Raw genomic sequence first — 55,487 nt, forward strand, 5'->3', positions numbered from 1 at the left:
CCCGAGCCGGGGCTGCCGGCCACCGGGCCGTCGGGCAGCCGCCCGGGGCGCCTGGGGACGGCGCCGGGAGGCTGGGGGGCGCCGGGCCCGCCGGGACCGGGGAGGCGGCTCCAGTCGATGCGGCGGTCGTCCTTCGCCCCGTCGGAGGGACCGGGACTCATGCCGTGAGCGTAGCGGAAAACGCGGGACAGCGAAAAACCCCGGGCGGATGCCCGGGGTTCCCCGAAAGTCGATGTGCCGCAGCCGAGCCCGGAGGCGTCGCTGCCGCACCGGCTCGGCTCGAAAGCCTCACCTCAATGCGCAAGGCGGCTCGCAGGCGTCGCCGCGCTGCACTCCGCCCGTTCGCAGATGCCGCCGGGCGGGCGTCGCCGGGAGCTAGAGCTCGCGGCGCTCCTTGATCTTGGTGGCGGCCTTGCCCTTGCGGTCGCGCAGGTAGTAGAGCTTCGCGCGGCGGACCTTGCCTCGCATGGCGATCTCGATCGAGTCGACCATGGGGCCGTGCACCGGGAAGGTGCGCTCGACGCCGATGCCGTACGAGATCTTGCGGACCGTGAAGGTCTCGCCCAGGCCGGCACCGTGGCGGCGGATCACGACGCCCTGGAACACCTGGACACGGGACCGGTTGCCTTCCTGAATACGGACGTTCACCTTGACGGTGTCGCCGGGACGGAAGTCCGGCACGTCGGCGCGCATGGAGGCGGCGTTCAGCTCATCCAGAATGTTCATTGGTTTCAACCCTCGGTGATAAAAGTTCAGGAGTTCCGATCCGGGAGAGGTACCGCTTGAACGAACGGCACGTCACGGGGAACCGTCTTACTCTGCCACACCCTGCCCGGGCACGGCGAGCCCGGCCCCTTCGAGGAGGAGCCGGTCACGTTTGTCGAGGCTACCCGGGTCGAGCCGTTCCAGCAAATCCGGGCGGGCCGTCGCGGTGCGAAGGAGTGCCTGGTCACGCCGCCACCGCTCGACCTTGCCGTGGTCCCCTGAAAGGAGGACCGGCGGGATCTCGTGGCCGCGCCACTCGGCGGGCCGCGTGTAGGACGGGGCCTCGAGGAGCCCGGCGTTGTGCGACTCGTCGTCGAGCGAGGCGGCGTTGCCGAGCACCCCGGGCACCAGGCGCGTGACGGCCTCGGTGATCGCGAGCACCGCGACCTCACCGCCGAAGAGCACGTAGTCGCCGATGGAGACCTCGGTGACCGGCATGCGCTCGGCCGCGTAGTCGACGACCCGCTGGTCGATGCCCTCGTAGCGGCCGCAGGCGAACATGAGCCACGGCTCGGCCGCCAGCTCGTGCGCCGTCTCCTGCGTGAACGGCCGCCCGGCCGGGCTGGTGACGAGCAGGTGCGGACGGGCCTCGCCGGCGTCGAAGACCAGCTCGTCGAGGCACTCGCCCCACGGCTGGGGCTTCATGACCATCCCGGCGCCGCCGCCGGCGGGCGCGCCGTCCACCGAGTGGTGGACGTCGTGCGTCCAGCGGCGCAGGTCGTGCACAGTGAGGTCGAGCAGGCCCCGCCGGCGGGCGCGCCCGATCAGCGAGAGGTCGAGCGGGGCGAGGTACTCGGGGAAGACGGTGACGACGTCGATCTTCACGGCAGGTCCAGCTCCAGCAGGCCCGGCGGCAGGTCGACCTTGATCGTCTCCGCCTCCAGGTCGACCTCGTCGACCATGTCGGCGACGAACGGGATGAGCGCCGGGAGCCGGCCCTTGCGCTTGACCACGAGCGTCTCGTAGGCGGCGCCGTGGTCGATGCGGCTGACGGTCCCGATCTCGCCGGCCTCGCGGTCGACGACCGCCAGTCCGATGAGGAGCGCGTCGTGGAACTCGTCGTCCTCGGCCTCCAGCTCGTCCTCGTCGATCTCCACCGACAGGATGACGCCGCGGAGCGCCTCGGCCTCGGTGCGGCCGGGCACGCCCTCGAAGCCCACCATCGGCCGGCCCTGGTGCCAGCGCACCGTGACGGCCTTCATCGGGCCGTTCCTGGTGGCGTACTCGGCGCCCGGCCGGAACCGGACCTCCGGATCGTCGGTGCGGACCTCGACGACGACCTCGCCGCGCAGCCCGTGGGGGCGCACGATCCGGCCGACCACGACCTCAGCCATGTAAACCCTTCTCGTTACAGCACAACAGCCCCGAGGCGGAACCCCGGGGCTGTTGCAGAGGACTCAGTAGGAATCGACGACCTCGACGCGGATGCCGCGGCCGCCGATCGAGCCGATGACCTGCCGCAGCGCGTTGACGGTGCGGCCGCCGCGGCCGATCACCGTGCCCAGGTCGTCCGGGTTGACCCGGACTTCCAGGCGCTTGCCGCGGCGCGAGTCGACCAGACGGACCCGGACATCGTCGGGATGATCGACGATGCCTTTCACAAGGTGTTCAAGCGCCGGTCGCAGCACGGTCTACTCCCCTTTTTCGTCGGACGCCTCGGCGGCCTCCGCCTTGACCTCTTCAGTCTTAGCGGATTCGTCGGCCTTCTCGGCGGACTTCTTCGACTTCGCCGCGGGCTTCGTGTCGGCGGCCCGGGCGGCTTCCTCCGAGACGTACGCCTTCGACGGGTCGATACCGGATTCCTTGAGGGCGGCCACGTAGAGGGCCTCCTTCTCGGTCTTCGGCTCGGCGACCTTCAGCGGTCCCGGCTCGGGCAGGCCCTTGAAGCGCTGCCAGTCGCCGGTCTTGCGGAGGATGGCCTTGACCTGGTCGGTCGGCTGGGCGCCGACGGAGAGCCAGTGCTGGATGCGGTCGGACTTGACCTCGATCCGGGACGGGTTCTCCTTCGGGTGGTAGATCCCGACGTTCTCAATGACCTTGCCGTCGCGCTTGACGCGCGAGTCGGCGATGACGATGCGGTACTGGGGAGTACGGATCTTCCCCATTCGCGTGAGGCGAATCTTCACTGCCACGTTCTTGTTACTCCTGTAATAAGGATCACGTTAGCGCAGACGCGTTCCAGGTGGAGATTCCGGATTCGTCGGCGCTGAAACCTGGCTTTGCGTCACGGTTGTTGAGAGGGCACCCGTCCCAAAGCTCATGTACAGCGACCGAGTCTAGCGCACGGGCGGATCAGTACGACCGCGCCAGGTAGGCGATGAGACCGGACTCATCCAGGGAGTCCGGCACCGAGCCGTCCTCGCGCTGCAGGACCCGGACCGTGACGGCCGATTCGGCGGCCTTGCGCTCCCCTTCGACGCCGCACGCGTCCCACGGAAGGCGGGCGTAACCGGTCTGGGCGGCCTCGACGGCGTCCTCGACAGTGGACACGTCGGCGGTGTGCGACTCCCGGAACTCCAGGGCCTCGTTCCACAGCTGCTCCTGGGCGCCCTGGAGCGCGGCCGCGACGGCCTCGGCGAGCATCCCGAGCGGGATCGTCTGCTTCGTGCCCTCGACGCGCGAGACCACGGTCGCCTCGCCGTTCTTGAGGTCCCGGGGCCCGATCTCGATGCGGACCGGGTAGCCCTTGAGCTCGGCGTCCACGGCGCGGCGGCCGAAGGCCACGTCGCCGCGGTGGTCGAGCCTCACGCGCAGGCCGTCGCCCTTGAGCTCGTCGTAGACCTTCTTCGCCGCGGACTGGACCTCGTCGGTGTCCTTGACGACCATGACGCAGACCTGGACGGGCGCGAGGTTCGGCGGGACGCGCAGGCCCGCGTCGTCGCCGTGGCCCATGATGAGGCCGCCGACCATGCGGGTCGAGACGCCCCACGAGGTGGTCCAGCCGTGCGCCTGCTTGCCGTCCTTGCCCTGGAACTGGATGTCGAACGCCTTCGCGAAGTTCTGGCCCAGCTCGTGCGAGGTGCCCATCTGGAGGGCCTTGCCGTCGCGCATGAGCGACTCGACCGCGAACGTGTTCAGGGCCCCGGCGAAGCGCTCGGCCTCGGTCTTGATCCCGCGCAGCACCGGCAGCGCCAGCACGTTCTCGATGAAGTCGGCGTACACGTCGTGGAGGATCCGCAGCGTGAACGCGTGCGCGTCCTCGTAGCTCTCGTGGACCGTGTGGCCCTCCTGCCACAGGAACTCCGAGGAGCGCAGGAACAGGCGGGTGCGCAGCTCGTAGCGCATGACGTTGCACCACTGGTTGAGCAGCAGCGGCAGGTCGCGGTACGAGTTGACCCACTTCGCCATGTACTCGCCGATGACGGTCTCCGAGGTGGGGCGGACCGCGAGCTTCTCCTCGAGCTCCTTGCCGCCGCCGTGCGTGACCATCCACAGCTCGGGGGCGAAGCCCTCGACGTGGTTCGCCTCCCGCTGGAAGTACGACTCGGGGATCAGGAGGGGGAAGGACGCGTTCTCGGTCCCGGTCTCCTTGATGCGGTCGTCGAGCTCGGCGACCATCCGCTCCCACAGCGCGAACCCGGACGGTCGGATCACCTGCTGGCCCTTCGCCGGGCCGTTCTCGGCCAGCTGGGCCTTGGCGATGACGTCCTGGTACCAGCGAGGGAAGTCCTCGCCCTGCGGTGTGAGTACATTGGCCATAATCAGGGATTCTACGGACCGGGCCCGTCCCGGCCGCAATCGGATGCGGCCGCATGGGGGCCCGGTCGCCTCCGCCGTTCGGAGGAGGAGCGAATCCGGCGTCTCGGTCGTTCGGCGGTGCTGGAGGACGGCGCGAGTCGCATAAGCTGTCGAGGTGACAACACCCATGCTGGCGGGCGACCGCGGCCTGACGGCCGCCGAGGTCGCCGAGCGCGTCGAGTCCGGAGCCGTCAACGAGGCGAAGCGCCACACGAGCCGGCCGCTCTCGGCGATCCTGCGCGCGAACTTCTTCACCCCGCTCAACGCGGTCATCGGCGTGCTGGCCGCGATCGCCATCGGCTTCACGGCCCTGGAGGACGGCCTCCTCGAGGGCCTGAAGCAGGGGCTGTTCGCCGGCGTCATCATCGCCAACATCGCCATCGGCACGATCCAGGAGCTGCGCGCCAAGCGCACGCTCGACAAGCTCTCGCTGATGAACCAGTCGAACGCGAAGGTCCTGCGCGACGGCGAGATCCACGAGATCGAGCCGAACCGGATCGTCCGCGACGACCTCGTCTACATCGAACCGGGCGACCGGATCGTCGTCGACGGGCCCGTGGTCGAATCCCGCAACCTCGAGATCGACGAGTCGCTGCTCACCGGCGAGGCCGACCCGGTCGCGAAGGCGCCCGGCGACGAGGTCCGCTCCGGGTCGTTCGCGGTGGCCGGCACCGGCCTGTACCGGGCCGAGCAGATCGGCGCCGACTCCTACGCCGCCAAGCTCGTCGAGGAGGCCAGCAAGTTCACGCTGGCCCGCTCCGAGCTGCGCGAGGGCATCAACCGCTTCATCAAGCTCATCAACTGGCTGATCGTGCCGATCGCGCTGCTGCTCATCATCAGCCAGCTCGCCGACGCCGCCAACTGGCGCCAGATCATCGTCCGCACCGTCGCCGGGATCGTGCCGATGATCCCCGAAGGACTCGTGCTGCTGACCTCGGTCGCGTTCGCCGTCGGCGTCATCCGCCTCGGCGCCCGCAAGTGCCTCGTGCAGGAGCTGCCCGCGATCGAGGGCCTCGCCCGCACCGACGTGCTGTGCCTGGACAAGACCGGGACGCTCACCGAGGGCGGCATGGACGTCGACGAGATCCGGCCCATCGACGGCACCGACGGCGAGGGCGTCCACGAAGCGCTCGCCGCGCTCGCCGCCGCCGACGACAGCCCCAACCCGACCATGCAGGCCGTCGCCGAGCACCTGCGCGAGCAGCAGGTCGAGGACCCGAAGTGGCGCGTCATCGACGTCATGCCGTTCTCCTCGGCCCGCAAGTGGTCCGGCACCCGCTTCACCGACAAGGGCACCTGGCTCCTCGGCGCGCCCGACGTCCTGCTCGACCACGACGACCCCGTCGCGCTCGAAGCCGACGTCCTCGCCGCCCAGGGACTGCGGGTCCTCGCGCTCGTCACCGCCGAGACCGCCTCCACCACCGGCGGGGTCGCCGGCGTGAAGGCCCAGGCGCTCGTCGTCCTGCGCCAGCGCCTGCGCTCGACCGCGGCCGCGACCCTCGCCTACTTCAAGGAGCAGGGCGTCGCCGTCAAGATCATCTCCGGGGACTCCCCCGCGGCCGTCGGCGCGGTCGCCGCGCAGCTCGGCGTCGAGGGCGCCGCGGACACCGTGGACGCGCGGCGCCTCCCCGAGGACCCCGAGGAGCTCGCGGACCTGCTCGAGCGCTCCACGATCTTCGGGCGCGTCCAACCGCACCAGAAGCAGGCGTTCGTCAAGGCCCTCCAGTCGCGCGGGCACACCGTCGCGATGACCGGCGACGGCGTGAACGACGTGCTCGCGCTCAAGGACGCCGACCTCGGCATCGCGATGGGGTCCGGTTCGGCCGCGGCGCGGTCGGTCGCGCAGGTCGTGCTCCTGGACGACGAGTTCGCGACCCTGCCGCACGTGGTGGACGAGGGCCGCCGGGTGCTCGGCAACATCGGGCGGGTCTCGAACCTGTTCCTGACCAAGACCGTGTACGCGATCTCCTTGGCGCTGTTCATCGCCGTCGGGGCGACGGTCGCGTGGATCGCCGGCGGCGAGCCGCTGCCGTACCCGTTCCTGCCGATCCACCAGTCGCTCATCAACCTGTTCACGATCGGCCTGCCGGCGTTCTTCCTCGCGCTCGCGCCGACGTTCGAGAAGGCGAAGCCGAACTTCGTGCGGCGGGTCCTGAAGTTCGCGATCCCGGCCGGGATCTGCTGCGCGGTCCCGACGTTCGCGGTGTACCTGGCGGCGCTCGCGCACGACGGCTACGACTCGGACCTGCCGCAGACGACCGCGGCGATCACGCTGTTCGTACTCGCGCTGGTGGCGCTGGCGCTCACGGCGCGGCCGTACGTGTGGTGGAAGGGCCTGCTGGTCGGCGGCTGCGCCGGGGCGTTCCTCCTGGTGCTGGCGGTGCCGCCGTTCGCGCGCTTCTACGAACTGCAGCTGCCGGGTGCGTGGAACACCACGGCGGCGATGATCGCGATCGGCTCCGGCACGGCGGCGCTGCTGTTCTGGCTGGTCGTGCGCCCGAAGCACCTGCGCGACTGACCGCTGCGACGCATCGGCGAGGCCCCGCTACACGCGATGTAGCGGGGCCTCGCGGTTTCTGGCGGGGCGTGTAGCGCCTCCTGGGTGAGAGCAACTGAGCGAATCACCCAGGAGGCGGACATGTCGCAGCGCGACCTCGCGATCCGAGCCGAAGGGCTCGTCAAGCACTTCAAGGACGTCAAGGCCGTCGACGGCGTGGACCTGGAGGTCCCGGCCGGCACGGTGTACGGCGTGCTCGGCCCGAACGGGGCCGGCAAGACCACCACGGTCCGGATGCTGGCCACCCTGCTGCGTCCGGACGCCGGGAGCGCGACCGTGTTCGGCCGCGACCTGATCGCCGACGCCGCCGCCGTGCGGTCCCAGGTGAGCCTCACCGGGCAGTACGCGTCGCTGGACGAGGACCTGACCGGCGTCGAGAACCTGATCCTGCTGTCGCGCCTGTACGGCTACGCGAAGCCGGCCGCGCGGGAGCGCGCCGCGGACCTGCTGGAGGCGTTCGGCCTGTCGCACGCGGCCGGCAAGCAGGTGAAGGCGTACTCCGGCGGTATGCGCCGGCGCCTGGACATCGCCGCGTCGATCATCGTGACGCCGAAGCTCCTGTTCCTGGACGAGCCGACCACGGGCCTGGACCCGCGGAGCCGGAACCAGGTGTGGGAGGTCGTCCGCACGATCGTCGCCGAGGGCACCACGGTGCTGCTGACGACGCAGTACCTCGAGGAGGCCGACCAGCTCGCGAGCCGCATCGCGGTCATCGACACCGGCAGGGTCATCGCCGAGGGCACGCCGGGGCAGCTCAAGTCGTCGGTGGGCGCGGGCTCGATCCGGGTCCGGCTGCACCACGCGGACCAGCGCGACCACGCGCAGGCGGTGCTCGCGGGCGCGCTCGGCGCGGACGTGGAGCTCGACGACGACCCGGTGTCGGTCACGGCGCGGCTCGCGCCCGGCGAGGACACCGCCGCGCAGGGCTCGCAGGCCCTCGGGGAGCTGGCCCGCGCCGGGATCCTCGTCGACGACTTCTCGCTGGGCCAGCCGAGCCTGGACGAGGTGTTCCTGGCCCTCACCAACCGCGTCCAAGCCTGAGCGACGCACGGACTTCAAGGAAGGACTACCGCAATGACCGTTACGCAGACCGACACCAAGTCCGATGCCGATGCTCCGGCACCGGTCGAGAAGGAGCACCTGCGCCGGCTCCTGGCGACGGGCGAGCGCCCGGCCGCGCCGAGCGCGTTCACGTCGGCGCAGGTGTTCGCCTGGCGTTCGATGCTGAAGATCAAGCACGTGCCCGAGCAGCTGTTCGACATCCTGCTGTTCCCGATCATGATGCTGCTGATGTTCACGTACCTGTTCGGCGGCGCGATCGCCGGCGGCACGGTTGACTACCTGCAGTTCCTGCTGCCGGGCATCATGGTGATGAGCATCGTGATGACGACGATGTACACCGGCATGAGCGTGAACATTGACATCAACAAGGGCGTGTCGGACCGGTTCCGGACGCTGCCGATCTGGCGGGCCGCGCCGATGGTCGGGTACCTGCTGGCGGACCTGTTCCGGTACGCGGCGGCCGGGGCGATCATGTTCGGCACCGGGATGATCATGGGCTACCGGCCCGAGGGCGGCGCGGCCGGCGTGCTCCTGGGCGTGGCGCTGCTGCTGGTGTTCTGCTTCTCGTTCTCGTGGCTGTGGACCTGGCTAGGCCTGATCACGCGGTCGGAGAAGACCGTCATGTCGATCTCGATGTCGATCATGTTCCCGCTGACGTTCCTGTCGAACATCATGGTCGACCCGTCGACGATGCCCGGCTGGCTCCAGCCGGTCGTGAAGAACACGCCGATCAGCCAGCTCGTGGACGGGGTGCGGGGCCTGTTCGACGGGAACGTCGACTCCGGCTCGGTGCTGACGACGCTCATCTGGTCGGGCGGGTTCATCGCGGTGTTCGGGTTCCTGACGATCAGGGCCTACAACCGCAAGTAGACCTCATTGCAACACCCGGCGGGGCCGGGCGGGCGGCGGCCCGCCCGGCCTCACTGCGCTGCGGGGATTCACTAAAGCGTCCATTTCGGAGCGTCGGGGCCGGGGCGGTAGGCGCAGGCGGAGCCGGTGGCGACGGCGGCCCGCAGGTGCGCGCCGAGGGCGGGGTGGCCGTCCTCGATCTTCCTGAGCGTGTTGCGGATCCGGTTGGTGACGGTCTTGCGGGCCCGCTCGTGGTTGTCGCCGAGGCGCCGGGCGCGGCCGCCGAGCCCGGTGGCGGTCTTCAGGTGCTCGATGAGGGCCCGGCGCTCGTCGTCGAGGGCGGCGGCGCGGGCGTCGTCGCCGACGGCGGCGGCCGTGTCGATCTGCTCGTCGAGGGTCTCCAGGTGCTCGCGGAAGCGGGCGCGCGACTCGGCGTCGAGGAGGTCGTCCCCGCCGAGGCGGGCGTCGGCGGCGACCGCTTCGGACGGGTCGAGGAGGTCGGTCGCGGCGATCTCCTCCCCCGGGTGCGACAGCAGCTCGTGGAGGTCGGCGAGGCCCTTCGCGTGCGGCAGGTGCAGGACGGTCCCGGCGTACGCGAGGGTCCAGGTGGGGCCCTCGCGGCGGAACACGTCGCCGGATTCGGGGGCGGGGGCGGGCGGGGCGTCGAGGCAGGCGAGCGCGGCGCGGGCGAGGTCGGACCAGGGGGCCGCGCCGAGCCGGTCGGCCTGCGCGGCGGCGGAGGCGAAGTGCGCGCCAGCGCGGTCGCGGTCGCCGAGCGCGGCGGCGAGCGACCCGAGCCAGTGGCTGACGGGGCCGCTGACGCTGGTGCCCCACATGGCGACCAGCCATTCACCTTCGTAGGGGGCGAGCCGGTCGTAGAGGTCGCGGGCGAGGTCGGTGTCGCCGTCGGCGATCGCGAGTTCGGATTCGAAGCGCAGCCGCAGCGACTCCCAGGAGCCGTACAGGTCGGTGCCGGCGTCGAGGCGGGCCTTGACGCGGCGGGCCGCGGCGAGGTCGCCGCGCCGGACGGCGGTGATCCCCGAGAGCAGGTCGGCGTGCCAGTTCCCGAACGTCGAGCGCCACGTCTCGGGGACGGGGTCGGGGACCTCGCCGCGCGCGAGCTGGAGCTCCCATTTGATGTGGGTGAGGATGTCGCCGTAGGCGCGTTCCTGGTCGGAGCCGGTGAGCGCGTGGTCGAGGTGGGACTCGGCGGCGTCGAAGCGGCCCTGGACCATGTCGATGATGGCCTGGTCGATGTGGACGCCGCCGCGCCAGCGCTCGGAGTCGCTGTTCTCGGCGAGCGCGCGGAACTCGGCGAGCTGCGGCAGGAACGCCGGGTCGCCCTGCTCGAGGAGCACGACCCAGCGGAGCGAGGACGACATGAGCCGCATCTCCTCGTCGCCGGTGCGGCGGGTGATCTCGGCGAGCTCCTCGACGATCTCCTGGCGCTGGGCGGCGGTGCCGGGGCCCCAGTTGGAGGCGTGGGTGGCCCACAGGCCGAACGAGATGTCCTCGTCGGAGCCGGACTCGCGGGCGGCGATCATGTAGCGGTAGAGGAGCTGCCGGGTGAGTGCCTCGTGGCCGAGCGCGGGGTCGGGGGCCTCGCCGGTGAGCCGCTCGTAGGCGAGGGCCTTGACGCGTTCGAGGTCGTCGAGGCGCTCGTCTTGCGGGACCTCCATGGCGGCGCGGGTGAGGAGCATCGGGTCGCCGGAGTCCTCGGCTTCGCAGAGGGCCTGGTCGTAGTGGCGGCGGGCTTCGTCCTCGCGTTGGAGCCAGCGGATCGCGCCGGCGAGTTCGAGGCGGATGAGGACGCGGCGGCGGACCATGTCGGGGGTGCAGCGCTCGAGGGCGCGGCGGTAGTGCTTCTCGGCGCCGCCGGCGCTCATGCAGACGTTGGACTCGGCGCCGGCGCGGACGAGGAACTCGACGGCGGTCTCGGGGTCGAGGTCGTCGCCGGCGAGCCAGGCGTGGTGGGCGATCTCGGTGGTGAGCATGGTCTTCTGGAGGGATTCGTCGGCGGCGAGGGCGCGGACGATGCAGCCGTGGTGGTGGGCGGTCTCGGCGTCGCTCATCGAGTGGTAGAGGGTCTCGCGCACGAGGTCGTGGACGAAGACGTACCGGTCGCGTTCGCGGCGGATGAGGCGGGTCTGGCAGGCGGCGTCGAGCGCCGACTCGATGTCGCAGATGTCGAATCCGGACGCCTGGGCCATGACGCCGGCGTGGAATTCGCGGCCGCCGACGGAGGCGAGGGTGAGCATGCGCACGAGCGGCGGCGGGAGCTGGTCGATGCGGCGGCGCAGGGCGTCGCGCATGCCGGCGGTGGTGGCGTCGACGGGCTGGCCGGAGGCCCAGAGCTGCGCGGTCTGCTCGACGAAGAACGGGTTGCCGCCGGTGCGGCGGGTGATCTCGGCGACCGTGGGCTCGTCGGGGGCGGCGCCGACGGTGGCCTTGAGCAGGTCGGCGACGCCGTGCTCGTCGAGGCCGTCGAGGGTGATCATGGTGGCCTTGCTGACGAGCTGGAGCATCCGGGCGCGGAGGCGGTGCCCGGGGTCGACCTCGGAGTCGCGGTAGGTGCCGATGAAGAGGATCCGCTCGAACCAGGTGTGCTGGCAGGCGAATTTGAGCAGTTCGAGGCTCCCGGCGTCGGCGAAGTGGAGGTCGTCGAGGACGATGACCAGCGGCGTGTGCTGCGAGGCGGCGATGAGGAGCTGGGTGACGCCGTCGAAGAGCTCGAACTGGTTCGGGATGCCGGCGTCGCCCGATCCGAGGAGCGCGTCGACGGCGGGCGCGGGGCGCAGGGACCGCCAGGTCTCCTCGCCGAGGCGGCCGCGCAGGGACCGGAGCACTTGGAGCCAGAGCCAGTTGTCGGGGACGGCCTCGGACTCCCAGGAGGTCGCGAAGGCGACGAGCAGGTCGTCGCGGCGGCGGGCCGCGGCGTCGGTGACGAGGGCGGTCTTGCCGATGCCGGCCTCGCCGACGACGAGGACGAGGCCGCCGTGGCTGGTCGCGGTCCGGTCGACGGCCGCGCGCAGGGCGGAGGCGGGGTGGTCGCGTCCGATGAGCAGCGAGTCAGTCACCTGACCAGTGTGGCCGAAGGGTACGACGCCCGCCAGCGGGTTCCGCGGCGACCGTCGGATTTCGGACGGATGGTTTCGGATGCGATCGCGCTGCTCAGGAGGGGCGCGTCGGCGAGGATGGCGGTATCTGCCCTGCGGATTCCTCCGAAGTGACGCGAAGATCACGAAGAGTACTTAAAGTCCTACGGAAAGTTAGGCACCCTGGTGCCGACGGGCGGTCGGGTCGACTTCATTGGCGGCCTTCGAAGGCAGGACCGCACCTGAGCCGGGGGTGCCGACAACCAAGGAGCAATCCTCATGGAACAGTCCACGTCCAACGGAGTACGAAGGAACACCTGGCGCGCGGTCCTCATCGGGGCCGCCGTACCGTTCGCCCTCCTCGCCGCCGCACCGGCGGTCGGAGCGGCCGAAACCGCCGACACGGCCTCCGCCGCGACCGTCAGCAGCGAGCAGCTGCCGCCGCCGCCCGGCGGCGTACCGCCGGTGCCGGGGGCACCGGACCCGACGGCGCTCACCGACCTCGCCACCTGCCTGAAGGACCTGCAGGCGGCGCTCGACGCGAAGGCCCCGGCCCCGGCGCCCGCCCCGGCCGCCGAGCAGGCCCCGGCGCCCGCGCCGACCGTGCCGGACATCGGGACCCTGGCGCAGACCTGCAAGGACATCCTCGCAACGGTGACCGGCTCGGCTCCCCCGCCGCCCGGTGGTGCTCCTGCGCCCCCGAAGGACTGACGGGCGCAAGGATGAAGGGCCCGCGGCATCCGGCCGCGGGCCCTTTCGCATGCTCGTTCCGAGTGCGCGCCGGTGCTACTTGAGCCGCTGCGCGGCCGCCGCGACGGCCTCGTCGGTGGCGGTCAGGGACAGCCGCACGTGGCGGTTCCCCTTGGCGCCGTAGAACTCTCCGGCGGCGGCGAGGATGCCGCGGTCGGCGAGCCAGGAGACGGTGTCCCAGCAGTCCTCGCCGCGGGTCGCCCACAGGTAGAGGCCGGCGGTCGAGTGGTCGATGCGGAACCCGGCGGATTCGACGGCGGCCCGCAGGACCTCGCGGCGGCGGCCGTAGCGGGCGCGCTGCTCGATCGCGTGCTCCTCGTCGTGCAGGGCCGCGATCGTGGCCTTCTGGACGGCCCACGGGACCATGAAGCCCGCGTGGCGGCGGATCTCCAGCAGGTCGGCGATGAGGGCCGGGTCCCCGGCGAGGAACGCGGACCGGTACCCGGCCAGGTTCGAGCGCTTCGACAGCGAGTGCGCGGCGAGCAGGCCGGTGAGGTCGCCGTCGTTCACGCGCGGGTCGAGGACCGACACGGGCGGGCGCTCCTCGTCCCAGCCGAGCGTCAGGTAGCACTCGTCGCTCGCGAGGACCACGCCGCTCTCGCGGGCCCAGCGGACCAGGTCGCGCAGGTGCTCGACCGAGGCGGTCTCGCCGGTCGGGTTCGTCGGGTAGTTGATCCACGCCAGGCGCAGGCGCGAGCCCGCCGCGTCGCGCGGGTCGGCGACCGGGACGGGCTCGGCCTTGGCGAGGATCGCGCCGATCTCGTACGTGGGGTAGGCGATCTCGGGGTAGGCCACGGACTCGCCGGGGCCGATGCCGAGCTGGAACGGGAGGTTCGCGACCAGCTCCTTGGAGCCGACCGTGGGCAGGACCGCGACGTCCAGGGCGACCCCGGTGTGCCGGTGGAGCCAGGAGCGCATCGCGGCGGCGAGCTCGGGCGGGCCGGCGACCGTCGGGTAGCCGGGGCGCGCCGCGGCGTCGGCGAGGGCCTGTCGGATCGCCGCCGGCACCTCGTCGACCGGGGCGCCGACGGTGAGGTCGACCAGGCCGTCGGGGTGCGCGGCGGCGCGCTCCTGGTACGGGGCCATGCGGTCCCAGGGGAAGCGCGGCAGCCGCCGGGCCGGGGAGGCGCTGTGGAGGCGGCGCAGCGCCATCGCGCTACTCCTCTTTCTTGGGCAGCGCGGCCACGAACGGGACGTCGCTGTCGATCTTGCCGACCTTCGAGGCGCCGCCGGGGCTGCCGAGGTCCTCGAAGAAGTCGACGTCTGCCTTGGTGTACGGAGCCCACTCCTCGGGGACGTCGTCCTCGTAGAAGATCGCCTCGACCGGGCACACCGGCTCGCATGCACCGCAGTCGACGCACTCGTCAGGGTGGATGTAGAGCTTGCGGTTGCCTTCGTAGATGCAGTCGACCGGGCATTCTTCGATGCACGCCTTGTCGAGCAGGTCCACACACGGCTCGGCGATAACGTAAGTCACGAGTCGTCCTTCCTACGGTGCGCGGTCGGGCGGACTGCGCTGTGATGAGCCTAAAGCTTATTTCGGCACGCAGGCCCGAAGGATAGGGGTGCCCCCAGATGTTGGGACCGGAACACGTCGGACGCCGGGTGGCGGTCCGCATCAGGCTGGCCGACCCCGCGCCGGGCCGCCGATTCACGGACATCACCGGGGAACTCGTCGCGGCCGGGCCCGAGTGGCGGGTGCTGACCGCCGCGGGGACGGAGGTCACGGTGTCGCCCGACACAGTGGTGGCGGCGCGCGTGATCCCGCCGAAGCCGACCCCGTTCTCCGAGATCATCGCGACCGAGCGGCTCCTCAGCGACACCTGGCCGGCGATCGAGACCGAGCCGCTCGGCGGCTGGCTGCTGCGCGCCGCGGGAGGGTTCACCAACCGCGCCAACTCGGTCCTGGCGCTCACCGCGCCCGAAGGCGGCACGGACGCGGCCGTCGCCGCCGTCGAAGCCTGGTACGCCGCCCGCGGGCTCCCCGCGAAGTTCTCGATGGCCGGACCCGTCACGCGCCGCCTCGACGACGAACTCGCCGCCCGCGGCTGGGAGGCCGAGCTGGAGACCTCGGTGATGACCAAGGCGCTCAACGTGATCGGAGCCGGCGCGGTCGAGCCCGGCGAGAGCGGGAACAGCGCGGTCGGAGAAGGCAGGGTCGTAGGAGGCACGGTCGGAGGAGGCACGTTCGGAGAAGGCACGGTCGAGGAGCACGCGGCCGAAAGGGGCGCCGCCGCAGAAGGCACCGCCGAGGAGGGCACTGCCGGGAACGGCGCCGCCGCGGCCGGTGCTGCCGGGCTCGCGGGCAGGGTGGTCCTGTCGGACGCGCCGAGCGCGGCGTTCCTGGAGCAGACCGGGCGCGGGGCGCCCGAGATCGCCGAGCGGGTCTGCGGTTCGGGGCCCGGCCGGGCGTACGCGGAGATCCGGCGCGGCGGCGAGCTCGTCGCGCGCGGCCGCGGCGCGATCGCCGGGGACCTCATGGCCGTCACCAACGTCGCGACCGATCTGCGGCTGCGCCGGCAGGGGCTCGCGTCGGCGATCCTCGCGGCACTGGAGGCGTGGGGCGCCGCGAACGGGGCGGCGCGCGCCGCCCTCCAGGTGGAGGCCGTCAACGCGCCGGCCGTCGCGATGTACGGGCGGCTCGGGTACGCCGAGCGGTACCGGTACTGCTACCGGGTCAGGACTTGAGGGCTGCGGCCTTCTTCGGGTTGGCCTTGAGCTCGAAGGCGATCTGCGTGGCCTTCAGCTCGCGGCCGTACCGGTCGACGCCGAGGGCCATCACGATCAGGTAGCCCACCCAGCCCGACACGGCCAGCAGCGCGAAGTAGATCGGGACCTGGGAGAAGATCCCGTTGAGGTTCGGGTAGTCGACGCGCGCGATGAGCGGGTTCACCAGGACCGCGAACAGGGTCGCGATCACGAAGATGGTGAGCAGCTCGCCGGTGATCTCCTGGCGGCGGCGGCGCACGCCCCACCAGATCCCGGCGGCGATCGCGACGGCGGCCATCGCGCCGAACGTGTACACGCCCACGAGGTCGCCGACCGCGGTGCCCTCGCCCCACACGTTCGAGGCGATCCGGCCGCCGAGGTTCGCGGCGATCAGGCCCAGCGCGAAGCCGTAGATCGACGGCCAGTGCGGCATCAGGAGGCGGCTGAGGAGGGTCACGGTCGGGACTCCTTCGGGGCAGAGGGGGCTTGCTGCGGTCTGGGACGAAAATACCGCCACAGGGCGACGGCGATCCCGGCGGTACCGGCCAGGAGCAGCGCGTAGCCGTTGAAGCCGCTGGTGATCACCAGCGAGCCGGACGAGGTCGGCATCGAGGCGGTCAGGACCACGCCGAACCAGGCGACCGCGGTGAGCAGCGCGCCCCACCGGCTGCCGGTCCACCACACGGCGAGCGCGGCGAGGGCCCAGTTCCCGGTGAACGCGAGCGCGCCGGCGAGCGGCACGGCGATGCCGTCCCAATAGGCGGGCACCAGGAACGATTCGATCAGGGCGGCGAGGAGCGCCGCGGCCGTCACGACGACCGCGCCGCCGATGCGGACCGCCGCCTCCAGACCTCTCGCACGCACGCTGGCGATCCTACGGCAGCAAGCGAACCGGGCCGCCGCCCGGCGCGTTGGAGGCCCGCTCGCGGACCACCGGACGGGACAATACGCTCATGACCACGATGCGAGAGACAACTGCCACGAAACGTCGACGATTCCGACAGCTGTTTCCCGAGCGGTCCGATTTCGCGCACGTCCGCCGCCACTGGCACACCGACCTCCTCGCCGGGCTCACCGTCGCGGTCGTCGCCCTGCCGCTGGCGCTGGGGTTCGGGATCGCCTCGGGCCTCGGGGCGTTCGCCGGACTCATCACCTCCATCATCGCCGGGGCCCTCGCCGCGATCCTCGGCGGCTCGAACCTCCAGGTCACCGGCCCCACCGGGACCATGGCCGTGGTCCTGGTGCCGCTCGCGGCCACCCATTCGCACACCGGCGTGATGCTCGTGGGGATCATGGCCGGGGTCATGCTCGTCGCGCTCGCGTTCACCGGCGCGGGCCGGTACGCGCGGTACGTCCCCGTCCCCGTGGTCGAAGGGTTCACCGCCGGCGTCGGCATCGTCATCGCGATCCAGCAGCTCCCTCCCGCGCTCGGGCTCCCGACGCAGAACGCGCACCTGCTCACGGGCGCTTGGGAATCGGTGCGCACGTTCGCGGCGGCCCCGGACTGGGCGCCGGTCGCGGTCGCGGTCGGCGTGGTCGCGGCGATCCTCCTCGGCTCGCGGCTGCACTCGCAGATCCCCACGCCGCTCCTCGCGGTCATCGCCGCCACCGCGGTCGCCTGGTTCGCCGGCCTCGACGTCGCGGTCATCGGATCGCTGCCGCGCACCATCCCCGCGCCCGAGGCCGGTTTCCTCGACTTCGCCTCGGAGGCACCCGAACTCGTGGCAGCCGCGATCGCGATCTGCGCCCTGTGCGCGCTCGAGTCGCTCCTGTCGGCCACCGTCGCCGACAACATGACCGTCGACCAGCACCACAACCCCGACCGGGAACTCCTCGGCCAGGGCGTCGCGAACCTGGTGACGCCGTTCTTCGGCGGCATGCCGTCCTCCGGGGCGCTCGCGCGCACCGCCGTGAACGTCCGGTCCGGGGCGGCCGGGCGGCTCGCCTCGCTCACGCACGCGCTCGTGCTGGCGCTCATGATGCTCGCGCTCGCGCCGCTGGTCGCGCACGTGCCGCTCGCGGCGCTCGCGGGCGTCCTCATCGCGACCTCGATCCGCATGATCGAGGTCGGCTCGATGCTCGCGCTCGCGCGCTCGACCCGCGCCGACGCGGCCGTCATGTGGCTGACGCTCACCGCGACCGTGCTGCTCAACCTGGTGTGGGCGGTGGCGGTCGGGATCGCGCTCGCCGGGCTCCTCGCCCTGGGGAAGATCTCCCGGTCGGTGTCGGTCGAGCAGGAGCCCATAGAGACCGGCGACCACCACGACGAGGAGGCCGCGCTCCTGCACGAGCACATCGTGGCCTACCGCCTCGAGGGCCCGCTGTTCTTCGCCGCGGCGCACCGGTTCCTGCTCCAGCTCCTCGACGTCGCGGACGTGCGCGTGGTGGTCCTGCGCATGAGCCGGGTGTCCACCATGGACGCATCGGGGGCGACGGTCCTCGCCGACGCCATCCGGCGCCTGGAGCACCGCGGCATCGCGGTCTACCTCTCCGGCCTCGAACCGGTGCACGCCAAGCCCCTTGAAGCCCTCGGCATCCTCGAGCCGCTGTGGCAGCAGGGGCGCCTGTTCGAGCACACCAGCGAGGCGATCGCTGCCGCCCGGCGACGCCTCAAGGCCGACGGGCTCCTCGAGCGGCTCGAAGCCATGGACGCCGAGCGCCTACAGGAGCTCGAACCGGAGGGCGGGGGCCTCCGCGGGGAGGCCGAAGCGGAGCGCCCATAGCCGGTCGTGGACGCCGCGGTGGTCGGCCGTGTCGACCGAGTCGACGACCGCGTCCTCCGGGTTGACGCCGTGCAGGATGAGCGTCCCGCGCTCACCGGTCCACACCGCCCGGTCGCCTTCGAGCTCGGGCCGGATCCGGCTGACGAACGACTCGGTGAGCTCCGGGCCGTAGTCGCCCAAGGCGATCCCGTCGTCGGTCCACGCGAACTTGCGGATGAGCGCGCCGTCGCCGTAGGCGTCCACGTACACCTCGACCCCTTCGGGGCCGTCGACGAGTTCGGCGCGCGAGTCCTCGCCGGGCTGCTGCGCCGCGCCCTCCACAGTCGGCACCGAATGCCAGGCCGCGGACGGGTGGACCTGCTCGTACCGCTCGTCGCCGAAGTACGCGGCGGTGTACTCCCCCGCCCCGGCGTCGCACAGGAGCTGCTCGCCGTCCACCGCGATGATGAACGACCCGAGGTCGAGGTGGTTGTGGGGCTCCTCGTTGTACCCGCCCTTGACGGCGAGCGCCCACATGCGCCGGCCGATCCGGCGGCGCTCCACGAACCAGCCGACCTCCGGCAGGAGCGTCCGGCCCGGCGCGATCGCCTCGGGCAGCGGCCGGCCCCACTCGAGGGTGCGGGTGAGCGGCGCCCAGCGCGCGCACTCGTCCTCGGCGAACCGCTGCGGCCGCGAGGCCGCGGGCAGCTCGACGCCGAGCCGGTCGTGGAGGCGGGTCAGCAGCCCGGCCGGCAGGAACGGGTCGCCGTCGGTGTCGCCGAACGTCGCGAACGAGCCCGGGTAGAGCTGGGCGCGGGCCGGGAACGCCGCGATCGCCTCGTTGCCTTCGAGGAGGTCCTCGCCGGTCGCCTCCCGCCACGCCTCAGCGAAGTACGTGAAGTACCCGAACCCGTAGATCCAGTAGTAGACGCCTTCGACGCAGCCGCCGTCCGGCCCGAACGAGAACAGGTAGCTCTGCAGCGCCGGCAGCACCCGGCCGCGGATCACGTCCGTGTCGTAGCCGAGCGCCAGCGCGGCCATCCCGGCCGCGCCCGCGCACACCGCGGTCCAGTTGGAGATCCGCAGCTCCCACCAGAACGGGAACTCGGACTCGAAGAACGGGTCGAGGACGCGCTCGCGGATCTCGGCCTCGACCTCCTCGGCGCCTTCGACGTCCTCGCGCAGGCGCAGGATCTCGGCCAGGGTCTGGGCGGTCTCGCACGCGAAGAGGTCCACGCAGGTGCGCGGGTCGAAGTCCGCGCCCCAGTGGGCGGGCAGCGCCCAGGAGCGCTCCTGGCAGACGTCCTTGACGAGCGAGGACAGCGCGGCCGCCTCGCCGGTGATGGCGAGCGCGGCGAGGTGGCGGCGGCGCGCGAAGTACTGGGTCTCGTACGGCAGCCGGCGGCCGGTCGCGGCGAAGTCGTCGGCGAGCGCCGGATCGAACGCCGGCACGGGCTGCGCGGCGATCTCGCGGAGCTCGGCCAGGAGGGCCGTACGAAGGTCATTCAGCATGGCGCAGCCGTTCGGGTTCGGGGAAGGCGAGCGTAGCGAGCGCCGGACGGCGCGGGGGGCGCGGGCCGGTCCCGGCGCGGCCGTCCGGAGCCGGTGGAGCGAGTGGACGGACCCGCGGGTGCGGGCCGGTCGCGGTACCGCCGCCGGAGGTGCAGAACGCCGAGCGCGTCGGCGCCGGCGGCGCGGCGGGAGGGGTCCGTCATCGACGGTCGCCTTTCCGGGCAGGGTGGTCCAGGCCGGGGTTCCAGCCGTGGCTCAACGGTAACGCGCGCCCGCATTCCGTCATAGACTCCCTCGTATGCGCATCGGCGAGCTGTCGGAGCGGACCGGCGTCCCGGCCGCGACGATCAAGTACTACCTGCGGGAGCACCTGCTGCAGCCGGGAGAGCACGGCGAGGGCAACACCGTCGAATACGGGCCCGCCCACGTGCACCGGCTGACGCTCATCCGGGCGCTCTCCGAGACCGCGGGCCTGTCCGTGGCGCAGATCGGCGAAGTGCTCACCGTCCTTGCGCGCCATCCGGAATCGGCGTTCCAGGCGCTGGGCGCGACACTCGCGGCGACCCACCGGGACCCCGCGTTCTCGCTCGCGAGCGAAGGCACCACCGAGGCCGCCGAGCGCACCGTGGACCAGCTCCTCACCGAGTACGGCTGGGCCGAGGTGGCGCCGCCGATGTACCGCGACGCGATGGTCACGGCCCTGACCGCGTTCTACCGCTTGGGGAATCCGGACCCGCAGGAGGTGCTCGGCCACTACGCGGACGCGGCGGCGGCGCTGGCGTCGGCGGACATGGAGGCGATCGCGGAGGCGACCAGGGTCGAGGGCGTCGACGTGGAGCAGGCGGTGGTGGCGACCGTCCTGGGCGAGACGGTGTTCGCGGCGCTGCGCCGGATCGCGCACATCGCGGCGTCGGCGCGGACGCAGGAGGGCCAGGGGCCCTCGGGCACAATCTAGGAAGCGCACCGCCCGCCGGTCGCCCCCGCTCCGCCGGGCCGCCCCGGTCCACTCCCCGAGAACGATTGACTCTCCCATGCAGGACGCTCTCCGCTTCGACCGCGATCCCGACCGCCCGAGCCTGCTGCACCTCGTCTGCGACGGGGTCGTGCAGGCGACGATCGACCTCGACGACCCGTCCTACCTGGACGCCGAGTACATGCAGCGGATCGCCTACCTCGTCGACGCCGTCGCCGAGCCGAAGCGGCCGCTGCGGGTGCTGCACCTGGGCGCGGGCGGGCTCGCGATGGCGCGGTACGTGGCGGCGACGCGGCCCGGGTCGTACCAGCAGGCGGTCGAGACCAACGACGAGCTGATCGAACTGGTCCGCGCCGAGGCCCCGCTGCCGCGCGGCGTGAAGGTGAAGATCCGGCGCACCGACGCGCGCGAGGCGGTCGAGTCGGCGCCCGACGGCAGCTACGAGCTGATCATCAGCGACGTCTACGACGGCGCGCGCGTGCCCGCGCACGTGACCGGCGTCGAGTTCCTGCACCAGGTGAACCGGGTACTCAGGCCGGGCGGGCACTACGCGGTGAACCTCTGCGACGGCGGGCACATGAAGTTCCTCAAGCCGGCGCTCGCGGCGATGCGCGAGGTGTGGCCGCACGTGGCGGTCATGGGCGAGCCGGCGGTCCTGCGGGGGCGCCGATTCGGGAACGTCGTGGCCGCCGCCTCGGGCGTCGGACTCCCGGTCGCGGAACTGCGCCGCCGCTGCGCGGGCGCGGCCTTCCCGTGCCGGGTCCTGGAGGGCACGGAGCTGCGCGAGTACATCGTGGGCGCCGCCCCGGCCACCGACGCGAAGGCGATCCCGTCCCCGCCCCCGCCGCGGTCCCTCCGCAGCTTCTGAGCGCGGGCCGGATTCGGTAACGCGAGCGGGCCCGCGAACCGTCCCGGCGGACGGTCCACCCGCAGGTCGGCCGTTCGGACAATAATCCCGGAGGATAGCGGCCCTGTCTCCCGGCCCGTCACGCCTGTCCGGTCCCGGGCAGTGGTGGCGTTCACACCGAACTTGGCGATGCGAGTCACCTTGTATTAGCGTCGGCGCCTGTTCCGGTCGGGTCCTCAGGGCTCCCCCAGAGACCCACCCGTCCGGACCGCCGAGCCGCGCCGCGCATGCCGCCTGTCCCTCCCGGTACAGGGCGAAGCACCGCAGCGCGGGCCGGGGACCCAGCCGCGCCGTCCCCTCCGCGCCGAACCGGCGCACCACGGCGCATGGGGTGAATCCCGCCCGGACGCGAGTCCGAGCGGGTAGGGCGATCTTCCCTGCCCGAACCCGACAGCTAACCCGGTAGGCGGCCGAGGAAGAAAGGCCACCCCGTGGCTCAAGCCTGCACAGACATCGCACATCGTTCCCGCGCCGCGGCGATCCTCCGCCGCGTCGCCGCCTACACCGGCGTCACCGTCGCCACCGTCGGGCTCGTGACCGCGTTCGCCGGCAGCCGGGCCCACGCGGCCGAGATCGACTACGACGCCGCGTCCGCGTCCGAGATCCAGGACCACATCGAGGACCTCGAGTCCCAGCGCGACGAGACCGGCGCCGCCATCGACGGCCTCCAGGCGCAGCTCGACGCCGCCCAGGCCGTCGTCACCGCCGCCGCCGCGGACTACGGCTCCAGCGACGTCCAGCTCACCTACGTCACCGCCGCGGTCCAATCCGCCGACGACGAACTGGGCGCCAAGGTCTCCACGCTCGTCGAGTACGCGCAGGAGCAGTCCGACAAGTACGCCGAGGCCCAGGAGGCCGCCGAGCGCAGCGACGGGCTCGAGACCCAGATCGCCGACCTCGAAGCGCAGGCCGGCAAGCTCGACGCGCAGATCCAGGAGGCCGAGGCCGCGTACGACGAGGCCGCCGAGGCCGAAGCCGCCGCGGCGGCCGAAGCCGCAGCGGCCGAAGCCGAGGCGGAAGCCGCGGCCGAGCAGGAGGCGGCGGCCGAGGTCCCCGCCTCGTCGTCGTCCGGTTCCGCGGCCGAGTACAGCGCCGACGCCGCCACCGCCGCGGTCCAGTTCGCGCGCGACCAGCTCGGCGAGTCCTACGTGTTCGGCGCCGCCGGCCCCGACACCTGGGACTGCTCGGGCCTGGTCACCGGCGCCTACGGCGTCTCCGGCATCTCGCTGACCCACTCGACCTGGGCGATCTGGGACGAGACCAGCGCGATCGGCCGCGACGACCTCAAGCCGGGCGACCTGGTGTTCTACAACGGCCAGGGCCACATGGCGATCTACATCGGCGACGGCCAGGTCATCCACGCGCCCAAGCCGGGCGACGTCGTCAAGGTCTCCGACCTCGACATGGGCATGTCCATCGACGGCTACCGCCGCGTCTGACCGACCGATCGGAGCCGATCCAGGCGGCATCGCGAGCGTTCCTCGGCTCGCCTGCCGCCCCGGCTTCGATACCGCCCGGCGCCTGCGACATCGCCGGGCAGTCCTGGGCCGCCCGCTTCCGCCCCCGCCTCCCGCCAGGCGGCCGGAAGCGGGCGGCCCAGTCGTCGCATCCCTCCGGAGAGCCGCTCCGCAGGGCATGCACCTGGATCCGGACACGCTTAAGGGCCGGGGCGATGCCCCGGCCCTTCGCGCTGTTCGGCTCGTGCTGTTTCCTCAGCGGTTACGCCTTCAAGCCGCCTCGGCCATGACCTGGTCGTTGGCGAGTTCCTTGAGGCGGGCCAGCGCCTGGATCTCGAGCTGGCGGATGCGTTCGCGCGACAGGTGGAACCGGTGCGCGACCTCCGTGAGCGAGTGCTCGCGGCCGTCCTCGAGCCCGTAGCGGGCCTTGACGATCCCCGCCGAGCGCTCGTCGAGGTGGTTGAGCATCATCTCGATGCGCTGGCGTTCCATCCCGGCGAGGACCACGTCCTCCGGGCTGGGCTCGTCGGAGTCGGCGACCAGGTCGCCGAGGTTGGTGTCGCCGTCGTCGCCGATCGGCGTGTCCAGCGAGACGGTGTCCTGGCTCCAGCGGATGAGCTCGTTGACCCGCTCGACCGTGACGCCGAGGGCGGCGGCCACCTGGTCGGGTTCGGGGTCGCCGCCGAGCTCACGGGTGAGCTGGCGGGTGACGTTGCGCATCCGGTTGACGTCCTCGACCAGGTGCACCGGCAGGCGAACGGTGCGCTCCTGCTGGGCGATCGCCCGGCTGATGGCCTGGCGGATCCACCACGTGGCGTACGTCGAGAACTTGAAGCCGCGCGCGTAGTCGAACTTCTCGACGGCGCGGACCAGGCCGGTGTTGCCCTCCTGGATCAGGTCGAGCATCGGCATCCCGGAGCGGACGTACCGGCGGGCGATCGAGACGACCAGCCGCAGGTTCGCCTTGATGAACTGCTCCTTCGCGCGCGCGCCGTCCTCGATCAGGCGCTTGAGCTCCTTCTCGGTGGCGTCGCCGAAGGTCTCTCCCTCGCCGAGCAGGTGCTTCGCGAACAGCCCCGCTTCGACGGCCTTCGCGAGGTCGACCTCGGCGGCGGCGTCAAGCAGCGGCGTCTTCGAGATCTCGTGCAGGTACACACCTACAAGGTCTCGTTCCTCAGCGACCTCTTCGGTGGTGAGGGTGGGTGTTGTCGTAGTCTCCACGCTCAAGGTCTCCTCCAGCTTCCTCGTCCCCCGACACCGCGTGAACGGTGTACCAGTTACAACGACCGCTTCGTTGCGTGGAATTCCGTGCCCCGGTGTTCGATGCGCCACGGTTACGGAATCGATGCGAACGGGTGCCCTTTCGGGTGTTCGCGCAATCCCGTGAACCGGTCTCGCGGGCTATGCTCGATTCACGGCTCCTGTCACTGGGACGGGCGCGGGGAACGCTCATGATGCCTCTGAGACGGGGATCACCTCACCGGCGTTGCGGGGTGGCGATCCGAGTCCTGGTCACGGTATCGTTTCCGGCCTGCTTCATCGCAAACCTTCAATCTCTAGGGGTACACGCGCCTTACCTTGAAAAAGTTGAGAGATCATCTCTTTGCGGCCCGAATCACGTGGATCCGGGTCGGGAAGGCGGCGACGCTCTGATACCCGCACCATAGCGGACGGTAGCGGTGACAAGCAACACCATTCCCAGCTGTTGTTGTCGGATTCCGAGCACCCCTCGTTCTCCTCAGTCTGAACCCTCCGGGCCCTCCGCGGGGCGCTTCCGGCCCCCGTGATGCGAAGATCACGCGCGTGACCGCCTGAGCGTAGAGTTGGCCGGGTGACAGAAGAACGCCTTGTGTGGGTCGACTGCGAAATGACCGGCCTCGACCCGGACACCGAAGCCCTCATCGAAATCGCCGTGCTCGTCACCGAACCGGACCTGACCCCTCTGGACGACGGCATCGACATCGTCATCGCCTGCGACGGCGACACCCTCGCGAACATGGGCGCGTTCGTGGCCGACATGCACGCCAAGTCCGGGCTCACCGACGAGGTGCGCGCCTCCGAGGTCTCGCTCGCCGAGGCCGAGGACGCGGTCCTGCAGTACGTCAAGCAGCACGTGCCCGAGGCCCGCACCGCCCCGCTGTGCGGCAACTCGATCGCCACCGACCGCACCTTCATCACCAAGTACATGCCGCGCCTCGACGACCACCTGCACTACCGCATGATCGACGTGTCGTCGATCAAGGAGCTCGCCCGCCGCTGGTACCCGCGCGTCTACTACAACCAGCCGCCGAAGGGCCTCGCCCACCGCGCGCTCGCCGACATCAAGGAGAGCGTCAAGGAGCTGGAGTACTACCGCCGGACCGTGTTCGTGGCCCTGCCCGGCCCCACGAGCGAAGAGGCCAAGGCCGCCGCCGCGGCACTGGCCGAGACCGCCGGTGAGACCCCGAACACCCAACCCCGTTGACATTCGCCCGGCCCCGATGGCTATCATTGTCCCCGGCTTCCTTGTTGAAGCCCGATGGTGGTCGTAGTTCAGCTGGTAGAACGCTTGGTTGTGGTCCAGGAGGTCGCGGGTTCAAGTCCCGTCGATCACCCCATCTGAAAGGCCCCGTGAACGGTCCGTTCGCGGGGCCTTTTCCATGCCTCGAACTCCGGCCGCTCCACGCGGTGCCGGAGCCCCCTCCGGGCGGCCGGCCCGCTAGTGCTGGTTCCGCTTGCGGCGCATCCGCTCCTTACGCTTGCGCTCCTCCGCGGGGCGCATGATGGCGCGCTCGGCGCCCGTCAGCGCGATGCCGACGACGAGCAGCGGGACCATGACCCAGATCGGCCAGAAGTAGACCGAGTTCTCCGTGAAGAGCTCGACGACCGCCCACACGCCCAGGTTGATGCCGATCGGGATCGAGAACCCGAACCACATCCACTTGATCCAGTCGGGCGCGCCGAGCTTCTCCGGCTCCTGCGAGTCGAGGATGCGCTGGTACGCCGGCAGGTCCGCCAGGACCGCCTCGGCGTCGCCGACCGTCTGGGCCGCGAGGAGCACGTCGACGCGCTTCTCGTACTCGTCGAGGTCGATGTACCCCTGGTCGACGGCCGAGCGCAGGATCTCGGTCAGGGCACCGCGCTCGGGATTGCCGATCCGCATGCTGCGGTCGCCGAACCGTTCGAGGGAGGACATTCGGGCTCCTTGGGGGCTGGGGGTCGGGGTCAGTGTCCGAGGTGGCCGCGGCCGTGACCGCCGCCGTGGCCGCGGTCGTCGCGGCCCGATCCGTCCTCGTCGTCGCCGCGGCCGTCGAAGCCGAGGTTCACCACTTGGACGATCGTGGCGATGCCGAGGCCGAGGATGGGCCAGATCGGCCAGAAGTACGTCGGCTCGCCGGTGCCGATCCAGGTCGCGAACCAGACGCCGGTGCAGATCAGGCCCACCGTGACGAGGCCGCGCAGCGCCGGCACGTCCTTCAGGCGAATGCCCCGGGGCTTGTCCGGCGCGGAGGAGGCGGCCCGGGCGGGCTCGGCGGGCGCATCGACGGCCGAGGTCGAAGCAGTGGCGACCTCCCCGGCCTTCGGGCGGCCGCCGGGCAGGTCCTCGAAGACGATGTCGAGCTCGGCGTTGGTCTTGGCGCCGTAAACCGCCTTGGCGCGTTCGTCGAACTCGGCCAGGTCGATCCGGCCCTCGTCGAGGGCGGCCTGGAGCTGCTGGATCGCCAAGTCGCGGTCCGCGTTGGAGATCCGGAGCCTATCGTCGGTCACGATGCCAATTATGGCATCGCGGTCCTATTCGGCGCGAGCCGCGCTCGCGGCCAGTTCGCCCAGCTGTGCGACGCCGCCGTCGGGGGCCGTCAGCACCCACACGCCGTCCTCGCAGAGCGCGATGGTGTGCTCGGTGTGCGCCGCGACCGAGCCGTCGTCCGTGACGATGGTCCACCCGTCCTCGAGCTCGGCGGTGTCGGGCGAGCCGAGCGTGATCATCGGTTCGATCGCCAGGGCCATGCCGGGGCGGAGCTTCGGGCCCTCGCCCGGGCGGCCGTAGTTGAGGATGTGGGGGTCCTGGTGCATCTCGGTGCCGATGCCGTGCCCGCCGAAGCCGGTCACGATCCCGTAGTCGCCCGAGTGCTCCACGGCGTGCTCGATCGCGTGCGAGATCCCGCCGAGGCGCTTCGAGGTGGCGGCGGCCCGGATGCCGGCCCACATGGACGCCTCGCAGGCCTCCCGCAGGGCCCGCAGCTCGGGCGCGACCTCGCCGATCTCGATGGTGATCGCCGCGTCCCCGTGCCAGCCGTCGACGATGGCGCCGACGTCGACCGACAGGAGGTCCCCCGGCTCGAGGACGGCGTCCTTCGCGGGGATCGCGTGGACGACCTGCTCGTTGACCGAGGAGCAGATCGACGCCGGGTAGGGCCCGAAGCCGATGTCGTAGCCCTTGAAGGAGGGGACCGCGCCGGCGCCGCGGATGACGTCCTCGGCGATCCGGTCGAGTTCCGCCGTCGAGACGCCCGGTCCGGCGGACTCGCGCATGGCCTGGTGGACCTCGGCCACCACGAGGCCCGCGGCCCGCATCTTGCGGATCTGCTCCGGGGTCTTGTACTGGATCCGGTCGCGACGGCGGAACACGGACGCTACTCCGCGGCGCCGATGGCGGTCAGGGCGCGGGCCGTGACCTCGTCGACCTCGCCGATCGCGTCGATCTCGACGAGCTTGCCCTGGGCCTCGTAGTAGCCGACGAGCGGGGCGGTCTGCTCGGCGTACACCTTGAGGCGGTTCTTGATGGTCTCCGGGCGGTCGTCCGAGCGCTGGTAGAGGTCGTCGGAGTCCGGGTCGGCCGGCGGGTCGAACTCGAGGTGGTAGACCTTGCCGGTGGACTTGGAGACGCGGCGGCCCGACAGGCGGCGCACGACCTCGTCGTCGCTGGCCACGAGTTCGAGCGCCAGGTCGAGTTCGGCCCCGGCGGCCTTGAGGATGCCGTCGAGGACCTTCGCCTGCTCGGTGTTGCGGGGGTACCCGTCGAGGAGGAAGCCGTCGGCGGCGTCGTCCTGGGCGAGCCGGTCGGCCACCATCTCGTTGGTGACCTCGTCGGGGACGAGGTCCCCGGCGTCCATGTACTCCTTGGCCTTGAGGCCCAGCGGGGTGCCGCCGGAGACGTTGGCGCGGAAGATGTCGCCGGTGGAGATCTTGGGGATGCCGAGCCGCTCGGCGATGATCTCCGCCTGGGTGCCCTTGCCGGCCCCCGGCGGGCCTACGAGTACCAGTCGCAAAGAATTTCCTCCCGTGTCGTGCCGATCCTCGGCTCGTGGACGTTCGCCGAGCGTGCCGATAGCGCGGCCTGGCGGCCGCGCTGTGGCACCGAGGTCAAGCCTGCGTCAGCGCAGGAAGCCCTCGTAGTGGCGCTGCATCAGCTGGGACTCGATCTGCTTGACCGACTCCAGGCCGACGCCCACCATGATCAGCACCGACGTGCCGCCGAACGCGAACGTTGCGAACAGCTGCTGGTTACCGAACGCGATGATGGCCAGATTGGGAAGGATAGCGATAGCGGCCAGATACAGCGAGCCCGGGAAGGTCAGGCGTGACAGGACTCGCTGCAAGTAGGTCGCGGTGGGCTTCCCGGGGCGCACGCCCGGGATGAAGCCGCCGGCCTTCTTCATGTTCTCCGCGACGTCGTCGACCTTGAAGGTGATCGACACGTAGAAGTAGGTGAAGAAGATGATCAGGAACGCGTACAGCGTGATGTAGACCCACGAGCCCTGGTTGAGCAGGTACCGGTCGATGAACTGGACCCACTGGGCGTCGCTGTTCTGGTTGAGCTGGCGGAACAGCGTCGGGATGTACAGCAGCGACGAGCCGAAGATGACCGGGACGACGCCGGCCTGGTTGACCTTGAGCGGGATGTACGTGGAGGTGCCGCCGTACATCCGGCGGCCGACCATCTTCTTCGCGTACTGCACCGGGATGCGCCGCTGCGACTGCTCGATGAAGATGACCGCGACCATGATCGCGATGCACAGGCCCACGATGACGGCGAACATGAACCAGCCCTCGGACTCCTGGAGGGACCAGAACTGGCCGGGCATCTGGGCGGCGATCGACGCGAAGATCAGCAGGCTCATGCCGTTGCCGACGCCCCGCTCGGTGATCTGCTCGCCGAACCACATGATCATCGCGGAGCCGGCGACCATGACCGCGACGACGGTGACGACGGACATCCAGTAGGGGATGTTCGCTTCGGTGGTCGACAGGTCGGGCAGGATCGGGCTCGGGCACTCGGTCTGGAAGAGGATCCCCGACCGGGCCAGGGCGATGTAGCCGGAGGCCTGGAGCAGGGCGAGGCCGAGCGTCAGGTACCGGGTGTACTGGGTGATCTTGACCTGGCCGGGCTGGCCCTCCTTGCGGAGCTGCTCGAGCCTGGGGATCACCACGGTCAGCAGCTGCATGATGATCGACGCGGTGATGTACGGCATGACGCCGAGCGCGAAGACCGAGAGCTGGAGGAGCGCTCCACCGGTGAACAGGTTCAGGAGGCCGAAGACGCCCGCTTCATCGGTGGGCTGCATGTTCAGGCAGGACTGCACCGCGGCGTAGTCGATGCCGGGGCTCGGCATCTGCGCACCCAGGCGATACAGACCGATGATCATCAGGGTGAACAGGATCTTCTTGCGCAGATCCGGGGTCCGAAACGCGCTGATGAAGGCGGAGAGCAATGCGGTTCCTCCTGAACAAGACCCCCTGGCGGGGCCCGGAGACGTTGCGGGGCAACGTCCTAGTTACCAGTGGGCGTGTGAAGTTCGTAGCGAGGGGATCACACGCCCGAGGAAGACGGTGGACCTCGCCAAGGGAGCCTAGCAGGCGCATTCGGACGCAGAGTATTCGGCACTCAGCATGACGAAACGGGCCGGAGTTCCCTCCGGCCCGTTTGCGCTGTTCAGGTGTTCGCCCGGTGCGCGGGTCCGCCTATTCGGCGAGCGCCTCACCGGTCTTCTTGTCCACCACGGTGGTCGTGCCGCCGGCGGCGGCGACCTTGGTGGTGGCGGAAGCCGAGAAGGCGTGCGCCTTCAGGTCGAACTTGACGCCGTCGACCTCGCCGGAGCCGAGGACCTTGATGAGCTCCTTCTTGTTGAGGACGCCCGCCTCGATCAGCTGCTCGGGGCCGACCTCGCCGCCGTCGGGGAAGAGCTCCACGAGACGGTCGAGGTTGACGACCTGGTAGACGAGCTTGTTGTGCGGCTTGAAGCCCTTGAGCTTCGGCAGACGGATCTGGAGCGGCTGCTGGCCGCCCTCGAATCCGGCCGGCACGGTCTTGCGGGCCTTGGTGCCCTTGGTGCCGCGGCCGGCGGTCTTGCCCTTGGAGCCCTCACCGCGACCGACGCGGGTCTTGGCCTTCTTGGCGCCGGGGGCCGGCTGCAGGTCATGAATGCGGATAGCCATGACTACTCGACCTCCTCGACGTCGACCAGGTGACGGACGCGGTGGACCATGCCGCGGAATTCCGGGCGGTCCTCCTTGTAGACGGTCTGGCCGATCTTGCGAAGGCCGAGCGTCTCGATGGTCGCCCGGGTCTTCGGCTTCTCGCCGATGACCGACTTGTGCTGGGTGATCTTCAAACGTGCCATGTCAGATCCCCTAAGCCTGCGCAGCCTGGGCGGCTTCGGCGCGGGCGCGCAGCAGGCCCTGAGGAGCGATGTCCTCGAGGGGCATGCCGCGGCGGGCCGCGACGGCCTCCGGGGCTTCGAGCTGCTTGAGCGCCTTGACCGTCGCGTGGACGATGTTGATGGCGTTCGAGGAGCCGAGGGACTTGGACAGGACGTCGTGGACGCCGGCGCACTCGAGCACGGCGCGCACGGGGCCGCCCGCGATGACGCCGGTACCGGCGGAGGCGGGCTTCAGGAGCACCTTGCCGGCCGCGTCCTCACCGAACGTCTCGTGCGGGATGGTGCCGCCGATGCGCGGGACCTCGAAGAAGTTCTTCTTGGCCTCTTCGACGCCCTTGGCGATCGCCGCGGGGACTTCCTTGGCCTTGCCGTAGCCGACGCCCACGTTGCCCGCGCCGTCGCCGACCACCACGAGGGCGGTGAAGGCGAAGCGCCGGCCGCCCTTGACGACCTTGGCGACGCGGTTGATGGTGACGACGCGCTCGATGTGCGGGGACTTCTCGGCGCGGTCGCGACCGCGACCGCCCTCGCGTCCACCGCGGCCGCCGCGACCGCCGCGGCGGTCGCCGCCGCCGTCCCGGCCGCCACCGGCGGCTTGCTGTTGATCAGCCACGAGACTGATTCCTTTCGTTCGCTCAACGCCGGCCCTGGACCGGGCCGACTCGCATGCTGCGCCCTTTGCGGGCCTTCGGCCCGGGGCGTCCGGCCTCGAGAGCCGGGAGACGCTGCGCCGAAGCGCAACCTCTCGATTATGCCTGGTCAGGGGTTGTACCGCGAACGGCGGGGTCGTGCTGAGGCCGGGAACACACGCAGGACCGCCGCCCGCGGCCGAGCGCGGGCGGCGGTCCGGAGCGGTGCTCCTGGGGGTGCGGGCGGCGCCGGTCAGAGGCCGGTGACGTCCCACTGCTGGTTGGCGGCGCCGGTGCAGGTGTTCTGCACGATGGCGGCGCTGTTGGCGGTCGAGGAGCCGGCGACCTCGAGGCAGAGGCCGGAGTGCTGGGCGACGATGAGGTGGTTACCGTTCGCCGCCGCCCTGAGGGCGAAGCGCTGGTTGCCGCCGGCCCAGCAGCCCCACTGGCCGACGGCGGCGCCGGGGGCGGTGGACTGGTCGAGGACGTCCCAGCACTTGCCGGTGGCGGTGTTCGCGATGGCGCCGACCTTGGAGCCGGGGTAGACCGGGTCGAAGGTGAACGCCTGCGGGGCGCCGTTCCAGCAGCCGTACTGGATGAGCAGGGTCCCGTCGGTGCCCGAGCCGCCCGGGACGTCGATGCACCTGCCGGAGTTCGCGTTGACGAACTTCGTGGCGTAGGGGCTGCCGTCCTCGGTGCCGACGACGCCTTGGACGGTGCCGGCGGCGGCGTCGATGTTGAGGGTCGAGTACCAGGTCAGCGACATGCTGGTGTTGCTGGGGAAGGCGATGGGGAGCCAGACGTACTCGCTGTCCATGGGCTTGCCGCCCCACTGGGGCCCCCAGCGGTCGCCCATGTAGAGGTAGCTGGTGCCGGCGGTGCCGGTGACGGTGGTGACGAAGGTCGGCTGGGAGCCGAAGGTGGTGGCGTTGCCGGCGTTGGACCAGCCCGACCAGGCGCCCTCGGGGAAGTTCGTCGTGGTGGCGTACTGGGTCTGGTTGGCGTTCCAGCCGGTGGCGCCGGAGGTGACGAGGAAGTAGACGCCGTTGCGCTGGAACACGGCCGGGGCCTCGCGGTGGTAGCCGTCGAAGACGTGGACGAGTTCCTCGATGCCGAGGTAGTCGTCGGTGAGGCGGTAGACGTTGAGGTCGTAGTTGACGTCGGCGGCGGAGATGAGGTAGGCCTCGCCGTCGGTGTCGACGAAGAGGGTCATGTCGCGGGAGTCGTAGCCGAGGGGGCGGAACGAGCCCCGGTAGTCGTAGTCGCCGGCGACGGTGTCGGAGACCGCCACGGCCACTTCGGCGTCGCCGTAGTCGACGCCGTTCTCCTTGTGGGCCCAGAGGACGTACTTGCCGGTGCGGGCGTTGTAGATGACCTTGGGCCGCTCGATGTTCGCGGGCGAGAGCTCGGGGTCGGACTCGGCGCTGAGGATGTCGTTCCTGAACGTCCAGTTCACGAGGTCGGTCGAGGAGTACATGCTGACCTGGTCGAAGAGGTAGCCGTCGCGCTGCTCGCCGACGAGGTAGTAGGTGCCGCCGACCTTGAGCATGCCGCCGCCGTGGGCGTGCATGAGGTTGCCGGAGGTGTCGGTGATGGTCTGGCCGTTGTCGAACGCCACGGGCGCCGCCGCCGCGGGGGCCGGGGCGGCGAGGCCGAGTGCCGCGGTGGCGAGGGCCGTGGCGGCGGCGAGGGCGCCCAGCCGCTTCTTTGCTGACATCGTCGTCTCCTTCACGAGCGCTCCAAGGGGAGGCTGATCGAATGATTTCGATATTTGCACAGATTCGGCCGCTTGTAAAGACCCTTCGTATAACCGGTATAAGAACAAGGAATTTCATATTTCAACGGCGGCCGATAAAGTTACTCCAACGTCGTCCCCCGTTCGAGTGGCTCTTTCTGTCGGCTACTCGACTGGCGCCGAATCAATCGTCACCGCGACTTGTCCGATTCAATCTGATACGCGCGGCATGCGCGGCGTTCCGTATAGCGCAAAAAGGACATCTGCGCGGGCGCGGTGACCGAACGTAACAGAGACGTAAGCAGACAGGGCCCCACCACCTGCCGGTTCTCCGCTAGCGTGGTCGATGCAACCCGTTCAGTGACCGCACGACCCGAGCGCGACGCCGCACCCGGATCCCCTTTCCCAGCATTCCGGTAACCCGCAATTCCGCACGCACCGACGCAATCCATTGAGGATGAGTCCATGCGTTTATCCGCTGTGCCCGATGGAGGTCTCACCAATGCGTCGGAACCGGCCGCCGACAATGCGGCTCGCCCGATTCTCAATCGTCGGCGCCGCCTGTTTCGCGATACAGGCGGGGATCCTCCTCGCCCTCCGCGAGGCCGGCGTGCCGGACACGGCCGCGAACGCGGCCGGGTTCCTCGCCTCCGCGCAGGTCAACTTCCTGCTGAGCTCCGCCTTCACCTGGGCCGACCGCCGCCTCCCCGCGCCAGGAGCGCGACCCGTCGCAGCGCGCTGGGCCGCGTTCCAGGTCACCGTCGCAGCCGGCCTGGCGTGCAACACCGCCGTGTTCGCGCTCGCCTCGCGCCTCGCGCCGCCCGTCGCGGCCGCGGCCGTCGCGGTGTGCGCCGGGGCCCTCCTCACCTACCTCGCCGGCGACCGCCTCGTCTTCCGCCGCCGCAAGGCGGAACCGACCGACCACTCTGGAGATTCCCTTGACGATCATCACCGCCCGGCCGCAGCCGTCCCCCGTCCGAACGGCGGCACCGCCGCCGACTGACGGCGTGGCCGTGGTCATGCCCGCCTACCGCGAGGAGGCCAACGTCGCCTCCACGGTGCAGGACTTCCTCTCGACCCTCGTCCGCGAAGGCGTCCCGCACGCGGTCGTCGTCGTCGACGACGGCAGCGACGACCGCACCGGCGCGATCATCGACCGCCTCGCCGCCGCCCACCCCGGCCGCGTCATCGCCGTCCACCACGAACGCAACCAGGGCTACGGCGCGGCCGTCCGCACCGGCCTCGAGACCGCCCTCCGGCGCACCGCCTTCCGCGAGATCCTCCTGACCGACGCCGACTGCCAGTTCCGCGCCGAGGACCTCGTCCGGCTGCGCGAACGGAAGAAGGAGGAGCGCGCCGACGCCGTCATCGGCTACCGGCGCCGCCGCGCCGACCCGTGGCGCCGGCGCCTCAACGCCGCGGTGTGGACCCTGCTGTGCAAGACGCTCCTGCACGTCCCCGGACGCGACGTCGACTGCGCCTACAAGCTCATCGACCGCTCGCTCCTCCAGGACCTCGAACTCAGCGGCGAAGCCGCCGCGATCTCCCCCGAACTCCTGTGCCGCATCAGCGGCGACGGCGCCCGCATCGTCGAGCACCCCGTCGAGCACTACCCGCGCGAGCACGGCGAGCAGACCGGCGCGCGCCTCTCGGTCGTCGTCAAGTCCCTCGCCAGCCTCGCGGTCGTCTACGGCCACATGGTCCGCGACGCCCGCCGGCTCGGATGGGCGCGGCGCCTCGCGGCACCGAACGACCCCGGTGCGGCCCTGGCCGCCCTCGCCGCATGCGCCGCCGCCGTCATCGCCTACCTCTACTTCGCCGACCACGGCCACCTCCTCGCCTACAAGGACGCGAACTCGCACCTGCTCATCGCCAGACGCGTCGTCGACAGCCCCACCGCCGGACTCGCCCAGCTCGGCGGCGTCTGGCTGCCCCTCCCCCACCTGCTCGCCGCACCGCTGTCGCTGTGGGAGGGCCTGTACCTCAACGGCTTCGCCGGCGCGTTCGTCTCCATGGCGTCCTATGTGGTCGCCGTCCGGTACCTGTTCGCGCACGCCCGGTCGCTCTCCGGCCACTGGGCCGGGGGCCTCACCGCCGCCGGCCTGTTCGCCCTCAACCCCAACGTCCTCTACCTCCAGGCCACGGCCATGACCGAGCTGCTGCTCTTCGCATGCGCCATCGCCGCCCTCCACTACCTGCACGAATGGTGCACCGAAGGGCGCCTGCGCGACCTGTCGCTCGCCTCCGGCGCGGTCCTCGCCGCCACCCTGACCCGCTACGAAGGGTGGATCCTCTTCGCCGTCGCCGCCGCCATCGTCGCCGTCACCGCCCTGCGCCGCCACCGCCGCTACGCGCACACCGAGGGCGCCGTCGTCGTCTTCGGCTTCGTCGCCGGCGCCGGCATCATCGGCTGGGCGCTCTGGAACCTCGCCATCTTCGGCGACCCCATGAACTGGAAGTCCGGCGAGTACGCCGACGCCTCCCTCTGGGTCGCCGAGGGCGAGGCCAACGTCGGGTCGCTCCCCACCGCCATGGAGACGTACGGGCTCGCCGCCCTCCACAACCTCGGCATCGCCACCGCCGCACTCGGACTCGCCGGACTCGTCCTGCACGCGGTCCGGCGGCGCCTGCACTCGCGCGCCCTCGTCCCCTACGCGATGCTCGTCTTCGCGCCGTTCTTCGTGTGGGCGCTCTACACCGGCGAACGGCCCCTCCACGTCAAGGAGGTCATGGGCGCGCTCTACAACGTCCGGTTCGGGCTCATCATGCTCATCCCCGCCGCCGTCTTCGCCGGATACCTCGTCGGGACCCTCGCGAAGCGGCTCCCGGGGCGGCGCCTCGCCGCCGGAACGCTCGCCGCCGCCTCCGTCGCCGGAGCGACCGTCGCCGTCGGCGGCGCCGTCACCCTCGACGAAGCCGTCGAATACCGCGCCAGCGGCTGGGAGGCCGACAACGCCGCCGTCGCCGAATGGCTGCGCGAGCACCACGACGGCGGCACCACGCTCATGATGTCGTTCGAGAACGAGTCCGTGACGTTCGAATCCCAGGTGCCCACCGGGTCGCTCGTCTACGAAGGCTCGTACCGGATCTGGGAGGAGGCCCTCGCCGACCCGCACGCCGCGGGGGTCGAATGGATCTACATGCGCGCCGTCCCCGGCTCCGAAGACGACGTCTGGGACGCCCTGTGGGGCACCGACACCCTCGAAGACCACTACGAACTCGTCTACGACGAAGGCGACCGCCTCGTCTACCGCGCCGAGGAGGACCGCAAGTGAACCCCGACGCCCCGCCCGCCGGGCTCAGCGCCCAGCGGCTCCTCAGCACCGGCCAGACCGCCCTCGTGCTCACCGCGGCCGGCACCGTCGCCGCCTCGATCGCGCTCGACCTGCTCACCGGGTTCGGGCCCGGCCCGCTCCAATGGGCCCAAGGCGCCATGTTCGCCCTCATCGCCCTCTACCTGGCCGTCATCGGCTTCAAACTCGCGATGGTCCTCGGCTCCGGCCGGTCCACCGCGATGCGCTTCGAACCCGGTGCCCTGGAGACGTTCCCGGACTCCGAGCTGCCCCGGTACACCGTCCTCGTGCCGCTGTACCGCGAAGCCGCCGTCGTGCCCGGCCTGGTGCGGCGGCTCGCCGCGATGGACTACCCCGCCGAGAAGCTCGAGATCCTGCTGCTCGTCGAAGCCGACGACGGCGAGACCCGGGCCGCGCTCGCCGCGCAGCGCCTCGGGCCGGCGTTCCGGACGGTGGTCGTGCCCGACACGCAGCCGAAGACGAAACCGAAGGCGTGCAACGTGGGCCTGGCCCGCGCCACCGGCGACCTGTGCGTCATCTTCGACGCCGAGGACCGGCCCGACCCCGACCAGCTCCGCAAGGCCGCGCTCGCGTTCCGGGTGCTGCCGGACCGGGTCGTGTGCGTGCAGGCCGAACTCCAGTACTGGAACCCGTGGACGAACTGGCTCACCCGGTGCTTCTCGGCCGAGTACGCCACCAACTTCAGCCTGACGCTGCACGGCATGGACCGGCACCGGCTCGCGATCCCCTTGGGCGGCACGTCGAACCACTTCCGGATCGACGCGCTCCGCGACCTCGGCGGCTGGGACCCGTTCAACGTCACCGAGGACGCCGACCTCGGCATCCGGATCGCCCGGCGCGGCTGGGACGTCCGGATGATCGTCTCGGTCACCGAGGAGGAGGCGAACTCGCGGCTGGGCAACTGGATCCGCCAGCGCAGCCGGTGGATCAAGGGGTATCTGCAGACGTGGCTGGTGCACTCGCGGCAGCCGCTCCAGCTCTGGCGGGAGCTGGGGACGAGGAAGGCCCTGGCGATCCACTTGACGCTCGGGTTCTCGACGGTGACGACCCTGATCAACCCGCTCATGTGGGCGATGACGCTGTCGTACTTCGTGTTCGGTCCCCAGTGGATGGAGCCGCTGTTCCCGGCGGCCGTCCTCTACGGGGGCATGTTCGCGATGATCGCGGGCAACGCGCTCATGTGCTACGCGCTGATGCTCGGCTGCCTCAAGCGGGGCCTGTACGCGGCGGTACGGGCGATGCTCACGGTGCCGCTGTACTGGGGGCTGATGAGCGTGGCGGCGTACAAGGCGCTCGGGCAGCTCCTGCGGCCGAGCAAGCGGCACTTCTGGGAGCTGACCGAGCACGGCCTGGACACGTCGGACGAGGCCGCGGAGGTCGCTCATGCCCGCTAGGTTCCTGCGCCGCGGGGCCGCCGCCGTCCTCGTGGCGCCCGCCCTGCTGTTCGTGCCGGGTGCGGCCGAGGCCGCTCCCCCGGGCGAGTTCGAGAGGCTGCTCGTCGTCGGCGGTCTGGAGGAACCCACGTCGTTCCGGTTCACCCCGGACGGCGACATCCTGGTCGGCGAGAAGAACGGCGACATCGAGCTGGTCGAGGACGGCGTCCTCCACGAGCACCCGCTGATCGAGCTGGCGACGGCCGGCTCGGACGAGCGGGGCCTGCTCGGGCTGGAGCTCGATCCGGATTTCGCGGCGAACGGGTACGTGTACGTCGGCTACACGGCCGCGGACAATCTGGACCGGTTGAGCCGCTTCACGATGACCGGCCACGAGATCGACCCGGGCTCCGAGCTGGTGCTCATCCGGTCGGAGCAGGACGCGAACGTGTTCCACCACTCCGGCAGCGTCGGGTTCGGCCCGGACGGGAAGCTGTACTGGACGCTCGGCATGAACACGAACAACCAGAACCCGCCGAACCTCGGGAACGTGCACGGCAAGATGCACCGGATCAACGCCGACGGGTCGGTGCCGGCGGACAACCCGTTCGTGGACACGCCGGGTGCGGAGCCGACGGTGTGGGCGTACGGGCTGCGGAACTCCTTCCGGTGGGACTTCATCCCCAGTGGACCGAATGCGGGGAGGATCCTGGCCGGGGACGTGGGCGGCTCGGAGTGGGAGGAGCTCAACCTGGTCGAGCGCGGCGCGAACTACGGGTGGCCGCACGTCGAGGGCGTGTGCGCGGACTGCCCGTACGCGCAACCGGTGTACACGTACCCGCACACGGCGCCGCCGGCGAGCGCGGGCTCGATCTCGGCCGTTGAGGTGTACGGCGGGGGGCTGCTCGGGGAGCGGTACGAGGGCGCGGTATTCGTCGCGGACTACACGCTCGGGTTCGTGAAGTACCTGGTCATGGACGAGGCGTACGAGACGGTGGTGTCGGTGGAGGACTTCGACGCCGACGCGGGGACGCCGGTGGAGCTGCGGACCGGCCCGGACGGGGCGCTGTACCAGTTGAACATCTACCCCGGTGAGCTGTACCGGATCGCGCCGTCGGGCGGGAACCGGACGCCGGTCGCGGAGGCGGCCGCGGCACCGGACAGCGGCTACGCGCCGCTGGAGGTGGCGTTCTCGTCGGCCGGTTCGGGCGACCCGGACGGTGACGCGCTGGAGTACGCCTGGGAATTCGGGGACGGCGGCGCGTCGACCGAGGCGAACCCGGTGCACACGTACACCGAAGAAGGGGTCTACCAGGCGGTGCTCACCGTCTCGGACGGGGGCAAGTCGGCGCAGGCGCAGGTCGAGGTCCAGGTCGGGAACACGAGACCGGAGGCGGTGGTCCTGACGCCGGCGGCGGGTCTGACGTACGACGGCGGCGACACGATCGCCTTCTCGGGCGAGGCCGCGGACCCCGAGGACGGGGCGCTGGCGGCGGCGTCGCTGTCGTGGACGGTGCAGTTCCACCACGGCGACCACGTCCACCCGTTCTACGGCCCGGCCGAGGGCGCGGGCGGTGAGATCACGATCCCGACCGCTCCGCACGGCGGGGACGACACGTTCTACCGGATCGCGGTGACGGCCACGGACTCCGGCGGGCTGACGGACACGAGCCACGTCGACGTCCATCCGAACACCGTCGAGGTGTCCGTCGCGACCGACCCGCCGGGGCTGGAGTTCACCCTCGACGGCCGGCCGCTCGCGTCGGCGGCGAAGCGGATGGTCGTGGGCACCGAGTACGTGCTCGGCGCGGAGTCGGTGCAGTACGCGGACGGTTCGCGGTTCCGGTTCGCGGGCTGGTCGACCGGGGCGGAGCAGCAGCACGTGTTCACGGTGCCCGGAGCGGATACGGCGGTCACGGCCCGGTTCGAGGAGCTGCCGTACCCGCCGGACCCGTGGGAGTCGACCGACGTCGGCGAGCGGACCCAGTTGGGGCTCAGCAGCTTCGACGACGGCGAGTTCACGGTGACGGGCGCCGGCTGGGATGTGTGGGACCAGACCGACGAGTTCCATTTCGTGCACCGGCCGCTGGTCGGGGACGGCTCGATCACGGCCCGGCTGACGTCGCAGGACGGCGCGAACCCGTGGGCGAAGGCCGGTCTCATGTGGAAGGCCGCGGCCGAGGAGGGGGCGACGTACGCGGCGATCGCGGTCACCCCCGGGAACGGGGCGCATTTCCAGGCGGACTTCGGGATCGACGGCGGGGGCTTCGCGTACACGGAGGGTGCGGCGTGGCTGCGGTTGACGCGGTCGGGCAACGAGTTCACGGCCGAGCTGTCTCCGGACGGCCTGGCGTGGACGGTGATCGGGTCGGCGACGGTGCCGATGCCGGCGGATGCGCGCGTCGGCCTGTTCTCGACCTCGCACGACAACACGCAGTTCTCCACTGCGGTCTTCGACTCGGTGGCGGTCGCGGCCGCGGATCCGGGGTTGACGTGCGGGGACGTCGGCGACCCGGTGATCGCGGGCTCGGCGTCGTTCGCGCCGGACGGGACGGCGGCGCTCACCGGCGCGGGGGACGACGTCTGGGGCGATGCGGACCAGTTCCACTACTGCCACCGGGTGCTCGAGGGCGACGGCGAGATCATCGCCCGGGTCGCTTCGCTGGACGGCGCGAACGACTGGGCGAAGGCCGGCGTCATGGTGAAGGCCGCGGCCGAGGAGGGCGCGGACTACGCGGCGGCCATGGCGACCGCGGCGGAGGGCGTGCACTTCCAGACCGGATTCGACACCGATGTGGACGGTCCAGTGTCGGATGCGCCCGTGTGGCTCCGGCTCGTCCGCGAGGGGTCCCGGGTCACGGCGTACCACTCGCCGGACGGTCTGGCGTGGGAGCCGTTCGCGAGCGCGGTCCTGGCGGGCCCGGCGACCGTGGGGCTGTTCGTGACCTCGCACGACGGGAGTGCGACGGCCACGGCGGTCTTCGACTCGGTGTCGATCACCGATGCGGTGCCGGAGGTCCCGGAGCCGTGGACGTGCGCCGACGTCGGCGGTCCGCGGATCCCCGGAGACGCGGTGTTCTCCGGCGGCACCGTGACGGTGGTCGGTGCGGGCGACGACATCTGGGGCGATGCGGACCAGTTCCACTTCTGCCACCAGCCGCTCGCGGGCGACGGGGAGATCACGGCCCGGGTGGTCTCGCAGGAGCACACGGACGACTGGGCGAAGGCCGGCCTCATGGTGAAGGCGGCGCCGGAAGCGGGCGCCGACTACGCGGCGCTGATGGTGACGCCCGCGAACGGCGTGCATCTGCAGTCGGGGTTCGACACCGACATCGCCGGGACGGAGGCGGGGGCCCCGATGTGGTTGCGGCTCAGTCGCACCGGGGACACGGTCACGGCCTCGTGGTCGGCCGACGGCGTGGTCTGGTCGGTCTTCGGCACCGCGGAACTGCCTGGTGGAGCGGTGATCGGCCTGTTCGTCACCTCCCACGACGGCTCCGACCCCGGTGCCGCGGTCTTCGACTCGGTCACCGTGGATTAGACGGGCGCCGGGGCTCTGCGAGCCCCGGCGTCTTCGGCCGCCCGGGACGCGAAGGGGGCATCCCGGGCGGCACCCCGCACCGGTTATCCACACCCGATCCACCTGCGGAAACGCCGGCTCCCCCAGCGTTATCCACAAGTAGGTTCTTCGCGTTCGACACTGACTGCCCCGACCTGTTGTAGTGGATAGCAAAAACGTCATCAGCCGGACCGGCGGGATGGCGGCGACAGGAGGGGATTCGCGAACGTCGCCATACCGAGACCGCGCGCGGGAAGCCGCCCGCGCGGCGGTCCCCGCCGGTCCGAACGCTCCGCGCGGAGCATGCGCGGGCGGCCGACCTGACGAGGCCGGCCGCCCGCAAGAACCAACGAGAAAGGTGTACGCCGACGGCGGCTTCGAAAGACCTGGGCCCAAGCCGCTGGCCGCACGACCATTCATCCCGCGGTTCACCGGCCCGCACCGATGCGCAGGGGCCACCGCCGCTGGCGCGGTGCCGGCCCCCTGCGCATCGGGTCCGGTGCTGCTACTTGTCGGGGCTCGGTGGTGCTACTTGATGGCGCCCGCGGTGAGGCCCGCCTGGATCTGGCGTTGGAAGACGACGTAGGCGATGAAGATCGGGATCATCGCCATGACGGTCCCGGCGAACAGGGCGCCGGGGTCGCCCTCGTAGCCCTGGCGGAGGGCGAGGTTGGCGAGGCCCTGGGAGATGACGGCGTCGTCGGGGTTGCGGCCCATGAGGACCAGCGGGAGCAGGAACTGGTTCCACTGGCCGATGATGTTGAAGATCGTGATCGCGATGAGGCCCGGCCGCGCCATCGGGAGCATCACCTGGAAGAACAGGCGGTAGTGCCCGGCGCCGTCGACGATGGCGGCCTCGGCCACCCCCGTTGGGAGCGTTCGGAAGAACGCGGTCAGGAAGAACACCGTGAACGGCAGCGAGTAGGCGATGTAGACCAGGACCAGCCCGGTGTACGTGTTGAGCAGCGCCACGTTCTGCAACGTCTTGAACAGCGGGAACAGGGCCAGGAACACCGGGAACATCATGCCGGCGGCGAAGCCGAAGTAGATGATGCGGTTGCCGATGAACTGGTAGCGGGCGATCACGTACGCGGCCATGGCGCCCAGGAGCATCGTCCCGGTGATGCTGAAGACCATGACCTGCAGCGTGTTCAGGAAGTAGGAGCCGATGTTGCCGTTGGTCCACGCGTTCGCGTAGTTCTCCCAGTGGAGGACCTCGGGGAGCCCGAGCGGGTCGGAGGCGATCTGCCGGGTGGGTTTGAACGAGGTGATGACGATCCACGCGACCGGGATGATCACCAGCAGCGACCACAGCCACAGGAGGCCCTGGGAGAAGAAGTTGAAGGCGACGCCTTCGCGGGGGGCGCCGGAGGCGCGGCTCGCGGGTTTGACGGGGGTCTCGGTTGCCATGTCGCTCCTCAGAACTCGATCTGCTCGCGGCGTCCGAACCGCAGGGAGACCACGGCCAGGGTGAGGGCGGCGAAGAACAGGACCACGCCGATGGCGGAGGCGAACGCCTGCTCGCCGTGGTTGAACGCGTATTTCCAGATGACGCCGCCGACGACTTCGCTCGCGGCGTCGGGGCCGCCGCGTTCGGGCGTCATCATGTAGACGAGCACGAACACGTCGAGCGCGACGATCGACAGGTAGATCCACGCGGTCTGGACCGAGTCCCACAGCAGCGGCAGCGTGATCTTGAAGAACGTCTGGAACCGGCCGGCGCCGTCGATGATCGCCGCCTCGTAGAGGTCCCGCGGGATCGACGCCATCGCCGAGGAGAAGAACACCAGGTAGAACCCGACCGCGCTCCACACCAGGACGGCGATGACGGCCGCGAGCACGAACCGCTTGTCGGCGAGGAACCCGTTGACGGGCGCGGGGAGCCCGACCGCGGACATCGCGCCGGTGATGAGGCCGCCGAAGTTCTCGGGCGCGTACACCTGCTTCCAGAGGATGCCGATGATCGCCACCGAGAGCACCTGCGGGAAGAAGTAGACGACCTTGTGGAACTTCGAGCCGCGCACGCCTTCGATGCGGCCCTGGCGGCTGCGGCCGCCCAGGTTGAGCATGAACGCGAAGAACAGGCCCAGCGCGATCGTGACCACCGGGAGCACCACGAGGATGATCCCGGTGTGCCGCAGCGCGGGCAGGACGAGCCGCTCGTCTTTGAACAGGTTCACGTAGTTGTCGAACCCGATGTAGTCGAAGGAGTTCGTCGACCCCGACCAGTCGGTCAGGGAGATTTGAAAGGCCTGGGCGAACGGCAAGATCACCAGCCAGGTGTACAGCCCCACCGGCAGCGCCAGGAAGCTCAGGATGAACGGGTACCTGCCGTGCTTCACGACCCAGGCCCTCCTCTCGTGTCGGACCTAGCCGTCGTGGCGGAACTTCTCGATGGTGTCGTCGGCAGCGGTCTCGTCGGCGACGGTCTGCATCCGGTCGATGAACTCCGCCGCGGTGGATCCGCCGGACGCCAGCGCGCCCAGGGCGGCCTTGACCTCGTCGCTCATCCCCGTGTACCAGAAGCGGAACCGCGGCTGGAAGAGGTCGTCGGGGTTGGCCACGAGCTGGTCGGTGGCCTGGGCGGCCGGGTTCTCGAGCTCGACGCCCTTGACGACGGTGGCGGCCTGGACGGTGTCGCCGAAGATCTGCGCGCCTTCCTTGGAGAGCATGATCCGCAGGTACTCGTAGGCGCCGGCGAGGTTGGTGGCGTTCTTGGGGACCACGAACGGCTCTTCGCCGCCGGCGCTGATGAGGCCGGGCTGGACGGAGCCTTCGAAGTACGGGACGCCCATGGGCATGTACTCGAAGTCGGCGGGTGCGATGGCCGCCTGCTCGTTGGGGAGCCAGGAGCCGCACGGGATGAAGGCGGCCTTGCGTTCGTTGAACGCCGTCTGGGATTGGATGTGGTCGATGCCGGGCGTGCCTTCGAGGAAGTAGCCGGCGGAGTTGAGCGCGGCGATCGCCTCGGCGGCCTTGACGACCGACTCGTGGCGCCAGGCGTCGGGTTCGAGGTGGTCGATGTTCTTGAGGACGTCGACGCCGCCGTGGCGGCCGGCGAGGATGAGCAGCATGTCGTAGAGGTAGACGGGGTGCTGGCCGGCGTAGGTCCAGGGTGCGATGCCGGCGGCCTGGATGGTCGGGCAGAGGGCGAGCATCTCCTCCCACGTGGTCGGCGGGGTCCAGCCCTGGTCGCGGAACAGTTTGGCGTCGTACCAGATCGTCCACGCGGAGAACACGTAGTTGAGGGCGAAGACCTCGCCGTTGAAGGTGCCCATCTCGAGGACGCCGTCGCGGAGCGTCTCGCGGACGGTGACGTTCGGGTCGTCGTACGAGGGCGCGTCGAGCAGGGGCGTGAGTTCCGCGAGTTCGCCGTCGCCGACGAGGGAGTCCATGGGGATCTGCTGGGCGCCGGAGTTGTCGAGGACGTCGCAGGGCTTGCCTTCGGCGAAGCGCGGCTGCTGGGTCTCGGCGATCGCCTGGGTGGCGAGGTGGGTGATCTCGGCGTCGGGGAACGCGCGGTTGTAGATCTCTTGGTGGGCGACGGCGTATTCGTTGCCGAAGCCGCCGTCGAAGATGACGACGTCGAGCGGCGCGGAGCCGTCGACGCCGAAGGGGTTCTCGGCGTCCTCGCCGACGGTGACCTCGTCGGCTTCGTCGTCGCTGCCGCTGGTGGCGCAGGCGCCGAGGGAGGTGGCCGCGAGTCCGGCGGCGGTGGCCCCGAACAGGTTGCGGCGGGTGAAAATCGGATTCCTCATGGGTTTTCGCTCCTGGGTTGGGGGTAAGGGTTGCGTTCGGTCGGTCGGCGGTCAGCCGGCGCCGTTCCGGGTCCGCGGCGTCGGGCGGTGGCCGACCACTGCTCGCGCGCGGGATTCGAGGGCCTCGGAGGCTTCGGGGAACCGCCGCTGTGCGACGGCTATGTGGACGAGGTCGGCGACCAGGAGCTGGGAGTGCCTGGCGGCGAGCAGGTCCGCTCGGTGGTCGGTCTGCCGGGAGGCCGAGACGAGGGTGACGTCGGCGATCTCGGCGATGGGTGAGTGCGGGAAGGCGGTGAGGGCCACGGTGAGTGCGCCGCGGCTGCCGGCTTCGGAGAGCATTTCGACGATCTCGACGGTGGTGCCGGAGACGGAGGCGGCGATGGCGACGTCGCCTTCGGCGAGGATCGCGGCGCTGGCGAGGGCGTCGTGGACTTCGGTCCAGACCCAGGCGGCGACGCCGGTGCGGTAGAAGCCCATCTGGAGTTCGCGGGCGACGATGGCGCTGGAGCCGACGCCGTAGACGTCGACGCGGCGGGCGGCGGCGATGGCCGCGGCGACGCGTTCGACGGCGGCGAGGTCGAGGAGGTCCATGGTGTCGCGGAGCATGGCGGCGTCGATGGTGATGAGCTGCTTGAGGACTCGGTCGAGTGGGTCGTCGGGGCCGATCTCGCGGCCGATGTTGACGTCCCAGCCGGTCTCGTGCCTGGCCGAGGCCCTGCCGGTCTCGGTGGCGATGGCGACCCGGAGGGCCGCGTACCCGTCGTATCCGAGGTGACGGCAGAATCGTGTGATGGTTCCTGGGGAGGTGCCCGAGAGCTCGGCGAGGTCCATGATCGTCGCCCGGGCCGCGGCTTCAGGGTCGGCCAGGACTTGGCCGGCCACTTTGGACATGGCGTCTGAGAGTTCGCTCGCGCCCATCCGGATCCGTTCGAGGACACCGATCTGGGCGGTGGCGCCTGGCGCGTCCGTCATGGTCGCGGCGACGCTTGCGAGCCGTGGTCGTGCTGGGTGCGGTCCATGGGCGTCCCCTTCAGTGAGGTGGAATCAAGAAAAACTATTACCTATGCCACACACCTGTCAAGATCGTGAGAATTTTTTTTACTGGTTTGCAACTAGGGCGGATACTGCTGGTAGCGCGAGAAGCGAGGAACCCTCAATATGCATGCAAGACTCGCCGTCGGCCTTGACGCCGGCGGGACCAGCAGCCGCGCCGTCCTCATCGATGAGAGCGGCGCGGTGCTCGGCACCGGCGCGTCCGGGCCGGCCAATCCCGTGGGCGGCGACCGAGAGATCGCGCTGTCCAACATGGCGCTCGCGTTCCAGCGGGCGCTCGGCGGCATCGACCCGTCCGAGGTCGGCTCGGTGTGCGTCGGCACCGCAGGGGCGCTGTCGCTGACCGAGGAGGTGCGCGAGGTCTCCGCGGACCTCAAGCGGCGCTTCGGCACCGACTGCGACGTCGAGGTGGTCTCGGACGCGGTCATCGCGTTCGCGGCCGGCTCATCGGCCGCAGACGGCACGGTCGTCGTCTCGGGCACCGGCGCGGTGGCGTTCGCGATCCGCGACCGCACTCCCGCGCTGCGCTCGGACGGCTACGGCTGGCTGTTCGGCGACGCCGGCTCCGGCTTCTGGCTCGGCCGCGAAGCGGTCCGGGCGGCGCTGCGGCACATCGACGGCAACGGCCCCGGCGGCCGGCTCGTCGAGGCCATCATCGCCGCGATCGCCCCGGACAAGCGGCGATCGGGCGCGCTCGTCGCGAAGTGCATGGCGGACCCTCCGGTTCGCTTGGCGCGCTTCGCGGCCCTGGTGTGCGAGGCCGCCGACGGCGGCGACCCGGTCGCCGAGTCGATCGTGGCGCGGGCCGTGGGACACCTGGCCGAATCGGTGTCGTACGTCGTCGACCGCGACCTGCCGATCGTCATGGCCGGCAGCCTCCTGACCCGCCCGACCCCCATCGCCGCGCTCCTCCAGGAGCGCTTCAGGCTGGTCTACCCCAAGGCCGGCATCAGCAAGGCGACCGACCCCGCGATCGGCGCGGCCTGGATGGCCGCCCGGGTCTTCGTCACCGACCCGGCCGACCGCGCCCGCCTCCACCGCCAGCTCGCCTGGCGCTGACCCCCTCGGCACCGGCACCCACCGGCCGCCAATCCCCCACCGAACCCGTCGCCGCGACTCGCCGACCGAACCGCGCCCACCCACCGGGCGTCCGATCGAACACCGACGCCGCCCTCACCGACCTGCCACTCTCACCGGGCAGGATCGAACCGGGGGCGGCTTCGAGTCTCCACCCCTTCAACGCCCGCACCAGGCACGCCGACAGGCACCGCCACCGGTTGTCGCACCCGAAGGGCACCATCGAAGCCGGGGGCGGCTCCGCGCCCCGGCCGATGCGGCGTGCCCTCAGGCCGCCAGCGCCCCCGAGAGCCGTCCGTCCGCCCGTTCCAGTCTCGCGCCGGCCTCGGCCGCGTCGACGCCGAGTTCGAGCATGACGACCGCGGTCTTCACGTGGTTGCCGGAGGCGGCGAGGGCGGCTTCGGCCTCGTCGGGGCCGGCGCCGGTGATCTCGCGGATCATGCGGACGGCGCGGGCGGCGAGCTTCTGGTTGGCGACCTTCATGTCCACCATGTAGTTGCGGTAGACCTTGCCGAGGCGGACCATGCTGATCGTCGAGATCATGTTGAGCACGAACTTCTGGGCGGTCCCGGACTTGAGCCGGGTCGAGCCGGCGACGACCTCGGGGCCGACCTCGACTTCGATGCGGTGCTCGGCCGCGTCCGACAGGACGGTCCCGGTGTTGCAGGACAGGCCGACGGTCAGCGCCCCGCGGCGGCGCGCCTCCCGGACGGCCGCGACCACGAACGGGGTGCGGCCGCTGGCGGCGAGGCCGACGACGGCGTCGGCCGGGCCGATGCCGTCGGCCGCGATGGCGGCCTCGCCGGCGGCGGCGTCGTCCTCGGTGCCTTCGACCGCGCCGCCTTCGGCGGCTTTGCCGCCGGCGATGATCGCCTTGACGAGGTCGGGGTCGGTCGAGAACGTCGGCGGGCACTCGGCGGCGTCCATGACGGCCATCCGGCCGGCGGTTCCGGCGCCGACGTAGCGCAGGCGGCCGCCTTTTGCGAGGCGGTCGGCGACGGCGTCGATCGCGGCGGCGACCTCGGGCAGGACCGCGGCGACGGCGGCGGATACGCTGGCGTCGGCCTCGTTCATGGTCTTCGCCAGGTCGAGGGTCGACAGGTCCTCGATGCCCGCGTAGCGCGGGTCGGCCCGCTCGGTGGCCAGCATTGCCAACAGGGTGCGCGCCTCGTGGCGCTCGGTCGGTTCACTCACAGTTGCGAGCCTAGCGCAATGAAGTAAAATTTCATTCATCCCGTCTCGGGTGAAGAATCGCGCCGCACCATGGCGGTTCCGCCGCAGGTGTACCGTGACGTCATGCCAGCAAGTCGCACCGACGCGCCCAACCTCCTGGTGCTCATCAAGTCCGTCCTCCCCTCGCTGTCGAAGGCCGAGACGAAGGTCGCCCAGGAGATCATCCGCGAACCCGAGGCCGCCTCGACGCGGACCATCACCGAACTCGCCCGCGCCGCGGGCACGTCCGAGGCCACGGTCGTGCGCTTCTGCCGCTCCCTCGGGCTCGCGGGCCACCGCGAGCTGCGCATGCGCGCCGCTCAGGCCGTGATCGGCACCGGCGACGGCCCCGACCGCGAGATCGCCGGCGGCGACATCCCCACCGGCGCCGACATGTCCCGCATCATCGCGACGGTCTCGTACGCCGACATGGGCGCGATCACCGACACCGCGAACGCGCTCGACACCGCCGCGTGCGAAGCGGCGGTGGCGGCGCTCGCGGCCGCGGGCCGCATCGACGTGTTCGGCGTCGAGGCGTCCGGCATCGTCGCCGCGGACCTGGTCAAGAAGCTCCACCGGATCGGCTGCACCGCGTTCTCGTGGCCCGACGTGCACTCGGCGCTCGTCGCCAGCGCCCTCGCCGGGCCCAAGGACGTCGCCGTCGCGATCTCGCACTCGGGTGCGACCACGGAGACGGTGGAGTTCCTGGAGGCCGCCCGGGACCGGGAGGCGGTCGCCGTCGCGATCACCAATCACGCCCGGTCGCCGCTGGCGCAGGCCGCGGACCTGGTCTTGACGACCGCCGCGCGCGAGACGACGTTCCGCTCGGGCGCGACGGTGAGCCGCATCGCGCAGCTCATGGTCGTGGACTGCCTGTTCGTGGGGGTGGCGGCCAAGCAGCGCAAGCGCACGGCGAAGGCGCTGGCGGCGACGGCGGCGGCGGTGTCGCACCGGCAGCGGACGTGACGGTCGCGCGCGGCGGTCACCGTCGCCGCGCGCGACCGGGTCTCACCGGTACCGGTAGGTCTCGACCTCGTCGCGCAGCCGCGGGAGGCGGTCGTGGATGATGCCGGGGCACAGGGTCGAGTTGAAGTCCATGTGCCCGTAGATCTCGCTCGAGGGGGTCGCGTACTGCTCGCACGCGAACGCGCAGAGCGTCACGAGCGATTCCCATTGCGCGGCCGGCGGGACGGCGCCGTCGTGGTAGGACCCCTCGTTGGAGATGCCGATCGCGGTGGTGTTCTGGCCTGAGGTGTGGATGCCCTGGATGAACCGGGTGCCGGCGTACAGGGCCGCGAGGCTGCCGGTGGTGCCCTCGGTGATCCAGCCGCCGCGGCTGACGAAGAAGTTGTATCCGGTGTCGCGCCAGCCGTTGTCGTCCATGTGGAGGTTTTGGACCCAGCGCGCGTGGGCGTGGGCCTGGGCGCGGGAGAAGTCCGATGTGTTCGGTGCGACGGTGTGGTGGACGATGAGCTTCGCGGGCCTGCGGTTGATGACGGGGTTGGAGCCGTTGGGGCGCCGGGCGCCCCATTCGGCGGTCGAGTCGATGTCGGGCTCGAGGGCGGCGCTGCCGGAGTCGGCGTGCGCCGGGGAGGGGCCGAGTGCGCCGACGCCGGCGGCGGCGATCGCGGCGCCGCCGCCGAACAGGGCCCGGCGGCGGATGCGGTGGTCGTCCATGGTGCCTCCAGGGGTGCGCGGGGGCCGGGCCGTCGGGCCCGGCCCCCGATCGGCCGCTAGGTGTTGTTGGCGAGCGCCAGCAGGCGGTCGCGCGCTCCGTTGAAGTAGTTCCGGTCGACGTTCCCGGAGATGCCCGAGACCGATCCGGTGGAGGTGTACTGCCAGAACGTCCAGGTGGTGCTGCTCCATCCGGCGGGGAGGGCGGGGGCCGAGACGCCCCAGTGCGCGATCCACAGGGGGCTGCGCGAGGCCATGCCGGTCCACGAGCCGGTGCAGGTGTTCCACCAGGACGCGGTGGTGTAGATGACGACGTCGCGGCCGGTCCTGGCCTTGTACGTGTTGTAGAAGTCGAGGATCCAGTTGCGCATCCCGGTGGTGCTCAGGCCGTAGCAGGCCGCGCCCGAGGGCGGGGCCTCCAGGTCGAGCGCGCCGGGGAGGGTCAGGTTGTCGGCCGACCATGCCCCGCCGTTGCTGGCGAAGTAGTTGGCCTGGGTGGCGCCGCTGGAGGAGTTCGGCCGCGCGAAGTGGTAGGCGCCGCGGATGACGCCCGCGGCGTGTGCGGCGGGGTAGTTGGTGTTGAACCGTGGGTCCTTGTAGGAGGTGCCCTCGGTGGCCTTGATGTAGGCGAACTGGACGCCGGAGTTCCGGACCGAGGTCCAGTTGATGGCGCCCTGGTAGTGGGAGACGTCGATGCCGGCGATGCGGGTCTGCGCCTGCGCGGGGCTCGCGATGGCGAGTCCGCCGGCGGTGAGGGCGGCGGCGAGGAGGACCACGACCGCGGCGCGGAGGCCGCGGCGTCGGTCGCGGAGATCCCGAAGGGTGGTTCGGAGGGTTGCGAAGAGGTTCACACGATGCTCCCTGCTTGTCAGGAGATCTGCCATTTGGGGGGAGTGCCTGGTTTGGCACCCGGCCCCCAGTATGGAGACAATCTCCACAAACAGTCAAGCCTGTGAAAATAACTTTCCGTTGCCGGGCGGTGAACGTGCTATTCGTAGCCCAGGCCGTGGCCGAACGGGTACAGGACCCCGCCGCCCTCGGCGGGCACGTCGACCGGGAGGGCCCCGGTCGGGGCGATCGCGCCGACGATGACCTTCGCCAGGGCTGCAAGGGAAGCGGGCGCGTACGAGTACGCGGCGAGGACCGCGTTCGCGCCGCGGACGTGCGCGGCGTCGTATGGGGTGCCGACTGCGGCGGCGACCACCGGGGCCGGGCCCCCGGCCAGGGCGGCGACGAGGTCGGCCTGCGGCGAACCGGCGCGTACGTTTCGGGTCGCGACGACGACGAGGTCGCGGCCCGCGGCGGCGCCCTTCGCGGCGGCGATCGCGTCGGCCCCGGGCGCCTCGCCCGTCAGCAGCACCTCGACGCCGAGGCCCTGGGCGGCCAGTGCCGAGGCCAGGCGCTGGGTCGTCTGCTCGCCCCAGCCGGTCACCAGGACGCCGCCGGAGGCGCTCGCGGCCCGGAACGGCAGCGTGCCGTCGTTCGCCAGGAGCGTCACCGACCGGTCGGCGATGTCGTCGGCGGCGGCCCGGTTCGCATCGGACCCGACGACCGCGGCGGCGGCGCCCTCGTCCGTCTCCGGATCGTCCACAATGCCGCGCGAATGCTTCAAGGCGAGAATGCGCCGCACCGATTCGTCGATGCGCTCCTCGGTGAGCTCGCCCGAGGCGACCGCGTTCAGCACCGCCTCGTACGCGAGCGGGAAGTCCGGCGGCATCAGCAGCAGGTCGGCCCCGGCGAGCAGCGCGAGGACCGGGACGCGGTCGTCGCCGTACCCGGTGCGCACGCCCTGCATGTCGAGCGCGTCGGTGACCACGACCCCGGTGAACCCGAGCCGCTCGCGCAGCAGCCCCGTGAGGATCGGCCGCGACAGCGTCGCCGGCGCGAGCGAGTCGTCCAAGGCGGGGAACTGCAGGTGCGCCGACATGACCATGTCGGTGCCGGCCGCGATCGCGGCCTGGAACGGCGGGGCGTCGATCCGCTCCCACTCCTCGGCGGTGTGCGTGATGACCGGCAGGCCCAGGTGGCTGTCGGTCGACGTGTCGCCGTGCCCCGGGAAGTGCTTGGCCGACACCGCCACTCCCCCGGCCTGGTAGCCCCGTACCTGCGCGGCCGCGAAATCGGCGACCAGACCCGGATCCGAGCCGAAGGACCGGACCCCGATCACCGGGTTCTCCGGATCCACATTGACATCCGCATCGGGCGCGAAGTTGTGGTTCACGCCCATCGCCCGCAATTCCGCCCCGGCGATCGCGGCGGCGCGCTCGGCCGCCTCCACGTCGCGCGTGGCGCCCAGCGGCATCGCCCCGGGGAACTGCGTCGCCGGCTCGCCGATGCGCACCACCGAGCCGTACTCCTGGTCCGTCGCGATGAGCAGCGGCACGGTCGAGGCCGCCTGCAGGCCGTTCGAGAGCGCCGCGATCTGCGCCGGGTCCTTCAGGCCGTTCGCCCAGTCGAAGTAGATGATCCCACCGGGCCGGTACGCGGCCACGAACGCGGCCCCGTTCTCGGCACCCAGGCGCTCCCGGTTCGACGCGACGGCCTCCGTATCGGCCGTGTCCGCCGCCTCCCCGTGGACGTACACCATGAACAACTGCCCGACCTTGTCCTCCAGGGACATCGACGCGAGCAGCTCCCCCACCGGGTCCTGGGTCGTCTCGTCCACGGGCTCGTCCCCTTCCGGTTCACCGCCGCGATCGGACGTCGCCTCCGCGATCAGCGCACCGCCGCCGACGACCGCGAAGGCCGCCGTGACACTGGAGATCAGCACGGTCTTGCGGGAGAGCTTCGCCGAACGCACCCGCCCATACTCGCGCAGCCGGTGAACCATGCCGCATCCGGCCCCCATCTGAAACGGTCCAAATCACCCCGAAAATGCCGAACAGGGAGGAGCAGGGCTCCTCCCGGTGGTTCATCTACTCCGGCCCGATGACTTCCAGCTTCGGATAGTAGGTCTTGAACCGGGCGGTGTCACGAGTGAGCAGCCGGAGCCCGCGGACCATGGCGTGCGCACCGATATAGAGATCCGGAAGCGGTGTGCGCTTCGTTCCGCCGAACTTCTTGTACTGCTGGAACGCCTTGCCCGCCAGGAAGGCCGCAGTGTAGGGAAGCGTTTCCCTGTCGACGACCTGGGCTGGCAGGACCGCGTCGAGTTCACCGATGCTGTTGAAGCGGTTCGAGACCTCGGCGTAGATGATCGGATTGATGAAGAGCCCGCCTTCGTTGAGGCAGCGGGCTATCGTGCGCTTCGCGCGCGGACCCCATTGCTCGTCCGCCCCGAACACGTCGATCCACACATTGCTGTCGACGAGCGTTCCGAGGATCCTAGTCATCGCCGCGGAGCATCGCCATGAGCTCGTCGGTGGTCTTGTCCATGTTCGCGGTCCCCTTGCCGTAGATACGGCGCACGAACCGCTCCCCCTTAGTGAGGTCGTCGTCGACCGGCTTGAGGTACACCTTCCCGTTCTCGTCGGTGTAGAACTCGAACTCGTCTCCGGCCTGCCAGCCGAACTCGGCGCGGATCTCGGCCGGCACGGTGACCTGGCCCTTGGTGTTCATGAGCATTCCCATTGTTGTCACCTCCCAAAGCTAAGCGATACTCCGGCTCCGTTCTGACATGTTAGCTCCCACCGCGTGTCGCCCACATGTTTCGAGACGACGAAAGCCGGGCCGGAGCAGATGCTCCGGCCCGGCTTCTGAAAAACCGTCCTAGCGGACTAGAACTTCAGACCGGCCTCGCGGGCGGCGTCGGCCAGGGCCGCGACGCGGCCGTGGTACTTGACGCCGCCGCGGTCGAAGACCACGGCCTCGACGCCGGCGGCCTTCGCGCGCTCCGCGACCAGCTTGCCGACTTCCTTCGCCTTCGCGGTCTTGTCGCCCTCGAACGCGCGCAGACCAGGCTCCACCGTCGACGCGGCGGCCAGCGTGTGGCCCTGCACGTCGTCGATGATCTGGGCCACGATGTGCTTCGAGGAGCGGAAGACCGCCAGGCGCGGCTGAGCGGCCGTGCCGTTGACCTTCTTGCGACCGCGGAAGTGCCGGCGGTTCTTGCCGATCCGGCGGCGCTCGGACACCGACCCGGACGGGCGGCGGTTTTCGAGTTTGCTCGCCATTACTTACCTGCCTTCCCGGCCTTGCGGCGGATGCGCTCGTCGACGTACTTCACGCCCTTGCCCTTGTAGGGTTCCGGCGGACGCAGACGGCGGATGTTCGACGCGACCTGGCCGACGAGCTGCTTGTCGATGCCCTCGACGTGCAGCAGGGTCGGACGCTCGACCGTGAACGAGATGCCCTCCGGCGCGTCGACCTGGATGGTGTGGGAGAAGCCGAGGCTCATCTCCACGCCCTTGCCCTTGGCCTGCGCCCGGTAACCGGTGCCGTTGATCTCGAGGGACTTCTTGTAGCCCTCCGAGACGCCGACGACCATGTTGTTGACGAGGCTCCGCGCCAGGCCGTGCAGGGCCCGCGACTTGCGCTCGTCGTTCGGGCGGGTCAGCGACAGCGACCCGTCCTCGTTCTTCTCGATGCCGATCGGCTCGGGCAGCTCACGGCTGAGCTGGCCCTTGGGGCCCTTCACGGTCACCGTCGCGCCATCGATCTTGACGTCGACGCCGGAGGGCACCAGAATCGGCTGCTTCCCAATGCGGGACATGCTTATACCCTCCTGCTACCAGACGTAGGCGATGACTTCGCCGCCCACGCCGCGCTTGCGAGCCTGGCGGTCCGTCAGCAGGCCCTGGGACGTGGACACGATGGCCACACCCAGGCCGCCGAGGACGCGCGGCAGCTCAGTGGACTTGGCGTAGACCCGCAGGCCCGGCTTGGAGACGCGGCGCAGTCCCGCCAGGGACCGCTCGCGGCGCTCGCCGAACTTCAGGTCGATGACCAGGGTCTTGCCGACTTTGCCCTCTTCAGGCTCCTCGGCGCGCCAGTCGGCGATGTAGCCCTCCTGCTTGAGGACCTCCGCGATGGAGGCCTTCATCTTGGAGTGCGGCATCGACAGCGTGTCGTGGTAGGCCTGGTTGGCGTTCCGCAGACGGGTCAGCATGTCTGCGATCGGGTCGGTCATTGTCATTAGCGTTGTATACCTTTCTCACCCCGGTTCCCCGCCTTGTGCACCGGCGGGGCCTGTGGCGATCGGAGTGTGCGCCTGGAGTTACCAGGAAGCCTTGTGGACGCCCGGGAGTTCACCGGCGTGGGCCATGTCGCGCACGCAGACGCGGCACAGGCCGAACTTGCGGTAGACCGCCTTCGGCCGGCCGCACTTCTGGCAGCGCGTGTAGGCGCGCACGGCGAACTTCGGCTTCCGCTTGGCCTTCGCGATGAGGGCTTTCTTAGCCATTGTCGTTCTCCTTGAACGGGAAGCCGAGCAGCTTCAGGAACGCCCG

53 protein-coding genes, 1 tRNA gene and 1 riboswitch (1 of these 55 running past the window's edge) are annotated in these 55,487 nt (G+C 70.8%); of the genes, 17 read left to right on the plus strand and 37 right to left on the minus strand.

Going from position 1 to position 55,487, the window contains the following annotated elements:
- Positions 1 to 375: 375 nt before the first annotated feature.
- The 6 genes from rplS to proS all read right to left on the minus strand — a co-directional run bounded on the left by rplS (position 376) and on the right by proS (position 4,464).
- Positions 376 to 726 (minus strand): 50S ribosomal protein L19, encoded by a 351-nt coding sequence (gene rplS / locus GFD30_RS06930; RefSeq protein ID WP_153024477.1) that lies wholly within the window; start codon positions 724 to 726, stop codon positions 376 to 378.
- A gap of 87 nt (positions 727 to 813) precedes the next feature.
- Positions 814 to 1,590, minus strand: coding sequence for a tRNA (guanosine(37)-N1)-methyltransferase TrmD (gene trmD / locus GFD30_RS26755; RefSeq protein ID WP_322633024.1), 777 nt, complete (start codon positions 1,588 to 1,590; stop codon positions 814 to 816).
- On the minus strand, positions 1,587 to 2,099 hold the full coding sequence (rimM, locus tag GFD30_RS26760; RefSeq protein ID WP_153024479.1) for a ribosome maturation factor RimM: 513 nt from the start codon (positions 2,097 to 2,099) through the stop codon (positions 1,587 to 1,589). Before rimM ends, trmD begins: the two co-directional genes overlap by 4 nt.
- Before the next feature lie 63 nt (positions 2,100 to 2,162).
- Positions 2,163 to 2,393, minus strand: a complete 231-nt coding sequence (locus GFD30_RS06945) for an RNA-binding protein (protein ID WP_026922808.1) — start codon at positions 2,391 to 2,393, stop codon at positions 2,163 to 2,165.
- 3 nt (positions 2,394 to 2,396) lie between these two features.
- Entirely contained in the window at positions 2,397 to 2,897 is a 501-nt protein-coding gene (rpsP, locus tag GFD30_RS06950) for a 30S ribosomal protein S16 (protein ID WP_322633025.1), read from the minus strand.
- Positions 2,898 to 3,057: 160 nt separating this feature from the next.
- Positions 3,058 to 4,464, minus strand: a complete 1,407-nt coding sequence (proS, locus tag GFD30_RS06955; protein WP_153024481.1) for a proline--tRNA ligase — start codon at positions 4,462 to 4,464, stop codon at positions 3,058 to 3,060.
- 154 nt (positions 4,465 to 4,618) lie between these two features.
- Between proS and GFD30_RS06960 the strand changes: the two genes are divergently transcribed.
- The 3 genes from GFD30_RS06960 (at position 4,619) to GFD30_RS06970 (ending at position 8,992) form a co-directional block, all read left to right on the plus strand.
- Positions 4,619 to 7,021, plus strand: coding sequence for an HAD-IC family P-type ATPase (locus GFD30_RS06960; RefSeq protein WP_322633026.1), 2,403 nt, complete (start codon positions 4,619 to 4,621; stop codon positions 7,019 to 7,021).
- A gap of 120 nt (positions 7,022 to 7,141) precedes the next feature.
- Positions 7,142 to 8,101: an ATP-binding cassette domain-containing protein gene (locus GFD30_RS06965; RefSeq protein ID WP_153024482.1), complete on the plus strand. Its 960-nt coding sequence runs from the start codon at positions 7,142 to 7,144 to the stop codon at positions 8,099 to 8,101.
- Positions 8,102 to 8,134: 33 nt separating this feature from the next.
- The gene (locus GFD30_RS06970) at positions 8,135 to 8,992 is read left to right on the plus strand and encodes an ABC transporter permease (protein WP_153024483.1); all 858 of its coding nucleotides are present in this window, start codon (positions 8,135 to 8,137) and stop codon (positions 8,990 to 8,992) included.
- A 71-nt stretch (positions 8,993 to 9,063) separates the two neighbouring features.
- On the opposite strand, the gene GFD30_RS06975 is transcribed toward GFD30_RS06970, so the two are convergent.
- The gene (locus tag GFD30_RS06975) at positions 9,064 to 12,048 is read right to left on the minus strand and encodes an ATP-binding protein (RefSeq protein ID WP_194201878.1); all 2,985 of its coding nucleotides are present in this window, start codon (positions 12,046 to 12,048) and stop codon (positions 9,064 to 9,066) included.
- A gap of 297 nt (positions 12,049 to 12,345) precedes the next feature.
- Here GFD30_RS06975 and GFD30_RS06980 point away from each other — a divergent pair, with 297 nt between their 5' ends.
- Complete coding sequence (locus GFD30_RS06980) at positions 12,346 to 12,777, plus strand: hypothetical protein (protein WP_153024485.1); 432 nt, start codon at positions 12,346 to 12,348, stop codon at positions 12,775 to 12,777.
- A 75-nt stretch (positions 12,778 to 12,852) separates the two neighbouring features.
- Here the strand turns inward: GFD30_RS06980 and dapC are convergent, their stop codons facing one another.
- Together dapC and fdxA are read right to left on the minus strand one after the other, a co-directional pair.
- A complete protein-coding gene (gene dapC, locus GFD30_RS06985; protein ID WP_153024486.1) occupies positions 12,853 to 13,968 on the minus strand; it encodes a succinyldiaminopimelate transaminase in 1,116 nt (371 codons plus the stop codon).
- A gap of 4 nt (positions 13,969 to 13,972) precedes the next feature.
- A complete protein-coding gene (fdxA, locus tag GFD30_RS06990; protein ID WP_322633027.1) occupies positions 13,973 to 14,293 on the minus strand; it encodes a ferredoxin in 321 nt (106 codons plus the stop codon).
- 98 nt (positions 14,294 to 14,391) lie between these two features.
- Here fdxA and GFD30_RS06995 point away from each other — a divergent pair, with 98 nt between their 5' ends.
- Complete coding sequence (locus GFD30_RS06995; RefSeq protein WP_153024487.1) at positions 14,392 to 15,504, plus strand: GNAT family N-acetyltransferase; 1,113 nt, start codon at positions 14,392 to 14,394, stop codon at positions 15,502 to 15,504.
- Here GFD30_RS06995 and GFD30_RS07000 read toward each other — a convergent pair.
- Positions 15,494 to 15,982: a hypothetical protein gene (locus tag GFD30_RS07000; RefSeq protein WP_153024488.1), complete on the minus strand. Its 489-nt coding sequence runs from the start codon at positions 15,980 to 15,982 to the stop codon at positions 15,494 to 15,496. The genes GFD30_RS06995 and GFD30_RS07000 overlap by 11 nt on opposite strands.
- Positions 15,979 to 16,389, minus strand: a complete 411-nt coding sequence (locus tag GFD30_RS07005; protein WP_153024489.1) for a hypothetical protein — start codon at positions 16,387 to 16,389, stop codon at positions 15,979 to 15,981. The genes GFD30_RS07000 and GFD30_RS07005 overlap by 4 nt, the downstream gene beginning before the upstream one ends.
- Before the next feature lie 98 nt (positions 16,390 to 16,487).
- Here GFD30_RS07005 and GFD30_RS07010 point away from each other — a divergent pair, with 98 nt between their 5' ends.
- Positions 16,488 to 18,248 (plus strand): SulP family inorganic anion transporter, encoded by a 1,761-nt coding sequence (locus GFD30_RS07010; protein WP_153024621.1) that lies wholly within the window; start codon positions 16,488 to 16,490, stop codon positions 18,246 to 18,248.
- On the opposite strand, the gene GFD30_RS07015 is transcribed toward GFD30_RS07010, so the two are convergent.
- Positions 18,186 to 19,739, minus strand: a complete 1,554-nt coding sequence (locus tag GFD30_RS07015; RefSeq protein WP_153024490.1) for a heparinase II/III domain-containing protein — start codon at positions 19,737 to 19,739, stop codon at positions 18,186 to 18,188. The genes GFD30_RS07010 and GFD30_RS07015 overlap by 63 nt on opposite strands.
- A gap of 298 nt (positions 19,740 to 20,037) precedes the next feature.
- On the opposite strand from GFD30_RS07015, the gene GFD30_RS07020 reads away from it, so the two are divergent.
- The 3 genes from GFD30_RS07020 to GFD30_RS07030 all read left to right on the plus strand — a co-directional run bounded on the left by GFD30_RS07020 (position 20,038) and on the right by GFD30_RS07030 (position 23,058).
- The gene (locus GFD30_RS07020; RefSeq protein WP_153024491.1) at positions 20,038 to 20,694 is read left to right on the plus strand and encodes a MerR family transcriptional regulator; all 657 of its coding nucleotides are present in this window, start codon (positions 20,038 to 20,040) and stop codon (positions 20,692 to 20,694) included.
- Positions 20,695 to 20,770: 76 nt separating this feature from the next.
- A complete protein-coding gene (locus tag GFD30_RS07025; RefSeq protein ID WP_153024492.1) occupies positions 20,771 to 21,580 on the plus strand; it encodes a spermidine synthase in 810 nt (269 codons plus the stop codon).
- A 331-nt stretch (positions 21,581 to 21,911) separates the two neighbouring features.
- A riboswitch (cyclic di-AMP (ydaO/yuaA leader) is annotated at positions 21,912 to 22,043 on the plus strand.
- Positions 22,044 to 22,050: 7 nt separating this feature from the next.
- A complete protein-coding gene (locus GFD30_RS07030) occupies positions 22,051 to 23,058 on the plus strand; it encodes a C40 family peptidase (RefSeq protein ID WP_153024493.1) in 1,008 nt (335 codons plus the stop codon).
- A gap of 288 nt (positions 23,059 to 23,346) precedes the next feature.
- On the opposite strand, the gene GFD30_RS07035 is transcribed toward GFD30_RS07030, so the two are convergent.
- Positions 23,347 to 24,303 (minus strand): sigma-70 family RNA polymerase sigma factor, encoded by a 957-nt coding sequence (locus GFD30_RS07035; protein ID WP_153024494.1) that lies wholly within the window; start codon positions 24,301 to 24,303, stop codon positions 23,347 to 23,349.
- A gap of 604 nt (positions 24,304 to 24,907) precedes the next feature.
- Here GFD30_RS07035 and orn point away from each other — a divergent pair.
- Positions 24,908 to 25,540, plus strand: coding sequence for an oligoribonuclease (orn, locus tag GFD30_RS07040; RefSeq protein ID WP_322633029.1), 633 nt, complete (start codon positions 24,908 to 24,910; stop codon positions 25,538 to 25,540).
- 57 nt (positions 25,541 to 25,597) lie between these two features.
- Positions 25,598 to 25,673: transfer RNA gene (locus GFD30_RS07045), tRNA-His, on the plus strand.
- Between the two features lie 101 nt (positions 25,674 to 25,774).
- On the opposite strand, the gene GFD30_RS07050 is transcribed toward GFD30_RS07045, so the two are convergent.
- The 9 genes from GFD30_RS07050 to GFD30_RS07090 all read right to left on the minus strand — a co-directional run bounded on the left by GFD30_RS07050 (position 25,775) and on the right by GFD30_RS07090 (position 33,062).
- The gene (locus GFD30_RS07050) at positions 25,775 to 26,251 is read right to left on the minus strand and encodes a DUF1707 SHOCT-like domain-containing protein (RefSeq protein ID WP_153024495.1); all 477 of its coding nucleotides are present in this window, start codon (positions 26,249 to 26,251) and stop codon (positions 25,775 to 25,777) included.
- A 29-nt stretch (positions 26,252 to 26,280) separates the two neighbouring features.
- Positions 26,281 to 26,823, minus strand: coding sequence for a DUF1707 SHOCT-like domain-containing protein (locus GFD30_RS07055; protein WP_153024496.1), 543 nt, complete (start codon positions 26,821 to 26,823; stop codon positions 26,281 to 26,283).
- 24 nt (positions 26,824 to 26,847) lie between these two features.
- Positions 26,848 to 27,684 carry a type I methionyl aminopeptidase gene (gene map, locus GFD30_RS07060; protein ID WP_322633030.1) on the minus strand — a complete coding sequence of 279 codons (837 nt, stop codon included), beginning with the start codon at positions 27,682 to 27,684 and terminating at the stop codon, positions 26,848 to 26,850.
- 5 nt (positions 27,685 to 27,689) lie between these two features.
- Positions 27,690 to 28,325 (minus strand): adenylate kinase, encoded by a 636-nt coding sequence (locus GFD30_RS07065; protein ID WP_153024497.1) that lies wholly within the window; start codon positions 28,323 to 28,325, stop codon positions 27,690 to 27,692.
- 105 nt (positions 28,326 to 28,430) lie between these two features.
- Entirely contained in the window at positions 28,431 to 29,768 is a 1,338-nt protein-coding gene (secY, locus tag GFD30_RS07070) for a preprotein translocase subunit SecY (protein WP_153024498.1), read from the minus strand.
- A 250-nt stretch (positions 29,769 to 30,018) separates the two neighbouring features.
- Positions 30,019 to 30,492 (minus strand): 50S ribosomal protein L15, encoded by a 474-nt coding sequence (rplO, locus tag GFD30_RS07075; protein WP_153024499.1) that lies wholly within the window; start codon positions 30,490 to 30,492, stop codon positions 30,019 to 30,021.
- A gap of 2 nt (positions 30,493 to 30,494) precedes the next feature.
- A complete protein-coding gene (gene rpmD, locus GFD30_RS07080) occupies positions 30,495 to 30,677 on the minus strand; it encodes a 50S ribosomal protein L30 (RefSeq protein ID WP_153024500.1) in 183 nt (60 codons plus the stop codon).
- Between the two features lie 10 nt (positions 30,678 to 30,687).
- A complete protein-coding gene (gene rpsE, locus GFD30_RS26765; protein WP_407648986.1) occupies positions 30,688 to 31,329 on the minus strand; it encodes a 30S ribosomal protein S5 in 642 nt (213 codons plus the stop codon).
- Between the two features lie 269 nt (positions 31,330 to 31,598).
- Positions 31,599 to 33,062 (minus strand): RICIN domain-containing protein, encoded by a 1,464-nt coding sequence (locus GFD30_RS07090; protein ID WP_153024501.1) that lies wholly within the window; start codon positions 33,060 to 33,062, stop codon positions 31,599 to 31,601.
- A 544-nt stretch (positions 33,063 to 33,606) separates the two neighbouring features.
- On the opposite strand from GFD30_RS07090, the gene GFD30_RS07095 reads away from it, so the two are divergent.
- The 4 genes from GFD30_RS07095 to GFD30_RS07110 are packed head-to-tail and all read left to right on the plus strand — an operon-like array spanning position 33,607 to position 41,308.
- A complete protein-coding gene (locus tag GFD30_RS07095; RefSeq protein ID WP_194201879.1) occupies positions 33,607 to 34,083 on the plus strand; it encodes a GtrA family protein in 477 nt (158 codons plus the stop codon).
- A gap of 4 nt (positions 34,084 to 34,087) precedes the next feature.
- On the plus strand, positions 34,088 to 36,355 hold the full coding sequence (locus GFD30_RS27495; RefSeq protein WP_322633031.1) for a glycosyltransferase: 2,268 nt from the start codon (positions 34,088 to 34,090) through the stop codon (positions 36,353 to 36,355).
- Positions 36,352 to 37,788: a glycosyltransferase family 2 protein gene (locus tag GFD30_RS07105; protein ID WP_322633032.1), complete on the plus strand. Its 1,437-nt coding sequence runs from the start codon at positions 36,352 to 36,354 to the stop codon at positions 37,786 to 37,788. Before GFD30_RS27495 ends, GFD30_RS07105 begins: the two co-directional genes overlap by 4 nt.
- Positions 37,778 to 41,308 (plus strand): PQQ-dependent sugar dehydrogenase, encoded by a 3,531-nt coding sequence (locus GFD30_RS07110; RefSeq protein ID WP_153024503.1) that lies wholly within the window; start codon positions 37,778 to 37,780, stop codon positions 41,306 to 41,308. Before GFD30_RS07105 ends, GFD30_RS07110 begins: the two co-directional genes overlap by 11 nt.
- 546 nt (positions 41,309 to 41,854) lie before the next feature.
- Here the strand turns inward: GFD30_RS07110 and GFD30_RS07115 are convergent.
- From GFD30_RS07115 to GFD30_RS07130, 4 genes are read right to left on the minus strand one after another with little or no spacing between them, the layout of a single operon-like run.
- Positions 41,855 to 42,736 carry a carbohydrate ABC transporter permease gene (locus GFD30_RS07115; protein WP_153024504.1) on the minus strand — a complete coding sequence of 294 codons (882 nt, stop codon included), beginning with the start codon at positions 42,734 to 42,736 and terminating at the stop codon, positions 41,855 to 41,857.
- Between the two features lie 8 nt (positions 42,737 to 42,744).
- The gene (locus GFD30_RS07120) at positions 42,745 to 43,668 is read right to left on the minus strand and encodes a carbohydrate ABC transporter permease (RefSeq protein ID WP_322633033.1); all 924 of its coding nucleotides are present in this window, start codon (positions 43,666 to 43,668) and stop codon (positions 42,745 to 42,747) included.
- Between the two features lie 27 nt (positions 43,669 to 43,695).
- The gene (gene ngcE, locus GFD30_RS07125) at positions 43,696 to 45,084 is read right to left on the minus strand and encodes an N-acetylglucosamine/diacetylchitobiose ABC transporter substrate-binding protein (protein WP_153024505.1); all 1,389 of its coding nucleotides are present in this window, start codon (positions 45,082 to 45,084) and stop codon (positions 43,696 to 43,698) included.
- 51 nt (positions 45,085 to 45,135) lie between these two features.
- Positions 45,136 to 46,056, minus strand: coding sequence for a MurR/RpiR family transcriptional regulator (locus GFD30_RS07130; RefSeq protein WP_153024506.1), 921 nt, complete (start codon positions 46,054 to 46,056; stop codon positions 45,136 to 45,138).
- A 186-nt stretch (positions 46,057 to 46,242) separates the two neighbouring features.
- Here GFD30_RS07130 and GFD30_RS07135 point away from each other — a divergent pair, with 186 nt between their 5' ends.
- A complete protein-coding gene (locus GFD30_RS07135; RefSeq protein WP_153024507.1) occupies positions 46,243 to 47,196 on the plus strand; it encodes an N-acetylglucosamine kinase in 954 nt (317 codons plus the stop codon).
- Positions 47,197 to 47,481: 285 nt separating this feature from the next.
- On the opposite strand, the gene murQ is transcribed toward GFD30_RS07135, so the two are convergent.
- Positions 47,482 to 48,408, minus strand: coding sequence for an N-acetylmuramic acid 6-phosphate etherase (gene murQ / locus GFD30_RS07140; RefSeq protein WP_322633034.1), 927 nt, complete (start codon positions 48,406 to 48,408; stop codon positions 47,482 to 47,484).
- 102 nt (positions 48,409 to 48,510) lie between these two features.
- On the opposite strand from murQ, the gene GFD30_RS07145 reads away from it, so the two are divergent.
- The gene (locus tag GFD30_RS07145; protein WP_153024508.1) at positions 48,511 to 49,392 is read left to right on the plus strand and encodes a MurR/RpiR family transcriptional regulator; all 882 of its coding nucleotides are present in this window, start codon (positions 48,511 to 48,513) and stop codon (positions 49,390 to 49,392) included.
- Between the two features lie 42 nt (positions 49,393 to 49,434).
- Here the strand turns inward: GFD30_RS07145 and GFD30_RS07150 are convergent, their stop codons facing one another.
- The 10 genes from GFD30_RS07150 to rplE form a co-directional block, all read right to left on the minus strand.
- On the minus strand, positions 49,435 to 50,103 hold the full coding sequence (locus GFD30_RS07150; RefSeq protein ID WP_153024509.1) for a peptidoglycan recognition protein family protein: 669 nt from the start codon (positions 50,101 to 50,103) through the stop codon (positions 49,435 to 49,437).
- A 56-nt stretch (positions 50,104 to 50,159) separates the two neighbouring features.
- Entirely contained in the window at positions 50,160 to 50,951 is a 792-nt protein-coding gene (locus GFD30_RS07155) for a lysozyme (RefSeq protein ID WP_322633035.1), read from the minus strand.
- A 137-nt stretch (positions 50,952 to 51,088) separates the two neighbouring features.
- On the minus strand, positions 51,089 to 52,930 hold the full coding sequence (locus tag GFD30_RS07160; protein ID WP_153024511.1) for a glycoside hydrolase family 3 protein: 1,842 nt from the start codon (positions 52,928 to 52,930) through the stop codon (positions 51,089 to 51,091).
- An 85-nt stretch (positions 52,931 to 53,015) separates the two neighbouring features.
- Entirely contained in the window at positions 53,016 to 53,432 is a 417-nt protein-coding gene (locus GFD30_RS07165) for a type II toxin-antitoxin system VapC family toxin (protein ID WP_153024512.1), read from the minus strand.
- Positions 53,425 to 53,670 carry an AbrB/MazE/SpoVT family DNA-binding domain-containing protein gene (locus tag GFD30_RS07170; RefSeq protein ID WP_227995937.1) on the minus strand — a complete coding sequence of 82 codons (246 nt, stop codon included), beginning with the start codon at positions 53,668 to 53,670 and terminating at the stop codon, positions 53,425 to 53,427. The genes GFD30_RS07165 and GFD30_RS07170 overlap by 8 nt, the downstream gene beginning before the upstream one ends.
- Before the next feature lie 146 nt (positions 53,671 to 53,816).
- Complete coding sequence (gene rplR, locus GFD30_RS07175) at positions 53,817 to 54,212, minus strand: 50S ribosomal protein L18 (protein ID WP_153024514.1); 396 nt, start codon at positions 54,210 to 54,212, stop codon at positions 53,817 to 53,819.
- The gene (gene rplF, locus GFD30_RS07180; protein WP_153024515.1) at positions 54,212 to 54,751 is read right to left on the minus strand and encodes a 50S ribosomal protein L6; all 540 of its coding nucleotides are present in this window, start codon (positions 54,749 to 54,751) and stop codon (positions 54,212 to 54,214) included. The genes rplR and rplF overlap by 1 nt, the downstream gene beginning before the upstream one ends.
- Positions 54,752 to 54,766: 15 nt before the next feature.
- Positions 54,767 to 55,174 carry a 30S ribosomal protein S8 gene (rpsH, locus tag GFD30_RS07185; RefSeq protein WP_106361889.1) on the minus strand — a complete coding sequence of 136 codons (408 nt, stop codon included), beginning with the start codon at positions 55,172 to 55,174 and terminating at the stop codon, positions 54,767 to 54,769.
- Between the two features lie 81 nt (positions 55,175 to 55,255).
- Complete coding sequence (locus GFD30_RS07190) at positions 55,256 to 55,441, minus strand: type Z 30S ribosomal protein S14 (RefSeq protein ID WP_030155111.1); 186 nt, start codon at positions 55,439 to 55,441, stop codon at positions 55,256 to 55,258.
- Positions 55,434 to 55,487: the end of a 50S ribosomal protein L5 gene (rplE, locus tag GFD30_RS07195; RefSeq protein WP_153024516.1), read on the minus strand. 522 nt of this gene lie beyond the right edge of the window; only the last 54 of its 576 coding nucleotides appear in the window; the start codon falls outside the window, past its right edge; the stop codon is at positions 55,434 to 55,436. Before rplE ends, GFD30_RS07190 begins: the two co-directional genes overlap by 8 nt.

Source organism: Glycomyces albidus, assembly GCF_009451885.1.
Taxonomy (GTDB): Bacteria; Actinomycetota; Actinomycetes; order Mycobacteriales; family Micromonosporaceae; genus Glycomyces; species Glycomyces albidus.

Bases quoted from the DNA above. Each gene is read 5' to 3' on its own strand.
- rplS (WP_153024477.1), bottom strand. From the start codon at position 726: ATGAACATTCTGGATGAGCTGAACGCCGCCTCCATGCGCGCCGACGTG.
- rimM (WP_153024479.1), bottom strand. From the start codon at position 2,099: ATGGCTGAGGTCGTGGTCGGCCGGATCGTGCGCCCCCACGGGCTGCGC.
- proS (WP_153024481.1), bottom strand. From the start codon at position 4,464: ATGGCCAATGTACTCACACCGCAGGGCGAGGACTTCCCTCGCTGGTAC.
- GFD30_RS06965 (WP_153024482.1), top strand. From the start codon at position 7,142: ATGTCGCAGCGCGACCTCGCGATCCGAGCCGAAGGGCTCGTCAAGCAC.
- GFD30_RS06970 (WP_153024483.1), top strand. From the start codon at position 8,135: ATGACCGTTACGCAGACCGACACCAAGTCCGATGCCGATGCTCCGGCA.
- GFD30_RS06980 (WP_153024485.1), top strand. From the start codon at position 12,346: ATGGAACAGTCCACGTCCAACGGAGTACGAAGGAACACCTGGCGCGCG.
- dapC (WP_153024486.1), bottom strand. From the start codon at position 13,968: ATGGCGCTGCGCCGCCTCCACAGCGCCTCCCCGGCCCGGCGGCTGCCG.
- GFD30_RS06995 (WP_153024487.1), top strand. From the start codon at position 14,392: ATGTTGGGACCGGAACACGTCGGACGCCGGGTGGCGGTCCGCATCAGG.
- GFD30_RS07010 (WP_153024621.1), top strand. From the start codon at position 16,488: ATGCGAGAGACAACTGCCACGAAACGTCGACGATTCCGACAGCTGTTT.
- GFD30_RS07015 (WP_153024490.1), bottom strand. From the start codon at position 19,739: ATGCTGAATGACCTTCGTACGGCCCTCCTGGCCGAGCTCCGCGAGATC.
- GFD30_RS07020 (WP_153024491.1), top strand. From the start codon at position 20,038: ATGCGCATCGGCGAGCTGTCGGAGCGGACCGGCGTCCCGGCCGCGACG.
- GFD30_RS07025 (WP_153024492.1), top strand. From the start codon at position 20,771: ATGCAGGACGCTCTCCGCTTCGACCGCGATCCCGACCGCCCGAGCCTG.
- GFD30_RS07050 (WP_153024495.1), bottom strand. From the start codon at position 26,251: ATGTCCTCCCTCGAACGGTTCGGCGACCGCAGCATGCGGATCGGCAAT.
- rplO (WP_153024499.1), bottom strand. From the start codon at position 30,492: ATGGCTATCCGCATTCATGACCTGCAGCCGGCCCCCGGCGCCAAGAAG.
- rpmD (WP_153024500.1), bottom strand. From the start codon at position 30,677: ATGGCACGTTTGAAGATCACCCAGCACAAGTCGGTCATCGGCGAGAAG.
- GFD30_RS07090 (WP_153024501.1), bottom strand. From the start codon at position 33,062: ATGTCAGCAAAGAAGCGGCTGGGCGCCCTCGCCGCCGCCACGGCCCTC.
- GFD30_RS07095 (WP_194201879.1), top strand. From the start codon at position 33,607: ATGCGGCTCGCCCGATTCTCAATCGTCGGCGCCGCCTGTTTCGCGATA.
- GFD30_RS07110 (WP_153024503.1), top strand. From the start codon at position 37,778: ATGCCCGCTAGGTTCCTGCGCCGCGGGGCCGCCGCCGTCCTCGTGGCG.
- GFD30_RS07115 (WP_153024504.1), bottom strand. From the start codon at position 42,736: ATGGCAACCGAGACCCCCGTCAAACCCGCGAGCCGCGCCTCCGGCGCC.
- ngcE (WP_153024505.1), bottom strand. From the start codon at position 45,084: ATGAGGAATCCGATTTTCACCCGCCGCAACCTGTTCGGGGCCACCGCC.
- GFD30_RS07130 (WP_153024506.1), bottom strand. From the start codon at position 46,056: ATGACGGACGCGCCAGGCGCCACCGCCCAGATCGGTGTCCTCGAACGG.
- GFD30_RS07135 (WP_153024507.1), top strand. From the start codon at position 46,243: ATGCATGCAAGACTCGCCGTCGGCCTTGACGCCGGCGGGACCAGCAGC.
- GFD30_RS07145 (WP_153024508.1), top strand. From the start codon at position 48,511: ATGCCAGCAAGTCGCACCGACGCGCCCAACCTCCTGGTGCTCATCAAG.
- GFD30_RS07150 (WP_153024509.1), bottom strand. From the start codon at position 50,103: ATGGACGACCACCGCATCCGCCGCCGGGCCCTGTTCGGCGGCGGCGCC.
- GFD30_RS07160 (WP_153024511.1), bottom strand. From the start codon at position 52,930: ATGGTTCACCGGCTGCGCGAGTATGGGCGGGTGCGTTCGGCGAAGCTC.
- GFD30_RS07165 (WP_153024512.1), bottom strand. From the start codon at position 53,432: ATGACTAGGATCCTCGGAACGCTCGTCGACAGCAATGTGTGGATCGAC.
- GFD30_RS07170 (WP_227995937.1), bottom strand. From the start codon at position 53,670: ATGGGAATGCTCATGAACACCAAGGGCCAGGTCACCGTGCCGGCCGAG.
- rplR (WP_153024514.1), bottom strand. From the start codon at position 54,212: ATGGCGAGCAAACTCGAAAACCGCCGCCCGTCCGGGTCGGTGTCCGAG.
- rplF (WP_153024515.1), bottom strand. From the start codon at position 54,751: ATGTCCCGCATTGGGAAGCAGCCGATTCTGGTGCCCTCCGGCGTCGAC.
- rpsH (WP_106361889.1), bottom strand. From the start codon at position 55,174: ATGACAATGACCGACCCGATCGCAGACATGCTGACCCGTCTGCGGAAC.
- GFD30_RS07190 (WP_030155111.1), bottom strand. From the start codon at position 55,441: ATGGCTAAGAAAGCCCTCATCGCGAAGGCCAAGCGGAAGCCGAAGTTC.